This window comes from Amycolatopsis regifaucium (assembly GCF_001613935.1).
In the GTDB taxonomy this organism is placed as follows: Bacteria; Actinomycetota; Actinomycetes; order Mycobacteriales; family Pseudonocardiaceae; genus Amycolatopsis; species Amycolatopsis regifaucium.
In genome coordinates this window covers 1-57,406 of the sequence record NZ_LQCI01000006.1, presented here as the reverse complement: position 1 = coordinate 57,406, position 57,406 = coordinate 1, and the positions used below count along the sequence as shown (strand labels likewise).

The 57,406-nt window shown below is 68.7% G+C and carries 49 protein-coding genes and 2 pseudogenes (1 of these 51 cut by a window edge); 32 read left to right on the top strand and 19 right to left on the bottom strand.

Going from position 1 to position 57,406, the window contains the following annotated elements; all coding sequences use genetic code 11:
* A protein-coding gene (locus AVL48_RS08810; RefSeq protein WP_061986980.1) for a helix-turn-helix domain-containing protein crosses the window boundary here: on the top strand, nt 1-521 show its 3' portion. 172 nt of this gene lie to the left of the window's left edge; the window shows 521 of its 693 coding nt (coding positions 173-693); its start codon lies off the left edge, out of view; its stop codon occupies nt 519-521.
* Here AVL48_RS08810 and AVL48_RS08805 read toward each other — a convergent pair.
* Nucleotides 452-1,975 carry an FGGY-family carbohydrate kinase gene (locus AVL48_RS08805; RefSeq protein WP_061986979.1) on the bottom strand — a complete coding sequence of 508 codons (1,524 nt, stop codon included), beginning with the start codon at nt 1,973-1,975 and terminating at the stop codon, nt 452-454. The genes AVL48_RS08810 and AVL48_RS08805 overlap by 70 nt on opposite strands.
* A 158-nt stretch (nt 1,976-2,133) precedes the next feature.
* Between AVL48_RS08805 and AVL48_RS08800 the strand changes: the two genes are divergently transcribed.
* From AVL48_RS08800 to AVL48_RS08790, 3 genes are all read left to right on the top strand, one after another.
* Nucleotides 2,134-3,114, top strand: coding sequence for a LacI family DNA-binding transcriptional regulator (locus AVL48_RS08800; protein ID WP_061986978.1), 981 nt, complete (start codon nt 2,134-2,136; stop codon nt 3,112-3,114).
* Nucleotides 3,115-3,438: 324 nt separating this feature from the next.
* Nucleotides 3,439-4,020 (top strand): hypothetical protein, encoded by a 582-nt coding sequence (locus tag AVL48_RS08795; protein WP_061986977.1) that lies wholly within the window; start codon nt 3,439-3,441, stop codon nt 4,018-4,020.
* A 98-nt stretch (nt 4,021-4,118) separates the two neighbouring features.
* A complete protein-coding gene (locus AVL48_RS08790; RefSeq protein WP_061986976.1) occupies nt 4,119-4,775 on the top strand; it encodes an RES family NAD+ phosphorylase in 657 nt (218 codons plus the stop codon).
* Between the two features lie 107 nt (nt 4,776-4,882).
* On the opposite strand, the gene AVL48_RS08785 is transcribed toward AVL48_RS08790, so the two are convergent.
* Both AVL48_RS08785 and AVL48_RS08780 read right to left on the bottom strand, forming a co-directional pair.
* On the bottom strand, nt 4,883-6,847 hold the full coding sequence (locus AVL48_RS08785) for a S9 family peptidase (RefSeq protein ID WP_061986973.1): 1,965 nt from the start codon (nt 6,845-6,847) through the stop codon (nt 4,883-4,885).
* 30 nt (nt 6,848-6,877) lie between these two features.
* Complete coding sequence (locus tag AVL48_RS08780; RefSeq protein ID WP_061986972.1) at nt 6,878-7,852, bottom strand: TerC family protein; 975 nt, start codon at nt 7,850-7,852, stop codon at nt 6,878-6,880.
* A 317-nt stretch (nt 7,853-8,169) separates the two neighbouring features.
* Here AVL48_RS08780 and AVL48_RS08775 point away from each other — a divergent pair, with 317 nt between their 5' ends.
* From AVL48_RS08775 to AVL48_RS08755, 5 genes are all read left to right on the top strand, one after another.
* Nucleotides 8,170-11,091 carry an alpha/beta fold hydrolase gene (locus AVL48_RS08775; RefSeq protein ID WP_082857584.1) on the top strand — a complete coding sequence of 974 codons (2,922 nt, stop codon included), beginning with the start codon at nt 8,170-8,172 and terminating at the stop codon, nt 11,089-11,091.
* Nucleotides 11,084-12,043, top strand: coding sequence for an ABC transporter permease (locus AVL48_RS08770; RefSeq protein ID WP_061986970.1), 960 nt, complete (start codon nt 11,084-11,086; stop codon nt 12,041-12,043). The genes AVL48_RS08775 and AVL48_RS08770 overlap by 8 nt, the downstream gene beginning before the upstream one ends.
* Before the next feature lie 257 nt (nt 12,044-12,300).
* Nucleotides 12,301-12,723 (top strand): hypothetical protein, encoded by a 423-nt coding sequence (locus tag AVL48_RS08765; RefSeq protein ID WP_061987130.1) that lies wholly within the window; start codon nt 12,301-12,303, stop codon nt 12,721-12,723.
* A gap of 50 nt (nt 12,724-12,773) precedes the next feature.
* Complete coding sequence (locus AVL48_RS08760; RefSeq protein WP_061986968.1) at nt 12,774-13,544, top strand: enoyl-CoA hydratase/isomerase family protein; 771 nt, start codon at nt 12,774-12,776, stop codon at nt 13,542-13,544.
* Nucleotides 13,545-13,631: 87 nt separating this feature from the next.
* Nucleotides 13,632-15,041, top strand: a complete 1,410-nt coding sequence (locus tag AVL48_RS08755; protein WP_061986966.1) for a S28 family serine protease — start codon at nt 13,632-13,634, stop codon at nt 15,039-15,041.
* A gap of 71 nt (nt 15,042-15,112) precedes the next feature.
* Here AVL48_RS08755 and uvrB read toward each other — a convergent pair whose 3' ends face one another.
* Both uvrB and AVL48_RS08745 read right to left on the bottom strand, forming a co-directional pair.
* Nucleotides 15,113-17,272 carry an excinuclease ABC subunit UvrB gene (gene uvrB, locus AVL48_RS08750; RefSeq protein ID WP_061986964.1) on the bottom strand — a complete coding sequence of 720 codons (2,160 nt, stop codon included), beginning with the start codon at nt 17,270-17,272 and terminating at the stop codon, nt 15,113-15,115.
* A 223-nt stretch (nt 17,273-17,495) separates the two neighbouring features.
* Nucleotides 17,496-18,770: a DUF5685 family protein gene (locus tag AVL48_RS08745; protein ID WP_061986961.1), complete on the bottom strand. Its 1,275-nt coding sequence runs from the start codon at nt 18,768-18,770 to the stop codon at nt 17,496-17,498.
* 142 nt (nt 18,771-18,912) lie between these two features.
* On the opposite strand from AVL48_RS08745, the gene AVL48_RS08740 reads away from it, so the two are divergent.
* The 5 genes from AVL48_RS08740 to AVL48_RS08720 all read left to right on the top strand — a co-directional run bounded on the left by AVL48_RS08740 (nt 18,913) and on the right by AVL48_RS08720 (nt 24,600).
* A complete protein-coding gene (locus AVL48_RS08740; RefSeq protein WP_061987128.1) occupies nt 18,913-19,428 on the top strand; it encodes a ribonuclease FAU-1 family protein in 516 nt (171 codons plus the stop codon).
* A 141-nt stretch (nt 19,429-19,569) separates the two neighbouring features.
* A complete protein-coding gene (locus AVL48_RS08735; protein WP_061987125.1) occupies nt 19,570-21,102 on the top strand; it encodes an ArnT family glycosyltransferase in 1,533 nt (510 codons plus the stop codon).
* 89 nt (nt 21,103-21,191) lie between these two features.
* Entirely contained in the window at nt 21,192-22,712 is a 1,521-nt protein-coding gene (locus tag AVL48_RS08730; protein ID WP_061986959.1) for an ArnT family glycosyltransferase, read from the top strand.
* Nucleotides 22,709-23,977: a sensor histidine kinase gene (locus AVL48_RS08725; RefSeq protein ID WP_061986957.1), complete on the top strand. Its 1,269-nt coding sequence runs from the start codon at nt 22,709-22,711 to the stop codon at nt 23,975-23,977. The genes AVL48_RS08730 and AVL48_RS08725 overlap by 4 nt, the downstream gene beginning before the upstream one ends.
* Nucleotides 23,974-24,600: a response regulator gene (locus AVL48_RS08720; protein ID WP_061986955.1), complete on the top strand. Its 627-nt coding sequence runs from the start codon at nt 23,974-23,976 to the stop codon at nt 24,598-24,600. Before AVL48_RS08725 ends, AVL48_RS08720 begins: the two co-directional genes overlap by 4 nt.
* A 3-nt stretch (nt 24,601-24,603) precedes the next feature.
* Here the strand turns inward: AVL48_RS08720 and coaE are convergent, their stop codons facing one another.
* The gene (gene coaE, locus AVL48_RS08715) at nt 24,604-25,788 is read right to left on the bottom strand and encodes a dephospho-CoA kinase (protein ID WP_061986953.1); all 1,185 of its coding nucleotides are present in this window, start codon (nt 25,786-25,788) and stop codon (nt 24,604-24,606) included.
* A gap of 196 nt (nt 25,789-25,984) precedes the next feature.
* On the opposite strand from coaE, the gene AVL48_RS08710 reads away from it, so the two are divergent.
* Nucleotides 25,985-26,209 (top strand): hypothetical protein, encoded by a 225-nt coding sequence (locus AVL48_RS08710; RefSeq protein WP_061986951.1) that lies wholly within the window; start codon nt 25,985-25,987, stop codon nt 26,207-26,209.
* A gap of 477 nt (nt 26,210-26,686) precedes the next feature.
* Here the strand turns inward: AVL48_RS08710 and rpsA are convergent, their stop codons facing one another.
* Complete coding sequence (rpsA, locus tag AVL48_RS08705; RefSeq protein ID WP_061986949.1) at nt 26,687-28,189, bottom strand: 30S ribosomal protein S1; 1,503 nt, start codon at nt 28,187-28,189, stop codon at nt 26,687-26,689.
* A 304-nt stretch (nt 28,190-28,493) separates the two neighbouring features.
* On the opposite strand from rpsA, the gene AVL48_RS08700 reads away from it, so the two are divergent.
* From AVL48_RS08700 to AVL48_RS08675, 6 genes are all read left to right on the top strand, one after another.
* A complete protein-coding gene (locus AVL48_RS08700) occupies nt 28,494-29,357 on the top strand; it encodes a class I SAM-dependent methyltransferase (RefSeq protein ID WP_061986947.1) in 864 nt (287 codons plus the stop codon).
* Nucleotides 29,354-30,256, top strand: coding sequence for a GNAT family N-acetyltransferase (locus AVL48_RS08695; RefSeq protein ID WP_061986945.1), 903 nt, complete (start codon nt 29,354-29,356; stop codon nt 30,254-30,256). The genes AVL48_RS08700 and AVL48_RS08695 overlap by 4 nt, the downstream gene beginning before the upstream one ends.
* Nucleotides 30,257-30,289: 33 nt before the next feature.
* Complete coding sequence (locus AVL48_RS08690; protein WP_061986943.1) at nt 30,290-31,228, top strand: GNAT family N-acetyltransferase; 939 nt, start codon at nt 30,290-30,292, stop codon at nt 31,226-31,228.
* A 156-nt stretch (nt 31,229-31,384) separates the two neighbouring features.
* A complete protein-coding gene (locus AVL48_RS08685; protein ID WP_061986941.1) occupies nt 31,385-32,092 on the top strand; it encodes an ATP-binding cassette domain-containing protein in 708 nt (235 codons plus the stop codon).
* Nucleotides 32,089-33,984: a YhgE/Pip domain-containing protein gene (locus tag AVL48_RS08680; RefSeq protein WP_061986939.1), complete on the top strand. Its 1,896-nt coding sequence runs from the start codon at nt 32,089-32,091 to the stop codon at nt 33,982-33,984. Before AVL48_RS08685 ends, AVL48_RS08680 begins: the two co-directional genes overlap by 4 nt.
* Nucleotides 33,981-34,559, top strand: a complete 579-nt coding sequence (locus AVL48_RS08675) for a TetR/AcrR family transcriptional regulator (RefSeq protein WP_061986937.1) — start codon at nt 33,981-33,983, stop codon at nt 34,557-34,559. Before AVL48_RS08680 ends, AVL48_RS08675 begins: the two co-directional genes overlap by 4 nt.
* A gap of 56 nt (nt 34,560-34,615) precedes the next feature.
* Here the strand turns inward: AVL48_RS08675 and AVL48_RS08670 are convergent, their stop codons facing one another.
* The 6 genes from AVL48_RS08670 to AVL48_RS08645 are packed head-to-tail and all read right to left on the bottom strand — an operon-like array spanning nt 34,616 to nt 42,607.
* A complete protein-coding gene (locus AVL48_RS08670) occupies nt 34,616-34,951 on the bottom strand; it encodes a CU044_2847 family protein (protein WP_061986935.1) in 336 nt (111 codons plus the stop codon).
* A gap of 10 nt (nt 34,952-34,961) precedes the next feature.
* Nucleotides 34,962-36,251, bottom strand: a complete 1,290-nt coding sequence (locus tag AVL48_RS08665) for an ABC transporter substrate-binding protein (protein ID WP_143104998.1) — start codon at nt 36,249-36,251, stop codon at nt 34,962-34,964.
* Nucleotides 36,248-37,336: a hypothetical protein gene (locus tag AVL48_RS08660; protein WP_061986932.1), complete on the bottom strand. Its 1,089-nt coding sequence runs from the start codon at nt 37,334-37,336 to the stop codon at nt 36,248-36,250. Before AVL48_RS08660 ends, AVL48_RS08665 begins: the two co-directional genes overlap by 4 nt.
* Nucleotides 37,333-38,760, bottom strand: a complete 1,428-nt coding sequence (locus AVL48_RS08655) for a VWA domain-containing protein (RefSeq protein WP_061986930.1) — start codon at nt 38,758-38,760, stop codon at nt 37,333-37,335. The genes AVL48_RS08660 and AVL48_RS08655 overlap by 4 nt, the downstream gene beginning before the upstream one ends.
* Before the next feature lie 14 nt (nt 38,761-38,774).
* Nucleotides 38,775-41,018, bottom strand: a complete 2,244-nt coding sequence (locus AVL48_RS08650; protein WP_061986928.1) for a serine/threonine-protein kinase — start codon at nt 41,016-41,018, stop codon at nt 38,775-38,777.
* Complete coding sequence (locus AVL48_RS08645; protein WP_061986926.1) at nt 41,015-42,607, bottom strand: S1 family peptidase; 1,593 nt, start codon at nt 42,605-42,607, stop codon at nt 41,015-41,017. Before AVL48_RS08645 ends, AVL48_RS08650 begins: the two co-directional genes overlap by 4 nt.
* A 257-nt stretch (nt 42,608-42,864) precedes the next feature.
* Here AVL48_RS08645 and AVL48_RS08640 point away from each other — a divergent pair, with 257 nt between their 5' ends.
* A complete protein-coding gene (locus AVL48_RS08640) occupies nt 42,865-43,353 on the top strand; it encodes a DinB family protein (protein ID WP_061987120.1) in 489 nt (162 codons plus the stop codon).
* Nucleotides 43,354-43,475: 122 nt separating this feature from the next.
* Here the strand turns inward: AVL48_RS08640 and polA are convergent, their stop codons facing one another.
* Nucleotides 43,476-46,217, bottom strand: coding sequence for a DNA polymerase I (gene polA, locus AVL48_RS08635; protein WP_061986924.1), 2,742 nt, complete (start codon nt 46,215-46,217; stop codon nt 43,476-43,478).
* Between the two features lie 223 nt (nt 46,218-46,440).
* Here polA and AVL48_RS08630 point away from each other — a divergent pair, with 223 nt between their 5' ends.
* Together AVL48_RS08630 and AVL48_RS40710 are read left to right on the top strand one after the other, a co-directional pair.
* Entirely contained in the window at nt 46,441-46,869 is a 429-nt protein-coding gene (locus tag AVL48_RS08630) for a PaaI family thioesterase (protein WP_061986922.1), read from the top strand.
* Between the two features lie 58 nt (nt 46,870-46,927).
* Nucleotides 46,928-47,594 (top strand): annotated as a pseudogene (locus AVL48_RS40710) (type 2 periplasmic-binding domain-containing protein); the annotation flags it as partial.
* Here AVL48_RS40710 and AVL48_RS08620 read toward each other — a convergent pair.
* Nucleotides 47,560-48,286 (bottom strand): annotated as a pseudogene (locus AVL48_RS08620) (alpha/beta hydrolase family protein). The pseudogenes AVL48_RS40710 and AVL48_RS08620 sit on opposite strands and share 35 nt — an antisense overlap.
* A 445-nt stretch (nt 48,287-48,731) precedes the next feature.
* Nucleotides 48,732-48,875, bottom strand: coding sequence for a hypothetical protein (locus tag AVL48_RS39970; protein ID WP_005159379.1), 144 nt, complete (start codon nt 48,873-48,875; stop codon nt 48,732-48,734).
* On the opposite strand from AVL48_RS39970, the gene AVL48_RS08615 reads away from it, so the two are divergent.
* The 5 genes from AVL48_RS08615 (at nt 48,874) to AVL48_RS08595 (ending at nt 53,606) form a co-directional block, all read left to right on the top strand.
* On the top strand, nt 48,874-49,911 hold the full coding sequence (locus AVL48_RS08615) for a branched-chain amino acid ABC transporter substrate-binding protein (protein WP_244162632.1): 1,038 nt from the start codon (nt 48,874-48,876) through the stop codon (nt 49,909-49,911). The genes AVL48_RS39970 and AVL48_RS08615 overlap by 2 nt on opposite strands.
* Before the next feature lie 114 nt (nt 49,912-50,025).
* Entirely contained in the window at nt 50,026-50,997 is a 972-nt protein-coding gene (locus AVL48_RS08610) for a branched-chain amino acid ABC transporter permease (RefSeq protein WP_061986918.1), read from the top strand.
* Nucleotides 50,994-52,133, top strand: a complete 1,140-nt coding sequence (locus tag AVL48_RS08605) for a branched-chain amino acid ABC transporter permease (RefSeq protein ID WP_061986916.1) — start codon at nt 50,994-50,996, stop codon at nt 52,131-52,133. The genes AVL48_RS08610 and AVL48_RS08605 overlap by 4 nt, the downstream gene beginning before the upstream one ends.
* Nucleotides 52,130-52,903 carry an ABC transporter ATP-binding protein gene (locus AVL48_RS08600; protein WP_061986914.1) on the top strand — a complete coding sequence of 258 codons (774 nt, stop codon included), beginning with the start codon at nt 52,130-52,132 and terminating at the stop codon, nt 52,901-52,903. The genes AVL48_RS08605 and AVL48_RS08600 overlap by 4 nt, the downstream gene beginning before the upstream one ends.
* On the top strand, nt 52,893-53,606 hold the full coding sequence (locus AVL48_RS08595) for an ABC transporter ATP-binding protein (RefSeq protein WP_061986912.1): 714 nt from the start codon (nt 52,893-52,895) through the stop codon (nt 53,604-53,606). Before AVL48_RS08600 ends, AVL48_RS08595 begins: the two co-directional genes overlap by 11 nt.
* 43 nt (nt 53,607-53,649) lie before the next feature.
* Here the strand turns inward: AVL48_RS08595 and AVL48_RS08590 are convergent, their stop codons facing one another.
* Nucleotides 53,650-54,186, bottom strand: a complete 537-nt coding sequence (locus AVL48_RS08590; protein ID WP_143104997.1) for a DUF4352 domain-containing protein — start codon at nt 54,184-54,186, stop codon at nt 53,650-53,652.
* A complete protein-coding gene (locus tag AVL48_RS08585; RefSeq protein ID WP_061986910.1) occupies nt 54,183-54,776 on the bottom strand; it encodes a hypothetical protein in 594 nt (197 codons plus the stop codon). The genes AVL48_RS08590 and AVL48_RS08585 overlap by 4 nt, the downstream gene beginning before the upstream one ends.
* Nucleotides 54,777-54,807: 31 nt before the next feature.
* Between AVL48_RS08585 and AVL48_RS08580 the strand changes: the two genes are divergently transcribed.
* Both AVL48_RS08580 and AVL48_RS08575 read left to right on the top strand, forming a co-directional pair.
* Nucleotides 54,808-55,629, top strand: coding sequence for a LysR family transcriptional regulator (locus AVL48_RS08580; protein ID WP_074038302.1), 822 nt, complete (start codon nt 54,808-54,810; stop codon nt 55,627-55,629).
* 141 nt (nt 55,630-55,770) lie between these two features.
* Complete coding sequence (locus tag AVL48_RS08575) at nt 55,771-56,073, top strand: DUF6506 family protein (protein ID WP_061986906.1); 303 nt, start codon at nt 55,771-55,773, stop codon at nt 56,071-56,073.
* On the opposite strand, the gene AVL48_RS08570 is transcribed toward AVL48_RS08575, so the two are convergent.
* A complete protein-coding gene (locus tag AVL48_RS08570; protein WP_143104996.1) occupies nt 56,070-56,549 on the bottom strand; it encodes a MarR family winged helix-turn-helix transcriptional regulator in 480 nt (159 codons plus the stop codon). The genes AVL48_RS08575 and AVL48_RS08570 overlap by 4 nt on opposite strands.
* Before the next feature lie 83 nt (nt 56,550-56,632).
* Here AVL48_RS08570 and AVL48_RS08565 point away from each other — a divergent pair, with 83 nt between their 5' ends.
* A complete protein-coding gene (locus AVL48_RS08565; RefSeq protein WP_061986904.1) occupies nt 56,633-57,274 on the top strand; it encodes an FMN-dependent NADH-azoreductase in 642 nt (213 codons plus the stop codon).
* Nucleotides 57,275-57,406: the final 132 nt, after the last annotated feature.

Genomic DNA, 57,406 nt, shown 5'->3' with positions numbered 1-57,406 from the left:
CCTGGGAGACACCGCCCGGTGTCCGGGCGCGGGGCGTGCGGTTCACCCCGGGCCGGGCGGGCGGCGTTCTCGGCCTCGGCGCCGACGAACTGCGTGACCAGCGCGTTTCCCTGGCCGACCTGTGGGGCAAGGAAGGCGAGTCGCTGGCCGATCGGGTGCTCAGTGGCGCCGCTTCGCTGACCGACGTCGTCGCGGAACGCCGTGCCGGAAGAGCCGACCGGGAGGTTTCGGCGTTGATCGCCAGACTGGACAGCGGCGTTCCCCGCGTCTCGGCCGCGCTGGCGCGGTTCCCCACCGGGGAGAGGCAGTTGCGGCGGCGGTTCACTTTCGCGGTCGGCTACGGCCCGGCGACGTACCTGCGCGTCAGCCGGTTCCAGCGAGCCATCGCCCTCGCGAGTTCAGTGCCTGATCTCGCCTCGCTGGCGTTCTCGGCGGGTTACGCCGATCAAGCTCATTTGAGCCGGGATTGCCGGGAGTTCGCGGGCGTGAAAGCGAGTGAATTCTTCCGCGCCAGGAAATGAGCGATGTCCACTGTGGACCGATAGAGTGCGCGGTAGTGCGGATAGAACTCGTCGTAGACGTCGGCGTCCGCGCCGGGGCGGACGATCTCGGCCACCGGGTTCCACGCTTCGACATCCGGCTCCCGGCCCAGCGCGATGGACGCGAGAACGGCGTCACCGAACGCGGCACCGATGGTTTCCGCGGGGATCTCCTGCTCGATCCGCGCGACGTCGCTGACGATCCGCGTCCACCCCCCGCCCCGCGTCCCACCGCCGACGGCGACGAACCGGCGCGTGCCGCCACCGGCTTCCCGCATGGCTTCGAGGTTGTGCCGCACCCCGTACGCCGTCGCTTCCAGCGCCGCGCGGTACAGCTCGGCGCGGCCGTGGGAGGTGGTGAGCCCGGCGAGGACGCCGCGGGCGTCCGGATCCGGTATCGGCGTCCGTTCCCCGGCGAAATAGGGCAGCATCAGCAACCCGCGGCTGCCGGCCGGGACCTCGTCCGCCGCCGCGGCCAGCTCCCCGAACTCGCCGCCGACGAGATCCCGGAGCCAGTCGGTGATCGCACCGGAGGTGGCCATCCCCGCCGCGAGCGAATAGCTGCCGGGGAAGACGCCGCGGGTCGTCCACAACCCCGGCCCGGGGCGAGGATCGGAGAGCACCTGGATGAGGAACATCGTGGTGCCGTACATGAGCATCGTGTCCCCTGGCGAGGTGACGCCGGCACTGGTCGCCTCCGCCCAGGCGTCCACCGTTCCGGCCGTCACCGGGATTCCTCGCGGCAGCCCGGTTTCCGCGGCCGCCTCGGCGGTGACCGAGCCGACCACCTCGGTCGGCCACGCGAGCCTGGGCAGCTCGATACCGGGGGCGATCGCGGCGACCCGGTCCGGCGCCCACCGCGCTTCGCGCAGGTCGTACATCGGGTCGCATTGGCTCGCGGAATGATGGTCGAGAACGTATTCACCGGTCAGGCGCAGGACAAGGAACGAACTCGCCATCAGGAAGAGTTTCGCGCGGTCGAACACCTCCGGCTCGTTCTTGGCGAGCCAGCGCCATTTCGGCCCGACGGCCTGCGAGCCGAGTGCGCTCCCGCCACGTTCCACAATGGATTCTTCGCCGAGTTCCCGGGTCAATTCGCGGATTTCGTCGTGCGCACGGGTGTCGACGCCGTAAAGGATCGCCGGACGCAACGGTGTGCCGGACGCGTCCGCGGGGAGAAGCACCGGGCCGATCCCGCTGACCGACACCCCGATGATGGGATGATCCCCGGCCTCCGCCGAGAGTTCCCTCGCCAGCACGAGGAAATCCTGCCACCACACGGTTTCGGCGTCGTGCTCGAACCAGCCCGGGCGGGGGCGGGAAGTTCGGTGCGCCCGGGCCGCTCGTGCCACCACCGTGCCCCGGGAATCGACGAGGACACCTTTGGAACTCGAGGTGCCGATGTCGATGCCGAGCACCAGGCCCGGGTCGCCCACGGCACCTCCGAAACTCCGAAGCGCGATCAAACGCGACTGGCGATCAAAGCGACCAGCGATCAAAGCGGGTAGCGCGATCAGCGGATGGTAACGATTGTCGGCCAAGCTATTCTTCCCGTGCGAAGGTGTCAAGAACACCTGCAGAAGGGGAGGTCGCGGTGGCCACCATCAACGACGTCGCGGCGAAGGCCGGGGTCTCGACGGCGACCGTGTCGAGGACGCTCAACGGAAAGTCCACTGTGGATCCGGCGCTCGCGGCGCGGGTGCAGGCCGCCGCCGCGGAATTGGGATACCACCCGAACGGGCTCGCGAGGAATCTGCGCCGTCAGGAGACCGCGGTGCTCGCACTGATCATCTCCGACGTGGAGAACCCCTTCTTCACCGCGATCGCCCGCGGCGTGGAGGACATCGCGCAGACGGCGGGTTACTCGGTCGTGTTGTGCAACGCGGACGACAACGAGGAGAAGGAGCGGCGCTACATCGACGTCGCCCTCCAGGAGCGGGTCGCCGGCGTGGTGCTCTCCCCTACCGGCCGGGCCACCAACGTCGACCGGCTGACCCAGCGCGGCACGCCCGTGGTCGCCGTCGACCGGCCGCTGCAGGCGAACACCGGCGACCAGGTGCTGGTCGACACCCGGCTCGCCGCCCGCGACGCGACGCGGCATCTGCTCGGCGGCGGCTATCGGCGGGTCGCGTGCGTCAGCGGGCCGCCAGGGGTACGGACCGCCGAAGACCGGCTGGCCGGCTACACCGACGCCGTCGGCGCGGAGAACGCGCTCACCCGGCGCGCCGAGTTCCGGGCCGAGGGCGGCAGGCTCGCCGCGCTCAGCCTGCTCGACGAGCCGGAGCCGCCGGACGCGCTGCTGGTCGGCAACAGCGCGATGGCGATCGGCGTCCTGGAGGCGCTGGCCTCACGCGGCCTGCGCTCCGGCCAGGACGTGGGGATCGTGTCCTTCGACGACGCGCCGTGGACCACGCTCATCCAGCCGCCGCTGACAGTGGTCGCCCAGCCGGCGAACGAGGTGGGCAAGGTCGCCGCCGAATTGCTGCTCGCCCGGATCGGGGACAGCACGCGCAAGGCCACGACGACCACGCTGCAGGCGAAGCTGATCGTGCGCCGGAGTTCACGGCGCGAGTAGGCGATGTGCACGACGTGCCTGGGCGACCGGTTCGCACCGGCCGCCCAGGAACGCCCCACCCCCTTGTTCCCCCAAGCCGGCTCCACACCAGCCGGGTTCTCCGAAGCGGTGGGAAGAAATCGTTTACCTTTCGGACGGTAAATTCCTACTTACGACCTGTCAAGCCGAAGTCCTGGACAAGCTCGCCCGATCCGGGCAGACTATGGCGAAATTGCCTACTGCGCGTGTTTGATTCCGTGCGCTCTGTGTTCATCTCTGGTGAATTCTCCCACGAAATCGAGATGAGAGCGCACGAACCCGCACAAACGCGTTACCCTAGGCGCTATGTCCATAGCGCTCGAGAACGTTCTCGCCAAGGCGGGCCTCAAGGTCGACGCCAACGAGTTCCTGACCCTCGTGGAGGACGCGGCGCGGAGGCTGTCCCCGCCGAACCCCGATCCGTCGCATTACTTCTCGGCGGATCAGCGTGCCGCGCTCACCGACGTCGGCCTGGACCTCTCCCCCCGCGCCGAGGACGAACCGGACTTCCGTGCCCGCACGGTCGCCGCGCACGCCGTCCTCGCGGATTCCGCGCTGAGCGTCCTGGAGGCGGCGAAGGCGCTGGGTGTGGACGACAGCCGTATCCGCCACCGCCTCAAGGAGGGCAGGCTGACCGGCTGGAAGGACCAGGGCTGGCGGCTGCCCGCCTGGCAGTTCACCGGATCCGGGGTCTTGCCCGGTCTGGAGGTGGTGCTGCGCGCGGTGCCCGAGGACCAGCCCGCACTCGTCGTCGCCACGTTCATGAGTACGCCGCAGACCGAGCTGGTGATCAACGACCACCCCGCCACCCCGCGCCAATGGCTGCTTTCCGGTGGCGACCCCGAGCACGTCGCCAGACTGGTGGCCACCCTCGGATCCCCGTTCTGAGCGGGTTCTGCCGACGACGGAAAATTCCAGTCGGGGGTAGGCCGTAGGCTGACCCCACCGAGCAAGATCACCCGACAAGGACGGACGACTCCCGAGGTATGGCCCGGCTCCCCCTGCCGCCCGCACGCTCTGTCCTGGTCAAGGAGCTGCACCGCACCAGCGACGTGGTGACGGTGCATCCCGGCACCAGGCTGGTCAGGATCTTCACCGCGCACGGCAACCACCCCCAGCAGTGGAATTCGTTCCGCTACAGCGGCCCGCTCCCGCACGGCCGCTTCGACCCGCAGATCCCCGGTCGTGGCGGGCGCCCGGTGACCGACCCCGGCAACGGTGTCCTGTACTTCGGCCTCACCGTGCGCACCAGCATCGCCGAGGTCTTCCAGACCACCTCGACGGTCGACCGCAAATCCCGCGGCCCGCGCCTGGTCGTCGTCCGGCCGACCCGCACCCTGCGGCTGCTCGACCTCGCCGGCCTGTGGCCGACCCGCGTCGGCGCCTCGCAGGAGATCTCCAGCGGCCCGAAGAAGATCACCCAAGCCTGGGCACGCGCCATCCGCGCCGCGTTCGGCGACCTCGACGGTGTCTGGTACCGGTCGTCCATGGACTCCGGCGGCCCCGCGCTCGCGCTGTGGGACCCGCCTGCCGGGAACTCGCTGCCGGTCGCGCCGGACGTGCTGCTCCCCCTCGACCACCCAGGGCTCGACGTCCCGCTGGGCCGGGTGTGCGAAGAACTGAACTACACGCTGCTGAGCTGACCCCGGCTCGCTGCCGCTACCGTCCCCTCGCGCGTGCAATGAAGGGGCCTTTCATAGCAAAATTTGCTATGAAAGGCCCCTTCATTGCACGTGGGATGAACCCATGATCAGAGGTGGCGACCCCACCACTCCAGTACCGCGTCGAACCGCTGCACCCGGTGCCGCGGTTGTCCCGAACGCGTGAGTTCGTGACCCTCGCCCGGGAACAGGAGGAACTCGGCGGGCGTCCCGTTCTGCCGCAGCGCCACGTACATCCGCTGCGCCTGCTCCAGCGGGCACCGCCAGTCCTGCTCGGAGTGCGCGACCATGAACGGGATGTCGATCTTCCCCGCGTAGGTGAGCGGGCTGCGCTTGCGCTGCTCTTCGAGGTCGGTGCCGACGTAGCCCTCGGCGAAGAACCAGCCGATGTCCGAGCTGCCGGTGAACGAGTCGTGGGCGTTGACCGCGCGCTCGCTCCACGCGGCGCGGAACCGGCCGCCGTGGTGCGCGGCGAGCCAGCTGGTCATGAAACCGCCGTACGAACCACCCATCACGCCGACGCGGTCACTGTCCAGATCGGGCAGTTTCAGCGCTTCGTCCAGCAGGGTCAGCAGGTCCAGCGCGTCCACGGTGCCGAAGCCGTGGACGATGCTGCGACCGTGGCTCTCGCCGTATCCGGCGGAACCGCGCGGATTGCCCAGGATGACGGCATAACCCGCCTCGGCGAGAACCTGCGCTTCGTCGAAGACCTTCCACTCGTACGGCGCGAACGGTCCACCGTGGATCATCAGCACCACGGGATGCGGGCCGTCGCCTTCGGGCCGCACGACCCAGCCGTGCACCGGGTAGCCGTCGGACGCGGTCGCGTCCAGTTCCTCCAGCGGCCGGATCCCGGTGTCCCGCAACGCCTTCGAGTAGTCGGTGAGCACACGCGGCTCAGCGTCCACTTCGGACAGGAGAACGACGTCACCGGCGCTCTCGGGCGTCCCGACGACCGCGGCGATCCGCCTGCCGTCGACGGCGAACGATTTCACCGCCGCGAATTCGCCCGCCAGGTACCGCAACGATTCGAGTTCCGCCAGCTCGGCGCCGAGCGGAACGGCACGCAATTCCGCGGCACCGCGGGTGCGGACCACGACGAGAGCCTCGTCGCCGACGACGGCCGGTGGGCCCGCCGCGCTGTCGCAGTCCACCGATTCGACGTCGGTCAGCCGACGCGGAGAGGACGGCGCGTCACCGTCGGGCCACGGCGCCTGCCAGAGCCCGGTGTTGCGGGCGACCTCCTCCAGCCCCGGGAATTCGGTGCCGTAGAACAGGATCGAGCCGTCCGGAGCGGCAGCGGGCTGGGCCGCGGTGCCCGGCGTCCGCACCAGCAGGCGAGGCTCGCCGCCCGCGGCGGGTACGGCGTAGACGTCCGAGCGGACGGTGTCCTCGACGGCCCAGTCACGGGGCGCGACGATCAGGACGAACTCGCCGTCGGTCGTCCAGGAAGGATGTTCGACGTCGGCCCGGTCGTCGGTCAGCGGAGTGAGCTCGGGGGGCGAGGACTCGTCCAGCGCGGCGACGGCGTCCACGACGAACAGCCGCTGTGGACGGTCGTTGAGGAAGCCGATGTCGTCGACCCGGTAGAAGAGGTTGGTGATGTGCCGCGGCGCTTCTTCGTGCGGCTCCGGGATTTCGCCGTCGGCGTTCTGCGTGCCGTAGCGGCCCGGCTCGGGCACACGGGCGACGAAGGCGATCCGGCGCGAGTCGGGGGCCCAGACCGGCGCGCTCGCGCCGAGGGGGAGGTCGGTGATTCGCTTCGCGTCACCCCCGGCCGCGGCGATGACGTGTACCTGCGGTTTGGCCGCCCGGCCGGAGCCTTCCCCCGCGCGGAGGAAGGCGACCCACCGGCCGTCCGGGGAGAGGGCGGGGGCGGAGTCCTTGGTCCCGTGGGTCCAAGGCCCTTCCCCGCCGCCGAGGTCGACCCGGCGCAGGCCACCGCGGTAGCTGTTCGTCTTCAGATCAGGCCTGCTCACGGCGGTGAGCAGCAGGTCTCCGCGCAGCGCGGGGGTGCCGGGGACCGTCAGGGCTTCGATGTCAACGGGACGCACGGCCCCGACGGTACCCGATCCTTAGCAGTTCTAACTACTGATCGAAGACTCCCGCTCGGCGGCTTCCAGTTTCTTGGCCTTCGCGAGGCTGGCCAGCGTCGTCACCGTCAGGACCACGATGATCACTCCCAGGGAGACCCAGTTGTTGATGTCCAGCCAATCCGGCACCACGTGGTACTCGTGCAGCGCGTGCAGGAACAGCTTGGCGCCGATGAAGGCGAGGATCACCGCGAGGCCGTAGGACAGGTACACCAGCTTGGTGACCAGGCCACCGAGCAGGAAGTACAGCTGGCGCAGGCCCATCAGCGCGAACGCGTTGGCGGTGAAGACCAGGAACGCCTCCTGGGTGATGCCGAAGATCGCCGGGATCGAGTCGACGGCGAACAACAGGTCAGCGCTGCCGATCGCGACGATCACCAGGAACATCGGGGTGATCCAGCGCTTGCCGTCCTTCTTCACGAAGGACTTGTGGCCGTGCCACTCCTCGGTGACCGGGAACAGCTTGCGCACCCAGCGGGTGAGCGCGTTCTCCTCGTACTCCTCGTCTTCGTCCTTGTTCCGGACCATGCTGATCGCGGTCCAGATGAGGACGGCACCGAAGAGGAAGAAGACCCAGACGAACTGCGCGATGAGCGCGGCGCCCACGGCGATGAAGACACTGCGCATGGCGAGCGCGAGCAGGATGCCGATCAGCAGCACCCGGTGCTGGTGGATCGCGGGCACCTTGAACGACGTCATGATGATCATGAAGATGAACAGGTTGTCGACGCTCAGCGAGTACTCGGTGATGTACCCGGTGAAGAACTCGACGCCGGGGTCGTGCCCCGCGAAGATCCAGACGCCGACCCCGAACGCCACGGCGACGGCGACATAGAAGACGACCCATCGGGCGGCTTCGCCGGTGGTGACCTCATGTGGCTTGCGATCGACGATGACGAGGTCGAGTGCGATCAGCGCGAGCAGACCGCCGACCGTGGCGATCCATAGCCACAGGGGAACAGACATCTAACCAACCCTCCGGATAGTGCACAGCAGCAACTAACCGGAGGTCTCTTCCGCCGGTACGAGACCGGCCGACGGTGCCGGGGGCCTGCGAAGACCACCGTGCTGACGACACCGCCGCGAAGGAATACTCCCCTCACAGCCGGTTCAGTTTGACCTGTCTGTACGCATGACGCCAGTTAAGGTTGCCCTTGTCACCAAGATGATGGCGTAACTCCCATCACATTCTTCAGTTCACCAGGTAGGAGTACCCGTTCCGGTGGCGGCCAACCTCACGCTTGTGTGGTCCGCGTAAGCCGGATGGGCGACTCTCAGCATCGGTGAAATACGGTCATTCCGTGCCCCGAATCCCGCTCCCTCGTACGCGAGGCGCGAAGCTCACCGCGCTCGCCGCGGTCGTGGTGGTCCTGGCCGCCGCGGCCGTCGTGTGGACGACCAGCGACCCCGCGCCGTCCGCCGTGAAAACCCAGGAAGCGACCCTCGATCTGCCCGACACACCGGGCTCGCCGGAGGTCGTCAAGATCGACACCACGATGTACGTCCCCGAGCGGACACCGGCCCCGGCCGTCCTGCTCGCCCACGGTTTCGGCGGTGACAAGAACAGCGTCGCCACCGAAGCCCGCGAACTCGCCGACAAGGGTTTCGTCGTCCTCGCCTGGTCCGCCCGCGGTTTCGGCCGCAGCACCGGGAAGATCGCGCTGAACGATCCCGACCGCGAGGTCGCCGACGCCCGGAAGCTGATCGACCACCTCGCCACCCGGCCGGAGGTGCTCAGTGAGAACGGCGACCCGAAGGTGGCGGCGTCCGGCGCCTCCTACGGCGGCGCGCTGTCCTTGCTCCTCGCCGGAACCGACAACCGCGTCGACGCGATCGCGCCGGTGATCACCTACAACGACCTCGCACAGGGCCTGATCCCGAACGCCGCCTCGGCCACGCCCTCCGCCGCCACCACACCCGCCGCGGGCGCATTCGCCGCGAACGGAGTCTTCAAAAGGTCTTGGGCCGGCATCTTCTTCTCCGCCGGTTCCGGCGCGGCGCAGAGCGGCTCTCCCGCCAACGAGGCACCCGAAGCCGGTGACGAGACTAGCGAATCCGGTGCGGCACAGGGCGCGGGCGCGGCGGGGGCCGCGGCGCAGTCGCTCCCGCTCGGTGGCCCGAACGGCCAGCGGCCGCCGAGCGGACCGGCCGACCCTTGTGGACGGTTCACCGCCGACGTCTGCCAGGCCTACACCGAACTCGCGACCACCGGCAAGGCGAGCCAGCGGACCGTCGAGCTGCTCCGCCGCGTCTCCCCCGCGTCCGTGACGGACCGGATCACCGTGCCGACCCTGCTGGTGCAGGGCGAAAGCGACACCCTGTTCGGCCTGGACCAGTCCGACGCGACCGCCAGGCAGATCGCCGCGGCGGGCGGCAAGGTCCGCACGATCTGGTACACCGGCGGCCACGACGGCGGAAAGCCCGGCCAGAAACTGCGGGCGCAGATCGCCGATTTCCTCAAGTTCTCGCTGACCGGCGAAGGCACCGATCCCGGCACCGGGTTCAGCTACGACATCCAGGGCACCCTGCGAGCCAACGGCGCCCCGTCGGTCCGCACGGTCACGGCGCCGGCGTACCCGGGCGCCACCGGCGACGCCACCGAGCGGCGGCCGTTCGCGCTGGAGGGCCCGGCCCAGTCGGCCGTCCGGCCCGCGGGCGGCAACCCCGCGGCGGTCAGCGGCATTCCCGGGCTGAACGGAGCGGTGGCCGGATCCTCCCGGCTGTCGGGGCTGTTCAGCCTCGACCCGCCGGGCCAGGCCGCTCAGTTCACGACGCGCCCCCTCGACGCGCAGACGATCGTGGCCGGTTCGTCCACGGTCCGGCTGCAAGTCTCCGCGGACCCTTCTGTGAACTCGTCCGGGGTCGCGCCGCAGAAGGAAGCGGTCCTGTTCGCGAAGCTCTACGACGTCAACTCGGAAGGTGTCCGCACGCTTCCGGCGAACGCGGTCGCCCCGTTCCGCGTCTCCGGTCTGCCCGCCGACGGCAGCCCGGTCGAGGTGACGGTCACCCTGCCGGGCATCGTGCGGCCGCTGGAGGCCGGGCACACGCTCCGGCTCGTCGTCGGGACCACCGATCAGGCGTTCACGACGCCGGTCGAACCCGCGGTGTTCCGGATCGGACTGGCGGACGGCGGACAGCTCGGCGTCCCGGTCGTCCCCGGCAACTCGGTCGGCGCGGGAGCGCCCGTCGCGCAACTGCTCGGGATCGGCGGCACGCTGCTGGCGGGCATCGCCATCGCGGTGATCGCCGCGTTCCGCCGCCGTCGCGCCCACGACGTCGACGAGAGCCTGGCGAAGACGCCGCTGGTGATCGAAGGACTGCGCAAAGCCTACGCGGGCGGCTTCGTCGCGGTGAAGGATCTGTCGTTCCGGGTCGAACCCGGACAGGTCCTCGGCCTGCTCGGGCCGAACGGGGCGGGCAAGACGACGACCCTGCGCATGTTGATGGGCCTGATCACGCCGACGGAGGGCTCCATCCGGGTCTTCGGCCACCTGATCGCGCCCGGCGCGCCGGTGCTATCGCGGATCGGGTCCTTTGTGGAGGGTTCAGGCTTCCTGCCGCATCTGTCCGGCAAGGAGAACCTGGAGCTCTACTGGGCGAGCACGGGCCGCCCCAGGGAACGGGCGCATTTCGCCGAGGCACTGGAGATCGCCGGGCTCGGCGACGCGGTGAACCGGCGGGTCCGCACCTACAGCCAGGGCATGCGGCAGCGGCTCGCGATCGCCCAGGCGATGCTCGGCCTGCCGGAGCTCATGGTGCTCGACGAACCGACCAACGGGCTCGACCCGCCCCAGATCCACCAGATGCGGGAGGTGCTCCAGCGCTACGCGGCGACCGGACGCACCGTGGTGGTCTCGAGCCACCTGCTGGCCGAGGTCGAGCAGACCTGTACGCACGTGGTCGTGATGCACCGCGGCATGCTGGTCGCCTCGGGTGAGGTCGGCGAACTGGCCGCGTCCAGCGGCGAAGCCACGTTCCGCGTCGACAAACCCGCCGAAGCGGCCGAAGCGCTGCGGAAGGTCGGCGGCGTTTCCGGCGTCGACGTTGACGGCGAACTGGTCCACGCGGATCTCGACGGTCTCGCCCGCGCCGAAGCGGTCGCCGCGCTCGTGCGGGCCGGGGTCGCGGTCGAACAGGCCGGACCGCGGCGCCGTCTGGAAGACGCGTTCCTTCAGCTGGTCGGAGAGGACTCGAAGGGTGAGTAAGACTAATGGTTCTTCCCCGGTGAGCCGGGCGGAACACGGGGTGCACACCGACCCGGCCGCGCTGCTGGAGCTGACCGAGGTCGCTTCGCACGAACGGACCGAGGTCGGCCCGGACGGGGCGGTGGCGGGCTACCGCGCCGACCGGACGCTGCGGCTCGGCGTCGAACTGAAACGGCAGCTCAAACGGCGGCGGACCCAGCTCATGCTGGGGTTCGTCGCGCTGCTGCCGTTCGTGCTGGTGATCGCGTTCGAAATCGGGCAAGCCAGTCCGAACCGCCGCAGCGGCGGGTTCGTCGACCTCGCCACCGCGAGCGCGCCGAACTTCGTGGTGCTCGCGCTGTTCGTCTCCGGGACCTTCCTGCTGCCGATGATCGTGGCGTTGTTCTACGGCGACACGATCGCGAGCGAGGCGTCGTGGTCGAGCCTGAAATACCTGCTCGCGATGCCGGTCCCCCGGCATCGGGTACTGCGGCAGAAGGCGATCGTCTCCGGCATCCTCTCCGCGGCCGCGCTGATCCTGCTGCCCTTGGTGTCGCTGGTGGTCGGCGTCATCTTCTATGGCGCGGGCGACGCGATCAGCCCGACCGGGGACGCCGTGTCGTTCGGCGACAGTCTCGTGGCAATGGGGCTGGCGACGATCTACATCATCCTGCAGCTGGCGTGGGTGGCCGGTCTGGCGATGCTGCTCTCGGTCGCCACCGACGCCCCGCTCGGCGCCGTCGGCGGCGCGGTGATCGTAGCGATCGTTTCGCAGATCCTCGACCAGATCACCGCGTTGGAAGGGCTTCGGGATTATCTGCCGACGCATTTCGCGTTCTCGTGGATGGACCTGATCTCAACCGACATCGACTGGACGAACATGGCCAACGGCATGTTGTCGGCGGCGTTGTACGGCACGGTGTTCTTCCTGCTCGCCGGTCGGCGATTCGCGAAGAAGGACATCACCAGCTGAGAGCGTTTCCGCACCGGAAAACCACCGGGGTCCACCGGGAAGACGAAATCCTCTTCCCTGGTGGGCCCCGGTTTTCACGGGCTGTGGCGACCTTCACCCATTAGCGCTGGTAACCGGTGTTTCATGCGCATGAGAACATCGATTTTCGGACCATCGACTCATTGGGTGAAAAGTTCCCTTTCACGGTCGACGACCTCCGGGAAATCCTTATCTTCAGTGCGAAGGTGCCGACGCGAGAAGAAAGCGGGGCTGTCACCATGACCCAGTCGATCGAGATCCCGGTCCAAGAATTCTCTCTTGATTGGACCATGAGCTCCGGCAAAGGCGGCAGAGTCGGCTTCGCCGTCTCTGGTCAGGTGACGCTTCTCGACAACAAGCGGTTCTACAAGATCGACGGGGTACTCTACATCTCCGAGGGCAGCGCCTATTGCCGCGACATCGGCAACCCGCATCTGTTCGTCCGGCGCAACGGCGTCGAGGAGAGCGGCAGGCAATGGGGCTGGGAGACCATCTGCAACCGCAAGTCCTGCAGCAGGCTGTGCGCCATGGACGCGTACTTCGTCCGCACCGGCTACTGGGCGCCCGCCGACCGCGCCATCCAGCTGAGCATCGGCGCCGAGACCGGCTGGAACCGCAAGCGGTCCTTCAGTCCGACGGTCACCGTGCGCCTGACGGACTGAGCTCCACTAGCTCCACTGTAGAGGTCCGCCGGCTCGGGTACGGTCGGGCCATGGCCACCTCTTCGATCCGCGTGGACGACGAAGGCGGGATCGCCGTCGTCACCCTGCAGCACGGCAAAGCCAACACCCTCGACACCGAGTTCTGCCGAGAACTGATCGTCCGGCTCGAGGACGTCCAGCTCGGCGGTTATCGCGGTGTCGTGCTGACCGGCTCGGGAAGCATCTTCTCGGCGGGTGTCGACCTGCGCCGCGTGCACGACGGTGGTGCCGCCTACATCGAGGACTTCCTGCCCGCGCTGTCGGACGCGTTCCTTTCGGTGTTCGGCTTCCCCGGTCCGGTGGTCGCGGCCCTCAACGGTCACGCCATCGCCGGCGGGGCGGTGCTCGCCGCCGCCTGCGACCGCCGGATCCTCGCCTCCGGCCCGAGCCGGATCGGGATCACCGAACTGCTCGTCGGCGTCCCGTTCCCGTTGGCGGCACTGGAGATCCTGCGTTCCGGCTTCGGCGCCGACATCCTCGGCGAACTCGCGTTCCTCGCCGAAACCCACCTGCCCGACGACGCGCTCCGGCTCGGCCTCGTGGACGAGGTGACCGCGCCGGAGACCGTGCTGCCGCGAGCGGTCGAGCTGGCCAAGAAGCTCGCCGAGATCCCCGCGGCCGCGTACGCGCATACGAAGGCCCAGTTGCACCGGCCGTTCCACGAGCGGATCGCCGAACACCGCACCGGCGACGACGCCCACGTCCTCGAACTGTGGAGCTCCCCCGAGGCCCTCGCGGCCATCGAGGCCTACGTCGGCAGGGTGCTCCGCGGCCAAGGCTGAGCCGGGCTCGACCGGATAGCCGATTGCCGACCGGCGGGGACTCTGTGAGTATCCGACCGCTCGAAGTCGGCGATGGGGAGTGCACGGATGCGGAAGCTCACGGCCGCGTGGTCGGTTCTGGCGATCACCGTTCTCACACTGGCCGGGCTGACCCCGGCCGCGCAGGCGGCACCGGAGGACATCAAGGAGGTGCTCGGCCGGATCCCCGGCCTGACCGTCGTCTCGGAGAATCCGGCGCCGGCCGGGTACCGGTTCTTCAAGCTCACCTACACACAGCCGGTCGACCACCGCAAGCCGGGAGCCGGCACCTTCCAGCAGCGTTTCACCTTGCTGCACAAGGAATTCCGTTCGCCGACCGTGGCGTTCACGAGCGGGTACAACGTGTCGGAATCACCCAACCGCGCCGAGCCGACGCAGATCGTCGACGGCAACCAGCTGTCGATGGAATACCGGTTCTTCACCCCGTCGCGACCGGAGCGGCCGGACTGGGGAAGGCAGCTGACGATCTGGCAGGCCGCCGCCGACCAGCACCGCGCGGTCGAGGCGTTCAAGCGGATCTACCCCGGCAAGTGGCTCGCGACCGGCGGCAGCAAGGGCGGCATGACGGCGACCTACTTCCGTAGGTTCTTCCCGGACGACGTCGACGCGACGATCCCCTACGTCGCGCCCAACGACGTGATCAATGCGCACGACCGCTACAACCGGTTCCTGGCGAAGGTCGGCGACGATCCCGGCTGCCGCTCGGCGCTGAAGTCGATCCAGCGCGACGTGCTGACGCGGCGCTCGGAATTCGCGGCGCTCGCCGCCGCCGACGCGGCCAAGAACGGCTACACGTTCTCGATCGTCGGCTCGGCCGACGTGTCGCTGGAGATCTCGGTGATCGACTCGTACTTCGCCTTCTGGCAGTACCAGAAGCAGGCGGACTGCGCGACAGTGCCGAAGGCGGGTGCGGCCGCTTCCGAGATCTACGCCTGGTTCGAGCGCGTCGAAAGCCTCAACACCTACTCCGACCAGAACCTGGAACGCTACGTCCCCTACTACTTCCAGGCGGCGTACCAGCTCGGCGCTCCCGAGTCGTACGAGAACTACCTCCGTGACCTGCTGCGCTACCCGGGCGCCAACGTGTCGCGGACATTCGTGCCGAAGTCGGTCGACATCCCCCGGTTCGATCACCTGGCGATGCCGGACATCGACTTCTGGGTGAAGACACAGGGCAAACGGCTGCTGTACGTCTACGGCGAGAACGACCCGTGGAGCGCCGAGCCGTTCGAACTCGGCTTCGGGACAAAGGACTCCTACGTCTACACCGTTCCCGGCGGAAACCACGGCTCGCGGATCTCGCAGCTCCCGGCGGCGCAGGCCGCGGCGGCGACGAACACCGTACGGCGGTGGGCCGGCCTCCCGCCGGTTTCGGCCGGGGTGACCACGCAATCCGTGCCCGCCGGGTTCCCGGACTTCGACGCGGACCTGACCCTTCAGGAGCGCCCGCGCCTCTGACACCCCCGCGTTCAGTCCTCTGGTTGCGGTAGTCGCGCACGCAAGGATCGCAACCAGAGGACTGACCGCGCTTACTTGATGCCGGCGGCGTCCATACCGCGCAGTTCCTTCTTCAGGTCCGCGACCTCGTCCCGCAGCCGGGCGGCCAGTTCGAACTGCAGGTCGCGGGCGGCCTGCATCATCTGGTCGGTCATCTGCTGGATGAGGTCGGCCAGCTGGGCGCGCGGCATCCCGGAAACGTCCTTGTCGGTCAACATTCCGGAGCTGCGCACCCGGTCGCCCTGCTCGGGCTTCTTGCCCCGCGACGCGTTCCGGCCCGAACCGCCGACGGCGACCGTCTCCTCCGAGTCCTCGGCCTCGCTGTAGACGCGGTCCAGGATGTCGGCGATCTTCTTCCGCAGCGGCTGCGGGTCGACGCCGCGCTCCTTGTTGTACGCGACCTGCTTCGCGCGACGGCGATCGGTCTCGTCGATGGCGTGCTGCATCGAGTCGGTGATCTTGTCCGCGTACATGTGGACCTCGCCCGACACGTTTCGCGCCGCGCGGCCGATCGTCTGGATCAGGGACGTGCCACTGCGGAGGAAGCCCTCCTTGTCCGCGTCGAGGATCGCGACCAGCGAAACCTCGGGCAGGTCGAGACCCTCCCGAAGCAGGTTGATGCCGACCAGCACGTCGAAGTCGCCCGCGCGCAGCTGCCGCAGCAGTTCGATCCGGCGGAGGGTGTCGACCTCGGAGTGCAGGTACCGCACCCGGATGCCGAGCTCCAGCAGGTAGTCGGTGAGATCCTCGGACATCTTCTTGGTGAGCGTGGTGACCAGGACGCGCTCGTCCTTCTCGGCCCGCTCGCGGATCTCGTGCACCAGGTCGTCGATCTGGCCCTCGGTGGGCTTCACGACCACCTTCGGGTCGACCAGGCCGGTCGGCCGGATGACCTGCTCGACGAACTCGCCGCCCGCCTGCCCCATCTCGTACGGCCCCGGCGTCGCCGACAGGTACACCGTCTGCCCGATCCGGTCGCTGAACTCTTCCCAGGTCAACGGGCGGTTGTCGATCGCGCTCGGCAGCCGGAAACCGAACTCGACCAGGTTCCGCTTCCGCGACATGTCACCTTCGAACATGCCGCCGATCTGCGGGACCGTCTGGTGCGACTCGTCGATGACCAGCAGGAAGTCTTCCGGGAAGTAGTCGATCAAGGTGGCGGGCGCGGATCCGGCCTCGCGACCGTCGATATGCCGCGAGTAGTTCTCGATGCCGGAGCAGAACCCGACCTGGCGCATCATCTCGATGTCGTAGGCGGTGCGCATCCGCAGCCGCTGGGCTTCCAGGAGTTTGCCCTGCTTCTCCAGCTCCGCCAGCCGCTGCTCCAGCTCGGCCTCGATGCCGTGGATGGCCTTCTCCATCCGCTCCGGGCCCGCGACGTAGTGCGTGGCCGGGAAGATGCGGACCTCGTCGACCTCTTTCACGATGTCGCCGGTGAGCGGGTGCAGGTAGTACAGCTTTTCGATCTCGTCGCCGAAGAACTCGACGCGGATCGCCAGCTCCTCGTACGCCGGGATGATCTCGACCGTGTCGCCGCGGGCGCGGAAGGTGCCGCGCGCGAAGGCGATGTCGTTGCGGGTGTACTGCACGTCCACCAAGGCGCGGAGGAAGACGTCCCGGTCGAGCTGTTCGCCGACCTTCAGCTTCGAGGACCGGTCGAGGTAGGACTGCGGCGTGCCGAGGCCGTAGATGCACGAGACACTCGCGACCACGATGACGTCGCGCCGCGACAGCAGGTTCATCGTCGCCGAGTGGCGCAGCCGCTCGACGTCGTCGTTGATCGACGAGTCCTTCTCGATGTAGGTGTCCGTCTGCGCGATGTACGCCTCGGGCTGGTAGTAGTCGTAGTAACTGACGAAGTACTCGACCGCGTTGTGCGGGAACAGCTCCCTCAGCTCGTTCGCCAGCTGCGCGGCGAGCGTCTTGTTCGGCGCCATCACCAGCGTCGGACGCTGGACGCGCTCGATCAGCCAGGCCGTCGTCGCCGACTTACCGGTACCCGTGGCACCCAGCAGCACGACGTCCTTCTCGCCCGCCCTGATCCGGCGTTCGAGCTCGTCGATGGCCGCCGGCTGGTCACCGGCGGGCTTGTACTCGCTGACCACTTCGAACCGGCCGCCGGTCCGGGGGATCTCGGTGACGGGACGGAACTCCGACTGGGCGAGGACGGGGTGTTCGGTTGCGAAAGCCACGTGGACCAGAGTAAGCGCTGGGTCCGACAGTTTCCGCTCGCCCTGGTCAGAGCCGGTTTCCGATCTTCTTCGGCCCAGCTCCACTGGACCGCCAAACTGACGTGAGCGCCGGACCGGGACCTTCACCCGCCGACGTGGTGGCTGGTGGGGTCCCTGAGGCTCAAGGTGCGATGTCAGGGAGAGTGAGGGGAGCTTTGCGGCCCCTGTGTTCCACCGGGGGACCCTAGGAACAGTCGCACGAGCAACAGTCACAGCAGTCGCAGTCACAGTCGCACGCTTCACGCGGCTTCCCGCTCCACGGACCGGGGAACGGGTCCCGGCAGCAGAACTGGCACGTGCAGCACATGTACGTGGCCACGGCGCAGCCGAAGAAGAAGTTCCGTGACCGCGGCGGAACCTCGAACTTCGGTATCCAGCAGCCGCCGCCCTGCCCGTCGACGGGCGGGTTCCCGCCGTGCTTCCCCTTCTTCTTCGGCGGTTTCTGGGGCGGGCCTCCGCCACCGGGCGCGCCCAGGGGCGGAGGCGGCGGCTGGTAACCGCCCTGGGGGTACTGCTGAGGCGGATAGGGCTGGTGAGGCTGATGGGGGTGCTGTTGCGGTCGAGGTCCGGGACCGATCCAGCCCGGCGGCGGCTGCTGGGGTCCATGGCCGTGTCCGAAGGCGCGCCGTACCGCCTGGCGCAGTTCGTGCACCAGCAGGGCGTGCACCAGCTCGGGCTGGGCGAACTCGACCTCGCGGAGGGCCAGTTCGACACCGAGCACGGCGTCGTCGCACAGCCGTCGCGCTTCGGCGAGGCCGGTGCCGGTGGCCGTCAGAGGGTTCCACGCGCCGGCGGCCTCGTCCTCGGCGAGGTCTTCGACGGCGTCGAGCAGATGCGCGGCCCGGCCGAACAGCCGTCCGGCCTCGGCCAGCGGCGCGGCGTTCTCCGGGCGGCCCGCCAGTACGGCGGTGTGCGCGAACGCCGCCGACGTCGCCAGCTCGGCTGGTTCGGTGGCCAAGACGGCCGAATCACCCAGGCGGACGGCGCGTTCGATCTCGCCCTGCCGGTCGACGGCCTCGGTCAGGACCGCGGTGTCGAAGCCGATCCGCGTACCGGTGCGGCCCCCCTGGTCCGCCCAGCGCGTCGCCACCCGCCTGGCGGCGACGGCGACGGAGCGCCGCGCGAAGGCGCCGTCACGGTCTTCGACGTGGTCACTGATCTTGGCCGACGCCAGGACCAGGGAGACCGCGGCGGCGAGCTGGGCACCGCCGCCCTGCGCGACCGAGGTCCCCTTCATCGCCCGAAGCGCGCAAGGCCCGGCGTCACGTCGTCCGTCCGCTCGTGGCGACTGGGCCTCGACAAGGGCGGAGATGATCAAGCCGTCGTAGTTCGTCACCATTCGGGCGAGATGTCCGTGTTCGTCGCGCAGTGCCAGGCAAAGGCCGCAGAGATGCGCCATCCACTCCGCGTGCAGACCGTCGGAAAGCCGATGGCGGCACGGCCTGATGATCCCGAACATGCGTTGTCTCCCACTCACCCTTATGGCGGAACCAGCGCACCTTATCCGGCCCGGCGGCGATACTCCGGCAGAACCAGGAAACCGGGATCGTCCACCCGGTTGGGTGGTGTTCGCGGGCGCCGGGGCCTTCCAAGATGGGCGGATGACCGCGCTGCACCCACCGAAGGTCGAGTACTTCGACACCGCCTCGAAGACCAACACGGATCCGAAGGGCGTCGTGAGGGACGTCGAGGAATACCGCGAAGAGCCCTTCGGCCTCTACATGGCGCGGCCGACCCCTGGCCGGGCACAGTTCCACTACCTCGAATCGTGGCTGCTGCCGCAGCTCGGGCTGCGGATCACCGACTTCTGGTTCAACCCCGGCCACGAACGCGATCAGGACTTCTATCTCGACGTCGTCGACATCCGCCGCGAAGAGGGCGTCTGGGTCGCCACCGACCTCTACCTCGACCTCGTCCTGCGGGACAAGCAGTCCGTCCGGGTGATCGACACCGACGAACTCCTCGCCGCCGTCACCGCCGGGCTGCTCTCCCCCGCCGACGGCGAACGCGCACTCGGCATCAGCCACACGACCGTGGACGGACTGGCCGCGCACGGCCACGACCTGCGCGGTTGGCTGTCCACAAAGGACATGACGCTCGGCTGGCGACGACACTGACGGCGCGGGGGTCCATCGATCGGTTGACCCCGGCTCATCCTGACGGTTGAGCGGCTCCTGACCGACGGAAGGATTCTCACCGAGACCGCGGCGCGGGACTCTCGATCGCGAGCGAAACCGATCGAGAGGGGGCGGATGTCCATGGCCATCGAGGCCGGGGAACTCCGAGAACGGTCTGGCGAGCGGGAAAGAACGGGGATCGCGCCGTTCGCCCGGACACCGGTGCTGGCGATCGCCGGTGCGATGGGGGCGGTACTCGCGGCGACGGCCGGACGCTACGGCTACTTCGGTGACGAGCTGTACTTCCTGGCGGCTGGTCGGCATCTGGACTGGGGGTATGCCGACCAGCCGCCGATGCTGCCGCTCCTGGCGCGCCTGATGGACGCCTTCGGCGCCGATTCGCCTTGGGTCCTGCGGATCCCGGCGATGCTGGCGATGGTCGCGAGTGTCGTGTTGACCGCGCTGATCGCCAGGGAACTGGGCGGTGGCCGCAAGGCGCAGATGATCGCGGCGGCGACGTTCGCGGTGTCCGTCCAGATGCTCGGCAGCGGGCACTACCTGGCGACCAGCACCATCGACCCGTTCCTGTGGACGGTGCTGATCTGGCTGCTCACCCGCTGGGTGCGGACCCGCGCGGACGGTCTCCTGCGCTGGGGCGGCGTGGTGACCGGGCTGGCGCTGAACACGAAGTTCCTCGTCGGGGCGTTCTGGGTCGTGGCGCTGGCCGCCGCGCTGATCTGCGGGCCCCGCGACCTCCTCCGCCGCCCCGCGCTCTGGCTCGGCGCGCTGATCGCCGCCGCGATGATCGCGCCCACGCTCGTCTGGCAGGCCGCCAACGGGTGGCCGCAGCTGACCATGGGCGCGGCGATCTCCCAGGAGGTCTCGGATGGCTGGGGCGGACGTGCCTCCTTCGTCCCGACGCTGGTGGTGAGCGCGGGAATCCCGGTCGGTGTGCTCCTCCTCTGCTATGGGCTGTGGCGGTTGATCCGGTCCGAACGTCTGCGGCCGTACCGGTTCCTCGGCTGGACCGCGCTCGGCGTGCTCGCCGTGTTCGTACTGGCGAACGGGCGTTACTACTACGCGGCCGGGATGTTCGCCCCGCTGTTCGCCGCCGCGGCGGTGGAGATCGAAGCGGGCCAGGCAGCCAAGTACTGGCGCTGGATCGCCACCTGGCCGGTGTACGTCCTGGCCGCGGTGATCGCGATCCCGATGACGCTTCCGATCCTGCCGCGAGAGTCGATCACGACCGCCCCGGACTGGGCCCGGCCGGTCTTCGCGAGCGAGGAGATCGGCTGGCGGGAGATCACGGAGTCGGTGGCACAGGCGTACCGCGCCGTTCCCGACCCGGCCCACACCGGCATCGTCACGGCGAAGTACTGGCAAGCGAGTGCCATCGACCACTATGGACCGGAACTGGGCCTTCCGTCCCCGTCGAGCCCCAACCGCGGCTACGTCACCTTGCCGCGGCCGCCGGATTCGGCCAGGGACATCCTGTTCGTCGGGAACGATCCGTCGGTGCTTGTGCCCTACTTCACGCAGGTGCGCGAGGTCGGCGCCCTCGACAACCGGGCGGGGATCCCGAATGTGAGTCAAGGCATGAAGATCTGGCTGGCCACCGGCCGCAACGGAACCTGGGACACGGTGTGGCCGAAACTCACGGACTGGGGCTTCTGAACCTCACCGGTCCTCTCACGACCGACACGTCCCGCCGGTGGGACGTAAGGTGCGAGAGGACCGGCACCCGAGGGATCTGCGAGGAATGGATGAAAGCCGCCAGCGCGGCCGAAACACCGCTCGCGTCCGGCGCGGCGTTCGCCCGGCTTCCGGTGACGCTGCTCGCCGCGGCCGCCGCGGCGGCGCTGATGGCGACGGCGTGGCGGTACGGCTACTTCGGCGACGAGCTGTACTTCCTCGCCGCGGGCAAGCGACTGACCTGGGGCTACGCCGACCAGCCGCCGGTGCTCCCGCTACTGGCGTGGGCGATGGATTCCCTCGCGCCGGGCAACGTCTTCGTGTTCAGGCTCCCCGCCGTCCTCGCGACGGCGGCCGGTGTCGTGTTCACCGGCCTCATCGCCTACGAGATGGGCGGCGACCGCCGGGCGCAGACCCGCGCCGCCGCCGCGTACGCGATCTGCGGGCAGTTCCTCGGGAGCGGGCACTACCTGGCGACGTCGACGATCGACCCGGCCTTGTGGGCGCTCGTCGGGTGGCTGCTCGTGCGGTGGATGCGGACCCGCGATGACACGTTGTTGCTGTGGCTGGGCGTCGCCACCGCGGTCGCACTGAACGTCAAGCTCCTCATCGCGACGTTCTGGGTCGCCGCCGGGGTCGCGATCCTCGTCTTCGGGCCACGGGATCTCCTGCGAAAGCCCAAACTGTGGTTCGGCGCCGGGATCGCCGCGTTGTCGCTCGTGCCCACCCTCTGGTGGCAGGCCGCGAACGGCTGGCCGCAACTGGAGATGGGCGACGTCATCGCCCACGAGGCCACCGGCGGCTGGAGCGGGCGGGCCGGGTTCCTGCCCGCGCTGCTGACCGGGGCCGGGCTCGGCATCGGCGTCATCGGAGTCCTTTATGGACTGTGGGTCCTGCTGTTCTCCCCCAGGATGCGCCAATTCCGGTTCCTCGGCTGGACAGCCGTCGTGGTGATCGCGCTGTTCATCCTGACCGGCGGCCGGTACTACTACGCGGCAGGCATGTTCGCTTTCCTGTGGGCGGGCGCCGCTGTCCACTTCGGACAGGTGAAGCCGTCGGCGTGGTTTCGCTGGATCCCGACCTGGCCGGTGTTCCTGCTCTCCACGCTGTACACCCTGCCTTACGCGCTGCCGGTTTGGCCCGCCACCTGGCTCGCCGAAGGCCGTGACGTACCGCGTCCGGCGTACGCGCTGGAAGAGATCGGCTGGCCGGACCTCGCCCGTTCGGTCGCGGACGCCTATGAGCGGCTCCCGCCGGAGCAGCGAGCGCGCACCACACTCGTCACGGCCGGGTACTGGCAGGCCGGAGCGCTGGACCGGTACGGCGCCGACTACGGATTGCCCGCCGCGTACAGTCCCAGCCGTGGTTTCTGGTACTTCGGCCACCCGCCGGAGACCGCGGACACCATGCTGTTCATCGGGCCCGACCCGGCACGGCTGCGACACTCGTTCACCGACGCCCGGATCGTTTCCCGCGTCGACAACGCGCTCGGCGTCCGCAACGTGAGCCGCGGGATGCCGATCTGGCTGGTCACCGGTCGCACCGAATCCTGGGCGTCCGCCTGGCCCGGGCTGCGAGAATTCCGGGTATGACCAGCTGGATCCGGTGGCAGGACTCGCTGTGGCCGTCCCCTGCCGACGGGGAGTCACTGTGGCGGCCGTGGGGTGGCCGGATCGAGCGGTTCCTGCCGTACGCGCTGCTGGCGTTGAGCACGGCGCTGAGCCTGCTGCTCTCCGATCACGACCGCGCCGTCACGGTGGGCTTGGCGGGGATCGCCGCGGCCTGGCTCCTCCTCTCGTTCACGTTCGTCCCGGCCAGGTGGGCCGAACATCCGGTGATCGTCACCGTGTCGTTCACCGGGCTCGTGACGATCGCCGCGGTGCTCGAAGGACGCGACCCGATCTTCCTCGTCTTCATGATCGCCGGATTCTTCGACGCGATGCGGCTGCGGCCCGCCCCGCTGGCGCTGACCGGGATCTTCGTGGTTTCCGCGCTGATCAACACGATGCCCAACGGAGGTCCGCTCCAGGCGTTCGCCACCCAGCCCGCGTTGTGGACCGTGGTCACGCTGGTGCAGACGGCCGCCGTCGGGGGCGGCGGGCTCGTCTCGGCGGCGATGGCGCGCCAGCACGCCGAACGCAAGCGCATGCTCGACGAACTCGCCGCCGCGCAGGAGGAGAACGCGGGACTGCAACGGCAACTGCTGGGACAGGCACGGGAAGCAGGCGTCCTCGACGAGCGTCAGCGGCTGAGCCAGGAAATCCACGACACGCTCGCCCAGGGCTTCACCGGGATCATCACCCAGCTCGAAGCCGCCGCGGAGGCGAAAAGCGAGCCCGCCGAGTGGCAACGGCACGTCGACACCGCGATGGCGCTGGCACGCGAGAACCTGACCGCCGCGCGACGTTCGGTGCGCGCGCTCGGCCCGCAACCGCTGGCCGCGGCGACCTTGCCGGACGCGCTCGACGAGGTCTCCCGGCTGTGGGGCGAGCGGACCGGCGTCGAGGTCCGGTTCACCACGACCGGGACCGCCCGGGCGCTGCACCCCGAGATCGAGGCGACGCTGCTGCGGATCACGCAGGAGGCGCTGGCCAACGTCGAGAAGCACGCCGGCGCCACGATCGTGGGGCTGACGTTGTCCTACATGGCCGATCAAGTGACCGTCGACGTCCGGGACGACGGCCGGGGCTTCGACCCAGGGCTGGTCGTCTCTTCCGGGGAAGCCGGGTTCGGTGTCCCCGGCATGCGCGCCCGCGTCGCCCGGCTGGCCGGCACCCTGCATCTCGAGTCGGAGCCGGGCGGCGGCACAGCCGTATCGGCCAATCTGCCCGCCATCGCACTGGAGGCCCGTGCATGACGATCACCCTGCTGATCACCGACGATCACCCGATCGTCCGGGACGGGCTGCGCGGGATCTTCACCGCGGAACAGGGCTTCGAGGTGCTTGGCGAGGCGTCCTCCGGTGACGAAGCCGTCACGCTGGCGGAGAAACTCCGTCCCGACGTCGTGCTGATGGACCTGCGGATGCCGGGTTCGGGCGGGGTGGCCGCGATCGCGGAACTGGCGAAACGCGGGAATCCCGCGCGGATTCTCGTGCTGACGACCTACGACACCGACTCCGACGTCGCCCCGGCGATCGAGGCGGGTGCGACCGGTTACCTGCTCAAGGACGCCCCGCGCGACGAACTTTTCCGTGCGGTGCGCGCGACGGCGCGCGGGGAGGCCGTGCTCTCCCCCGCCGTCGCCGACCTGATCATGGGCAGGATGCGCGCGCCCGCACCGGAACCGCTGAGCCGCCGGGAGATCGAGGTTCTCACCCTGATCTCGCGCGGCTCGACCAACAAGGAGGCCGCGAAACAGCTGTTCATCAGCGAAGCCACCGTGAAAACGCACCTCGTGCACGCTTACGCGAAGCTCGGGGTGAAGGATCGCGCGGCCGCCGTCGCGACCGCTTTCGAACGAGGACTGCTGGGGAACTGAGCCCTACGGCGTCCAGCCGGTCGACTCGGCCCACGCGTTGGCCCTCGCGAAGGCCTTGTCGACCCAATCCTGTTTCTCGTCGGTGTATCCCTCGACTGTCCCGTCGCCGGCGTGCTTCGCGGCCATGGCGTTCTTGACCGCGGCGTAGGCGTCGCGCTCGTCCGGGTTCTGCCGCAGCCACTCCGGGAACAGCAGCGCGAGCCGCCAGGCAGGCGTCTCCTGCGACCGGACGTGGAGGTTGACCGGACGGCGCGGGTCGCCGCCGAAGTGGAACCGCTTGGGCCAGGTGCCGTCCTCGCCGTGCGCGTCGTCGAACCATTCGCCCTCCGCACGCGGGAATCCGGCGTCGGAAAGAGCGTCGGCCAGACCGTCGGCCTTGTCCAGGGTGGCGACCGTCAGCTGGAGGTCGAGGATGTCCTTGGCGGGCAAGCCCGGCACGGACGTCGAGCCGATGTGGTCGACCCGGACGGCGTTTTCCCCGGCCACCACACGGATCCGGGCGAGCGCCCGCTCGGCCTGCGCGGGCCACGTCTCGTCGTACGGCGCGATCTTCGGCGACATCGGCGCACGCGGCTTGCGGAGCCGCACGTTCGCCTCGAACGGGGTCAGCCTGTCCGCCCACAGCGCGTCGACGTCGGCGAGCACGATGTCAGGCGCTCCGCTGTTGTCGAGCCAGACATCGGCGACGGCCCGGCGCTGATCGGTGGTGGCCTGCGCCTTAATGCGGGCGCGCGCGTCGGTCTCGGGCATCCCCCGCGTCTCGACCAGACGGCGGAGGCGGACTTCTTCCGGTGCGTCGACCATGACGACGAGGTGGTACATCGGCGCGAGCCCACCCTCGACCAGCAGGGGGATGTCGTGGACGACGATCGCGTCCGGCGCCGCGCCCGCCATCAGCTCGGCCGTCCTGGCGCCTACCTTCGGGTGGACGATCGAGTTCAGCCGCTTGCGGGACTCCTCGTCGGCGAAGGCCTTGGCGGCGAGCACGGCACGATCGAGCGCGCCGTCGGCCGCGAGGATGTCCTCCCCGAACGCTTCGACGAGTTCGGCGAGACCCGGCGTTCCCGGTTCGACGACTTCCCTGGCGATCTTGTCGGAGTCGATGAGGACGGCGCCGTGCTCGGAAAGCCGGTTCGCCACCGTCGATTTTCCGGCGCCGATCCCGCCGGTCAGGCCCACACGCAGCATGCCGATCAGCCTAGTGGGCGACTCCGGCCGACCGCTCAGGGTGACGCCATCGGTACATCCGGCACAGAGAGAGGCAAAAGGCAAGGTCATCGTGACGCGTGACTCAACCTTTACGGGTGACACGCCGGTAGGTTGCCCGGCTTCGGGGCCTCGATTGCGTACCGTGCGCGGCGAAGGTAGCCCACACGGAGGAAAGATGGCAGACGGCAAGCACATCGGAAGGCACCGGCTGGGTTCGCCGGGGCTCGTGCACTGTGTCCTCCATCGTCCCGTGGCCGAGGCCCTCGCCGAATATCGGCGCACCTGGCTGAGCGCGCTCCTGGTTCCGGCCAAGCACAGCTTCGCCGGACTCCGCCGCAGGGCTCGCGCCGCGGCCCTCGAACACGTCTGGGTCCCGTCCGTCCGGACCGCCACTTCCTGACGCCCACCCCGCCCGCCGCGTTCAGTCCTCTAAATGCGGTGGTTCGGTCGGGCCTGGTCGCGGGCTGGGTGGCTGCCTCCAGCCGACGGCGGGTGAGCCTGTAGCGGCCGGGCCGTGAAGGCCGTCACCTGCACCACCAGTCGCGACGGCGGCACGTGAAGGGGCCCCCTTCCCCAAGTACATGATGGCCTCCTTCCTTACGCCTAGCGCAAGAAGGAGGCCATCATGTACTTCACGCCAGTTCTAAAGCGAGTCGCCACTCACGAGCCCGCGCCCCACCGCGGAGCTCGATCGGACACTCGGCCGCGAGGAAGTGTCCCTTGTGGACGCCCTGACGCCCTCCCCCGCCCGCCGCGTTTAGTCCTCTAAATGCGGTAAGGAACGCATTCAGAGGACTAAACGCGGAGACAAAGACAGCGGCCCCGGTCCGTGGTGGACCGGGGCCGCTGTCTGTCAGCTAAAGGCTGAGCGCTTGGATCACGCGCCGCCCGACAGCTTCTCGCGGAGAGCCGCGAGCTGCTCGTCGCTGGCGAGCGTGCCACCGCTCTTGGCCTCGGCCGGAGCGGAGGTGTAGCTCTGCTCGCCCGAGTCGCTCGACGAGGTGACACCGGTCGCGGCGTCCGCGGCGGCTTCGGCGTCGGCCTCGGCGGCCTTCTGGACCTGCTTCATGTGAGCCTCGTAGCGGGTGTGAGCCTCGGCGTACTGACGCTCCCACTCCTCACGCTGCTTGTCGAAGCCTTCCTGCCACTCCTGGGTGTCCGGGTCGAAGCCTTCGGGGTAGATGTAGTTGCCCTCGGCGTCGTACTCGGCGGCCATACCGTACTGAGTGGGGTCGAACTCGGTCTCCGGCGTGACGCCCTCGTTCGCCTGCTTCAGCGACAGCGAGATGCGACGACGCTCGAGGTCGATGTCGATGACCTTGACCATCACGTCGCCGTTGACCTGGACGACCTGCTCCGGGATCTCCACGTGGCGCTCGGCCAGCTCGGAGATGTGCACCAGGCCCTCGATGCCCTCTTCGACGCGCACGAACGCACCGAACGGAACGAGCTTGGTGACCTTGCCCGGCACGATCTGGCCGATCGCGTGGGTGCGGGCGAACTGACGCCACGGGTCTTCCTGGGTCGCCTTCAGCGACAGCGAGACGCGCTCGCGGTCCATGTCGACGTCCAGAACCTCGACCGTGACCTCCTGGCCGACCTCGACGACCTCGGACGGGTGGTCGATGTGCTTCCAGGACAGCTCGGAGACGTGCACCAGGCCGTCGACGCCACCCAGGTCCACGAAGGCACCGAAGTTGACGATGGACGACACGACGCCCTTGCGGACCTGGCCCTTGGCGAGCGCGTTGAGGAACTCGCTGCGCACCTCGGACTGGGTCTGCTCCAGGTAGGCACGGCGGGACAGGACCACGTTGTTGCGGTTCTTGTCCAGCTCGATGATCTTCGCCTCGAGCTCGCGGCCGACGTACGGCTGCAGGTCACGCACGCGGCGCATTTCGACCAGCGACGCCGGCAGGAAGCCGCGCAGGCCGATGTCCAGGATGAGGCCGCCCTTGACGACCTCGATGACGGTGCCCTTGACGGGCTCGTCCTTCTCCTTGAGCTCCTCGATCGTGCCCCAGGCGCGCTCGTACTGCGCGCGCTTCTTGGACAGGATCAGACGGCCTTCCTTGTCCTCCTTCTGGAGAACCAGGGCTTCGACCTCATCGCCGACGGTGACAACCTCAGCCGGGTCGACATCGTGCTTGATGGAGAGCTCGCGCGAGGGGATGACACCCTCGGTCTTGTAGCCGATGTCGAGCAGGACCTCGTCGCGGTCGACCTTGACGATGGTGCCTTCGACGATGTCGCCATCGTTGAAGTATTTGATCGTCTTGTCGATCGCTGCGAGGAAGTCTTCCTCCGACCCGATGTCGTTGATAGCGACTTGCTGGGGCCCGGCGGGGGCGGTCGGGGCGGTGGCGGTGTCGGTCGTCATTAGGCGGGTTGCTCCGGTGGATGGGAAGTAGTGGGTTTGCAGTTAGGGCACCATGGGCTCATCCGACATGAGGCGACCACATAAGCAAACGTCCACAGGGAACGACCGCGAGCATCACCGCATCCGGTACGCGACCCCCTGACCCGGACGCTGAGCGAACCGGGGGAAAGAGTAGCGCGAACCCACTGCGCTAACAGATATCCTACGCGGCCCCCTGTACACGGCACAATCAGGGTCACACCCGCGATCACAGCGGGCGGACGATCTGGGCCGCGAAGCCCTGACCTGGGGAAAGGATATCGGTTTGAGTCAGCAGCCCGCCACCGAGCAGCAAACGGCGGCCGAGAGGCACGCGCAGGCCGAGGAACGGCTCGGCACCGCGGGGGTCGCCTACCGGGCGGTCTCGGCGCCGGAGGCGACGGCCGCGAACCTGGCCTGGTGGGACGCCGACGCCGACGACTACCAAGCCACCCACGGCGGCTTCCTCGGCGACGCGGACTTCGTCTGGTGCCCGGAGGGCGTCCGCGAGGCCGACGTCGCACTTCTGGGTGAAGTCGGCGGCAAGCGGATCCTCGAGGTCGGCTGCGGGCAGGCGGCCTGCTCGCGCTGGCTCGCCGCGCAAGGCGCCGAAGCGGTGGCGACCGACCTTTCCGCGGGCATGCTCCGGCACGCCCGGGAGGGCAACGAGCGGACCGGTCCCGTCGTCCCTCTCGTGCAGGCCACGGCGGAGTCACTCCCCTTCGCCGACGCGAGTTTCGACGCGGCTTGCTCGGCCTTCGGCGCGATCCCGTTCGTGGCTTCGGTGGACGACGTGTTCGCCGAAGTGCGCCGGGTGCTCCGGCCGGGCGCCCGCTGGGTGTTCTCGGTGACCCACCCGATGCGCTGGATCTTCCCCGACGATCCCGGACCGCTGGGCCTCACCGTCACCCAGCCGTATTTCGACCGCACCCCGTACGTCGAGGTCGACGACGACGGTGTCGCGACCTACGTCGAGTACCACCGCACTCTCGGCGACTATGTCCGCGCGCTCTCCGACTCCGGTTTCGCGCTCACGGACCTCATCGAGCCCGCCTGGCCGGAGGGCCACTCCCGCACCTGGGGACAGTGGAGCCCGTTGCGCGGCAAGCTCTTCCCCGGTACAGCGATCTTCTGCACCCAGCGGGGATGACCCGGCCGGGGGATCCGTGGCCGTCGCGGTTCGCCGCGCTGGACCCGTTGCTCCCGCCGCCACCGCCGCTTCCGCCCGGCGAACCCGTCGAAGCGGGCGGCGCGGTGGGGACCATCGCGCACGTGCGGTTCCCGTCGGGTTCGTGGCAGCGGCTCTGGGGCCCGGCACATCTGCAGATCCTCTCCGCCGTCCTTCCCCGTGACGCCGGCGCGGGGATGGACGCTCTCCTGTCGGTGTGGCGTGACCGGATCGCGCTCGCCGCCGCTGAAGCCGATTCTTCGTGCACGGTCACCTGGCCCAGCCGCGACGTCGAGGTGGCGCGCGCCTTGCTCGACCATGGGCTCGCGCCGCAACTGGCGCTGGCTGTCCGCGCCCCGGCCCCCGGCGACGGTCACGCCGTGCCCGGGGTGACGGTCCGGGAATCCTCCGGCGGTGATCTGGAAGAGATCGTCGAGCTCCGGTTCGAGGAACTCCGCTACACCTCGTTCGTCGGCCACGGCGTGGTCCGGCCCGGCGCCAAGGCCCTGCTCGCCGAAGAAGTCCGCCGCGGGCTGCAGTTCGGCGGCCGCGTCTGGATCGCCGAAGAAGAAGGCGTCACGGTGGGGATGGTGACCGGCGGGAAGCGCTCGCCCTCCCCCGGCGACGGGCTCGCCGGACGGCTGCGCCCCGGCGAGTGGGGTTACGTCGGCACGCTCGCGGTCACCGCGGCCGCGCGAGGACGCGGGATCGGGCGCGCGCTGACCGCCGTCGCGCACGACGAGCTCTTCTCGCCGTCGCTGCGCGGTACGTTCGTCTCGTACAATCCGGCCAATCCGCTGTCCCCGGTGTTCTGGCACCGGCAGGGTTATCGTCCACTATGGACGACGTGGGCGGTGAGTCCGGCCGCCGCCCTGCGGTAGCGGTGATCCGCGCTGTCGACCCCTGGGGACGGGATGGAAATCGAGAAGACGTTGTTCGACGCGCACCGGACGCGGTTCGCGGCGATCGACCGGCTGCTGCCCGAGGCCGCCCCGCCGCCGGTCGTCGGCGAGCGCGTGGACGCCGCCACGGCTTCCGGGGTTCAGGTCACCGGCGTGGTGCAGCGCCAGCTGCACGGCCCCGACGACGTCCCGCTGCTCTGGTCCGCCGCCGACGTGCGCCAGCTGTTCCCGTTCATCGGGAGCACCGGCACCGAGGGGATGGACGTCCTGCTGCGCGCGTGGCGGACGTGGATGGACGCCGAATCGCCCGGCGAGGATTCGTCCTGTGTGGTCAATTGGCCGAGCCGGGACGCCGAGGCGATCCGCGCCTTCCTCGACCACGGGCTGGTGCCGATGTCCGCGCTCGCCGTGCGCACCGGTCACCACCGCGATGCCGCGCCCGAGGTGCCCGGCACGGGGGTGACCATACGCCGGGCGCGGCCGGACGACTTCGAGGACGTGCTCGCGATGGCCGTGTCGACGCACGATTACATCGGCCAGGTCGCCACCCGCCGTCGCGCGAACGCCGCCCAGCTGCTCGCCCCGGCGCTGGAGCGAGCCCTCGACAAGGACTCGCCGCTGCTGTGGCTCGCCGAGCGGGACGGGGAGATCGCCGCGTTCGCGCACGCCGCCTGGATCGCGTCGACGCCGGGGTCGGCCGAGGCCGAACTCCTCCCCCACGGACGCTGGGGCTACGTCAACAATGTCGTCACCGTGCCCGGCCTGCGTGGGAACGGTGTCGGCCGGAGCCTGATGTCGGTGGTGCACAACGAGTTGTCCGCCGGCGGCGCGGAGGGCACCTACCTCTATTACAACCCGACCAACCCGCTCTCTTCGGTGTTCTGGCACCGGCAGGGTTATCGTCCACTATGGACGTCCTGGGAGGTCCATCCGGCTTCGGCCCTGCGCTAGCCGAAAGAGGCACTGATCCGTCCGGTTTGCGACGGTTTTGTCACTCTTGGGTGTGACATGGGCCCCGCGCGGTTGCTCATCTCCCAGGTCAGGGCTAACTTTTGAACTGACCAGTCAGTTTAAAAGTGCCACGAGTCATCGACCTGGGAGTTCTTCGTGCGGGTTCAAGCCGACAGGGTGTCCGTCACCGGGCCCCACGGCACGTTGCTGTCGCCCACCTCGCTCACCGTTTCGGGCGGTGAGCTGGCGATCGTGCACGGCGAGCCCGGCGTCGGCGTCACGGCCTTCGGGCTGGCGCTGGCCGGGCGGCTGAAGCCCGCCACCGGGACCGTGACCGTCGAAGGCGGTGATCCGCGGCAGGTCGTCGCGGTCGTCGACGCCCCCGGCGTGAGCGAGCCGGACGGCGCGCTCACGCTGCAGGCCGTCGTCGGCGAGGAACTCGAACTGGCGAAACGCCCCGCGAGCAAGGCGGCCGCCGCGAGCTGGCTGGCCGAGCACGACGCCGCCGCGTTCGCCACCACCCGCTTCGAGAACATCGAAGCGGGGACGCGCACCCGGCTGCTCACCGCGCTCGCCGCGAGCCGCAAGGGGGTCGGCGTACTCGTGCTCGACACCCCCGACAGGCACACCAGCGACGTCGACGGCTGGGCGCGGATCGCCCGTGAGCACGCCGAACGCGGCCTCGCCGTCATCGTGCTGACCGCGACGACCCCCGTGTCCGCCCTGCCGGAGAAACCCGCGCTCCTCGGCGGCCTCGACCAGCCTGCCCCCGTGCGCTGCGCGCCAGCCGAGGTACCGGCGGAGACCACGCTGGAAGAGACCGTGCCGGACGAGACCGAAAAGACCTCAGGAGACCAGGAATGAACCCCGTCCGGATCGCAGGCAACGAGCTGCGCCGGCTGAGCAGCGGCACCCTGCCGAAGCTGGCCATGGTCGCGCTCGTTTTGGTACCGCTGCTGTACGCGTCCTTCTACCTCTACGCGAACTTCGACCCGTACTCGCGGCTGGACAAGCTCCCGGCGGCCGTCTTCACCTCGGACGCCGGTTCGAAGGACTCGGCCGGCGCGGAACGCAACGTCGGCCGCGAAGTGACCGACGAGCTGGTCAAGTCCGGCACCTTCCAATGGCATGAGGTCTCCCCCGACGAGGCGGCCAAGGGCGTCCGCGACGACACCTACTCGTTCGCCATCGGCATCCCGCGCGATTTCTCCGCGGCGCTGCTGTCCTCCGGCAACTTCCAGCCGCAGCAGGCGACGATCACGCTGACCACCAACGACGCCAACAACTATCTGTCCGGCACCATCGCGAAACAGGTGGCCGAACAGGTCCGCAAGACGATCGCGGAGAAGGTCGGCAGCGAGGCGGCGGACAAGTTCCTCGTCGGCTTCTCCACGATCTACGGCAAGACCCAGGAGGCCGCGACGGGTGCTTCACAGCTCGCCGACGGCGCGGGCAAGCTCAAATCCGGACAGCAGCAGCTCGCCGACGGCGCGTCCCAGCTCGCCTCCGGCAGCTCCGAACTGGCGAGCGGACTCGGCAGCCTGAAGTCCGCCACCGCCCAGCTGCCCGCCCAGACGCAAAAGCTCGCCAGCGGTGCGGGCCAGGTCGCCGACGGGAACCAGAAGGTCGCCGACGCCGCCTCGCTCGCGGCGACGGCGTCCGGGGACATCCAGGCGAAGCTCGACGGCTACCGCACCCAGCTCGCGCAGGATCTGCGGAACGCCGGTCTCCCGGAGACCCAGGTGCAGGAGATCCTGAGCCGCCTCGACACGCTCCGTTCGCCGGTGGACCAGGCGAACACGAAGATCCAGGGCGCGAACAGTCAGCTCGCCCAGCTCGCGTCCGGCGCGCGACAGGTGTCCGACGGCGCGCACCAGCTGGCCTCGGCGACGCCGCAGCTCACCAGCGGGATCGCACAGGCGTCCGACGGGGCGAACAAGCTCCGTGACGGCGCGGCGAAGCTGAACGACGGCGAGAAATCCGCGGTCACCGGCACGAACCAGCTCGCCGACGGGGCGGTGCGGCTCCGCGACGGGCTCGCCGCCGGGCTCAACCAGATCCCGAACCCCGACGACCCCACCCGGGCGGCCACCGCCAACACCATCGCCGACCCGGTCGCGGTCCACTCCTCCGGCGTCGCCTCGGCGGGGACCTACGGCGCGGGCCTCGCCCCGTTCTTCATCTCGCTGGCCACCTGGATCGGCGCGTTCGTGCTGTTCCTGTTGCTGCGCCCGCTCTCGACCCGCGCGCTGACCGCCGGTGCGTCGCCGTTCAAGGTCGCGCTCGGCGGCTGGCTTCCCTCCGCCCTGCTGGGGATCGCGCAGGTGATCGTGCTGTTCGGCGCGGTGACCTGGCTGGTCGGCATCGACGTCGCGCATCCGCTCGGCGCGATCGGGTTCGCCATCCTGGTGTCGCTCACCTTCACCGCCGTGGTGCACGCGCTCAACGCCTTCTTCGGCGCCGTCGGGAAGTTCCTCGGCCTGGTCCTGCTGGTGCTGCAGCTGGTCAGCGCGGGCGGCACGTTCCCGTGGCAGACCATCCCGGACGCGCTGTACCCGCTCCACATCGTCCTGCCGATGGGTTACGCGATCGACGGGTTCCGGCACCTGCTCTACAGCGGCGCGTCGATGAAGATCCTCGGTGACATCGGGGTTCTGCTGGCCTACCTCGTCGGCTCGATCCTGGTGTCGACGCTCGCGGCGCGGAAGCGACGCACCTGGACGGTTTCGGCGCTGAAACCCGAGCTGGCGTTGTGACCACCCGAGGTGAGGCGACGAAGCAGAAGCTGTTCGAGGCGACCCTGCGGCTGTCGGCCAGCCGCGGCCTCGTCGGGCTGACGGTGGACGACATCGCGGCCGAGGCGAAGGTGGCCAAGGGCACCGTCTACTACAACTTCGGCAGCAAGGACGGTCTCGTCGACGCGCTGTTGCGGTACGGCGTCGGCGTACTCGCCGACCGGCTGCGCGCGGCCACCGGCGATGGCGACCCGATGGACGTCATCTCCTCGCAGGTGGACGGCGCGCTGCAGTTCATCGCCGAATACCCCGGTTTCTCCCAGATCCTGGTGAGCGAGATGTGGCGCACCCCCGGCACGTGGCACGAGACGCTGACATTGCTGCGCGAGGAGATCATCTCGATCGTGCGCGAACAACTGCATCGGCTGGACGCCGCCGGGCGGCTGCCCGACGGCGTCCAGATCCCGACGGCGGCGGCCGGGTTGTTCGGCACGATGCTGGTGGTCGCCCTGGACTGGCAGGTGTTCCAGCCGAAACGCACGCGGGCCGACGTGCGGGAATCGGTGATGGTGCTGATCCGGGGGCTGGGCCGGTAGGTCCGTGAAGGCCTCCTTCCCTACCTTGAGAGTAGGAAAGGGGGCCTTCACGACCCTCAGCTCCCGGCAGCGGTATCGGGCTCCCGGACCCACTTCAGCTTGACCTCGAAGTTCCCCTCCAGCCCGGTCTTCGCGATCACCGCGCCCGCCTGAGCGGTCAGCTTCACGCCGAACTTGATCTCGACCTCGTCCGGTCCCGAGGTCATCGACCGGAACGTGGCCAGCGCCGACGCGGCCGCTTCCCGCACGTTCGTCAGCGCCGCTTCGAACGATCCCTTGGCGTCCTCGATCAGGTCATCGCGCCGGGAGACCCGGGAGGTGCCGGGGACGGGGTCGATCTCGACGACCACCGAACCGCCGCCTTCGAGCGGGAACCGCGCCAAGTCGTTCACCGATGCTCCTTCACTGTCCACAAGGGATTCTCAACCATTCGCCGGACGGGACGCTTTGCCGGATTCCGTCGAGTTGACTCAGCAGGATGTCCAGCCGGTCCCGGTTGCTCAGGTACTCGAGAACGGCACGGTGAAACGCGCCGGTCATGGTCGCGGGCATCAGGTCGGAGGCGTCGAAGCACAAGGCGGGCGCCGAGGTGAGGGTTTCCGCGATCTTCCGGCTCACCTGGTCGGTGTAGACGTCGGAACCGAGCTTCCGGTTGGCCGAGAACGCGCTCGCGCGCGGGATCGACGGCCACATCCGCTGTGCCTTTTCCGAAGCCAGGTACTGGATCAGCTTCCGCGCCGGCGGGGTGTCACGGAACATGCCCGCCAGGTCGGCGGCGACTTCGGAGACATCGCGTCCGGGGAACCGGAGGAAGTCGAAATCGGTGCCGGCGCGGGGAGACGTCCCGTCCGCCCGTTTCACGTCCTGGTAGCGGCTCATGATGAACGACGCCTGATGTTCGAGCACGCAGCCCGGCGGGTTGGTGAACATCGGCTTGCCCGCGTCGCCGAAATCGGTCAGCAGCGCGGCGGCGGCCCCGCCGCGGATCCCGGCGGGGTCGATCAGCGAACCCCAGTCCAGCCAAGCCTGTTTGACCTCCGGTGACGTCCACTTCAGACTGCCGGAGGCCCATTGCCGGTATTTCTCCGGCCCCGCCGAATGCAGGAAGATGTCCTCGATCCAGTCGGTTCCCGGCCAGCCCGACGTAGGCGGAGCACCCATGCCGACACACCACGGCGTGCCGCCCGCGGCCGTCAGCCCGCCGGCGAACGTGCGGAGACCGTCGAACGTCGTCGGGCGGATCCCGGTCAACCGGGCCGGGTTGTACCAGATCACGCTCTTGAGATCGGCCTTCACCGCGACCGCGTACAGCTTCTGGGTGCCGATCTTCTGCAGCGCCACCCATTGCGGGCTGAAGGAGTTTGCCATGGTCGCGGCGAGGTCGTCGTCGAGCGGCAGCAGGTCGCCCGACTTCTGGTATTTCGCCAGCACACCGGCGTTCGGCAGGACGGCGACGTCCGGTGGCGTGCCGCGCTGCACGTCCGAGGCGAGCACCTGGTCGACGGCGCGAGTGCCCTGATAGAGGTACTTGACGCCGGTGTCCGCCTTGAACGCGTCCAGCACCTGCCGGAACGCGTCCGCCTCGGGGCCGGTCCACGACGCGAGGACGACGACGGTGCCGCCGTCGGCCGACGCCGAGCAGCCGCCCGCGAGCAACGACAGCGCCATCACGAACGCCAGTAATCGTTTCACGGGCGGTACCGGTATTCGTCGATCCGGCTGTGCAAGCCGAGCAGGACCAGTCCGCCCGCGAGCAGGGTGCCCGCCGGGATGAGGTACTCCCGTCCACCGGTTTCGGCCGCTCCCGAAGCGTCGGCCGCCACCGCCTTCGCGCCCGCCGTGGCCACCCGCGTGTTGTCCGTCGCCACCGTCGTGGCCTGCCGTGCCTTCGCCCGGAATTCGTCGACGGTCACACCGCATCCCTGCTCCCTGTCGCAGAACTCGGTCAGCAGGTCGGCGAGCCGGAGCTGACCCGCCTCGTCGGCCGCCTGGATCTGCGTGTTCCGCGCCTCGGCGACCGCGTCGAGCCGCTCCCCGACCGAGTCCAGCCGGTCGCGGCTGACCACGGTGAACACCAGCGCCACCCCGATCGCGGCGATCAGCACGGTCGCCGCGAGCAACGGCACGTTCGCCATCCGGCGGAACCGCTTCCTCAGGTACAGCTGGGTGTGCACCAGCAGCCCCAGCAGAGCCAGTATCGGAAGGAGCCACAACGGGAGCATCGCGAGGCTGACACCGGTCGACGACAGTTGCGTGGCCAGCGCCTCACGTTGCTTGTCCTGCAGCAATTCCAGCTCGTCGAGGACCCCGCCGGGGGCGTGCAGCAACCGCGAGGCGTGCCACAGGTCGGCCGCACCGAGCACCGCCGCGTCCAGCTGGCGGAAATGCACGTCGGCCTGCCCGATGGAACCCGAATAGGCCGCCACCTGACTTTCCACCACCTGCAGTCCGTTGCCGCCGGGTGCGCCCGCCTGGTTGAACTCCGCGACCCGAGCGAGGCTCTGGCTCGCCAGCGCCAGCTGGTTCGAGTACTCCTGGCCGGGCCCGGCGAGTCTCGCCTCGCCCGAGGCGAAACTGGCGACCGCGGCGGCGTCGGCGGCCACCAGCGCGGCCCGCGCGGCCGTCACCTCGAGTACCGCTTGCGAAGTCCGGTCGCGGACCGTTTCGGCGGCGTTCTGGACGCGGTGGAACGCCCACATCGACACCACCAGGACGACGAGGGTCAGCGCCAGCAGGCCGGCGCGGAGCCGCACCAGCCGCACCCGGGTCGCCGTCACGAAACCACCTCGTCGAACGGTCTGCCGCAGCCGACGCAGAAGTTCGCCCCGGCGGGAGACAGCGCGGGGCAGTCGGCGCAGGCGACCGGCGGCGCCTCGGTCCGGGAATCGGGCATCGGCCGATCTTCCTGTTCGGACGCGATTTCCGAAACCCTCGAAGGGATAACGACGTGCAGAGCGTGGCTTCGGGTCGCGTCGGCGCGCAAGCGTACGACGCCTTTCTTCGCGTCGATGATCTCCACGACCCCCGCGAGACGGCCGAGCGTGTCTTCGTCGCTCGCGGCGGCGGCCAACGTGGCCGCCCGGCCCCAATGTTGTTCGGCCCCGGCCTGGTCACCGGCCGCGTAGGCGTCGCCGCCCGCGGTCAACGCTTCGCCGAGATCGGCCTGGGCGGCGTACTTCGAGATCATCGGGTGAATCAGCGTCGGCGGGATCGGGTCGTGTGTCCACCGGCCCGCGATGGCCAGCGCGTCCTCCTCGACCATGGCACCGGGGACGGGCACGAGTTCCGTCCACGCCAGCTGCCTGTCCTGCCCGTGGCTGGGTTCGAGATCCGGATCGAGGTCCAGGATCACCTGGTAGTCCCGTGTCTCGTCGCCGGCGAACGAACCGAGCGAAAGCTCGACCTCGCGGACGGCGATCTCCTGGCACCGGTCGGTGAGGTCGTACTCGTCCGGGAACACCTGCTTGACCGACCGCAGCCTGCTGAACGGCATGGTGCCGATGCGCAACCGGACCTCGGGCAGCACCTTGGTCATCGCGCTCTCGACGAGGTTCCGGAAATCCTCGGCGAGTTCGTCGTCCTCCACGACGGAGTCGACGTTCCCGCGCAGCACCCTGGCGATCTGGACGAGTTCCGCCGGCTCCCAGCCGTCGCCGAGCCCCCTGGCGTCGCAGACGAACCGGCCCTCGCAGCTGTTCAGCACGCTCATCAGATCGGCCCTGGTCTGTGAATCGTTGCGGCCGTCGGTGAGGAGGATCGCGTGGCGGACGGCGTCCGCTTCTCGGGCGAAGAGGTCACGGGCCTTGGCCAGCCACGCGCCCATCGCGGTGCCGCCGACCGCCGCGAGATGCTTGACCGCGGCACGCGCTTCGGCCCTGGTCCGCTCGGAAGCGGTCACCAGGCCCTCCTCGGCCGGGTAGATCAGCTTCGCGCGGTCGGTACCTTGGATGACGGCGAAGCGCACACCGTCGGGGAAGACGTCGATAGCGGCCGTGGCGGCACGCCGGGCCTCGCCGATCTTGGTGCTGGGGAAACGCATCGAACTGGAGCAGTCGATCATCAGGATTTCGGCGGCGGTCCTGGCGACGGTCGCTTCGCCGCCACGGGACACGACCCGGACGATCGCGGTCATCGCCCGGTCCCCCTCGGCCAGGAACTTGTTCTGGTGCACTTCGAGCCCCAGCCTCGGCTCCCCGCTCATCGTTCGTTCCCCTTTCACACCAGGGTCACCGGTCTCACCGAGTTGGCGAGATCGATCAGCACGTCGTGCAGTTCGGGCGTCGGCGCGTGATGGGCGAGCCGCCGGTACGACTTGTCCAGCACCGTGCGCGCGCCCGTCTCGTCCGCCCGCAGGATCGCGCCGTCGGTGATCCCGTCCTGTCCGACGAGCACGCCGGCAAGCCCGGTCTCGCGCACGGCCGTCCTCAGCCGGTCGGCCGCGTCACCGTCGAGGTCCAGGGCGGTCAGCCGGACCACCGCCTCGTCGAGCTCCGCCGATACCGGGAGATCCCCCGTCCCGGGCATCGGCGCGGACAGCACCCGTACCCCGGCGATCCGCGCCGCCTCGTCGTAGCGGGAGAATTCCGGTACCTGGTCGAGGATCTCGACCGCGGCGGCGCGGTTACCCCGCAACAGCCGGACCCGCGCGAGCCCGAACGCCGCGCTGACCTGGGTCCGGTCCCGTGCCCACAAGGCGTCGTAATACCGTTCCGCGGCGGCCACGCCGTTGAGGTGCTCCTCGCAGAGGCCGAGCGCGAGTTTCGGCGGTTCCTCACCGGGGATGTCGCGGTAGACGGCGTCGAATTTCTCCTTGGCCGCGGCGAAATCACCGGAGCCCAGAGCCAGCAGGCCCCGGTGCCAGGCCACGCGCCAGTCATGGGCGGCGCGATCGCCCAGCAGCCGTTCGGCTTCGGCCACCGCCAACGCGGCTTCCACGGTCGCCCCGAGTTCCAGCCGCGCCCGGCACCGGCGGAACTCGACCTCGACCGAACTCGGCGCCTTTTCGAGTTTCTTCAGCAGCCGCGCCGCGTCAGGGGCGCGGACGGTGCGCAGGAAGCCCACCTGCGGATCGTCCGGATCCTCCCTGGGCAGTGGCAGGCCGACGGCGATCTCCGCGGCCGTCGGCCGATCGCCGAGCGAGACGCGGCGCCCGCGCGTCCAGTGTTCCAACGGCGGCGCCTGGCCAAGTCCCGCGTCGAGCAGGACCGCCCCTTCGGTGAACAGCGTCGACCCGGCGGGCCGGGATTGCCTGTCCCGCAGGGAGAGGATTTCGGCGAGCACGCCGTCGAGCTGGACGAGCATCTCGTGCGCGGTCGCGAACCGCCGCTCGAACGGGGCGGTCGCGCGGTCGAGAACACGGACGAAGGATTCGATGCCGAACCGGACGCCGCGCGCGTCGGGAGTGACCGACCAGCCGTCGCTGGCCTGGAAGAGCTCCCGCAACGTCATGCCAACGGTGTGGATGTCGGACCGGACGGTGAGCCCGTGTCTCGCCCGTTCTTTCGGCGGCACCTGGTAATGCTCGGTCACGACGGCCGGGCTTTCGTCGTCGGAGATCTTGCGGATGGCCCCGAAATCGATGACCTTGATCCGCTTCTCGCCGTGGATCACGTTGTCCGGCTTCATGTCGCAGTACAGCAGGCCCTCGCCGTGCAGGTAGTCGAGCGCGGTCAGGATCTCCCGCCCGTACGCCACGACGTGCTCGACCAGCAGCCGTCCCTCGCTGGAATCCAGCCCGGCCCGGCCGCGGTTCTTGATCTCCCGCAGGGAAAGGCCGTCGACGAACTCCATGACGATGTAGCGGAGGTCGTGATGCTCGACCACGTCGAAGATCCGGACGATGTTCGGATGCTCCAGCGCGGTGAGCACCTGGCTCTCGGTCTCCGCGATCCGCACGGCGGCGGTGTTGTTGGTGTTGATCAGTCCCTTGAGCGCGACATACCGGTCGCCGAGTCCGGAATCCGTTGCCAGATAGACGAAACCGAGTCCGCCGCGGGCGACGCAGCCGAGGACGTGGTACCGGCCGTCGACCACGTCGCCCGCCGCGAGCTTGGGCGCGAAGGAGAACGGTGTCCGGCAGACCGGGCAGAATCCTTCGAGCGGCGCGGGCCCGCCGCCGATGGAGCGGCCGACCGGGGTGCCGGTGCAGCCGAGTTTGCCGCAGAACCGTTCGTCCTCCGGGACATGCGGCTCGGTCAGCAGACGGCCCGCGACGTCGGGGAGTTCGACGAGCGGCAGCGGGACCCGGTCGTCCGCGGTCGCGTGGCCGGCCATCTGCTGGGACCGGGTGACCACCGTGCTCGTGATCCTGGTCGGCGCCTCACCGGGACCGGGGATCACCAGTGTCGGCTTTTCCCGCCGCACCGGCTCTTCCGGCGTTCCGGGCGGCAGCCCGCACACCTTGCAGAAACCGGTCTTGCCGAGCACACCGTGGCAGCCGTTCCGTCCGCAAGCCGTCATCCGTCGATCCGTTTCCGTACGGTGTTCGCGTACTGCTCGACGGCGGCCGACGCGGCCCCGAGGTCGCACGGTCCTTCGAAGAGCATCCGCCAGGCGGGAGCGTAGGCGGCATCGAGTTCGACGTCTTCGACGAAGCCACTGTTACGGGCCATCTCGCCGTACGCGTCGAGCCGGGCGCGAAGTTCCGCGCGCCGGGAGAGGTTCTCGTCGAGGAGGCGACGCAGGTCGCGGGCGCGTTCCACGGTCCTGGCCACGGTCCGCTCACAGGCGGGCAGATGCCGTTTCACCCAGTCGGGTTCACCGTCCCGCTCCGCTGACCGCAGTTGCGTCACCGCACCCTGCAGCCGCCGCGCCCTGGCCTGTGCGTCCGGGGCGTCGGTGAAACGGGGCGCGTCACCCAGGTTTTCCTTCTCCAGCCGGGCGAGTTCGGCCAATCGGGTCTCCAGCAGGGTGAGGCGGCCTTCGATGTCGTCCTCGTCGGCCGGCGAGGCGCCGGTGCTCGTCCGGACCTCACTCACCATCGGCGAACTCTCGTTGCGGAAGGCGAGGGCGAGCCGCAGTCCGAGGTCGTGCACGCGGTGCGCCAACGGGATCAGGACCTCGCCGACAAGCTTCTCCGGTTCGGCCGATTCGTCGATGCCGTAGACGACCACGGTCCGGCCGGAGCCGTGACGGCCCGCTGCGACGTCGAGCCGCTCGGCGATCCGGTGGCGTACCTCGTCGGCGGTCTTGCCGACCGCGTCGACCGCGAGCACGACACTGCCGACCGGCGGCACCGTCGGCCCGGACGCGCTCCGTCCCGCGCCCCGCTCCCGGTCGGCGAGCACGACGGCGCGGCGCAACGAGGCGGCGATGGCGGAATCGTCCTCGCCGGTGATGATCACCCAGACGTCCGACCCGCCGTGCCCGCCGAGCCAGCCGGCGAACTCGCGCGCGAACGGTACGTCGATGGCGGGCGGCTCCGGACAGTACACGAAGCTCGGGTCGATCGCCGGGCTTCCCTGGGCCCAGCGGCGCAGTTGCGGCAGGTAGCCGAGCATGGTCTCGACCGGGATCATCCAGGAGACCCGGGCGGCCTCGGTCGCGTACCGGGTGGCGACCATGCCCACGACGTGCCCGGTCTTGTCCGCGACCACCGCGGCACCGCTGAAGCCGTGCGTGATCGGCTCGGCGTCGGAAGTGCGATGAAGCTGGACGCGCTCGAGACCGTGCCCGCCGTCGCCGACGACGGTCGCCAGCGACCACATGCCGTCCGAACCCTGCGGGAAGCCGTAGGCGCGGACGCGCTGGTTGTCTTCGAGCGCCGTCCGGTGCAGCGGAGCGCCGTCGACCTGTTCCTCCGGGTCACGCAACCGGAGCAACGCGACGTCCCCGCCGTCGTCCCCGATGGGCGCCGCATGCGCGACAATCGTGGCGAATCCGGGCTCCACCCCGGGAAGCGCCACGAAATCCACCGTTATTTCGTCGTGGCCTTCGATCACATGAGCGCAGGTGAGGAGGTGTTCGTCATCGAGCATGGTCCCGGCGCCCAGGATCCGCCCACGACGATCGCGCAGCCGCACCCGCCAGCGTCTGCGCTCGGAAGTCACTCAGCCGACCCTACCGACCGCAAGTGGTAATGAGGGTTTTATCGTCGATTTCTTCATTGACCCACGCTTGACCGGGTCATAAGATCACGACGGCGTAGTCACCGGATCTTCCCGGTGCCAGACCTCGGCCGCGGTGTCCACTTCTGCCCGCCTCGACACGCCTCCCTCGAATGCTCCGGCGCTCCCTACTTCCGGGCGTCGGCCTCACGTAAGACGGCACAGCTTCTTCGACCCTGCGAAAAAACGGAGTGAAACCCTTGCCCACCACCAGCATCACCGACGGCGCCGAACGAACGCTGCTCGAGAACACGCTCGATCGCAACCGCGAAGCGCTGATCGAGACCGCACGCGGCCTCTCCGAAGCGGACGCTCGCCGACGGCTCGTCGCGTCACTGACGACGCCGATCTCCCTGCTCAAACACGCCGCAGCCGCCGAACGGATCTGGTTCCAGCGATTCTGGGCCGGTCTCAGTGAAGCGGAATGCGACGGATACTCGGCCCGGGACAAGGGCACCTTCGCCGTCGAGGACGACGAGTCCCTCGCCGACGTCATCGCCGAATTCGAACGCGCGAGCCGACGCTCACGGGAGATCGCCGCGCGCTTCGACCTCGACGACACCAAGGACATCCCCGGTGAAGGCACCATCAGCCTGCGATGGACCTTGCTCGCCATGATCGAAGAATTCGCCCGGCACGCGGGACACGGCGACATCCTGCGCGAGCAGATCGATCAGCCGACCTCGTGAGGGGTGATGACGGTTCCGGCCAAGGAAACTCGACCTTCACACCTTCCCCAAGTACATGATGGCCCCCTTCCTTGCGCCTAGCGCAAGGAAGGGGGCCATCATGTACTTCACCTCAGCGAGGCCTAGTGCGCGGCGTCGTTCCAGGACCGGCCGTACCCGACGGAGACCTCGAGCGGCACCGCCAGCTCGTAGGCCGAGCCCATTCCCTGGCGCACCAAGGCTTCCAGCTGCTCGCGCTCGCCGTCGGCGACCTCGAGGACGAGTTCGTCGTGGACCTGCAGCAGCACGCGGCTCTTCAGCTTCGCCTCGGTCAGCGCGCGGTGCACGTTGAGCATGGCGACCTTGATGATGTCGGCCGCGCTGCCCTGGATGGGCGCGTTGAGCGCCATGCGCTCGGCCATCTCACGACGCTGGCGGTTGTCGCTGTTGAGGTCCGGCAAATAGCGGCGGCGGCCGAAGATCGTTTCCGTGTAACCGACCTTCGCCGCGTCGCCCACGACCGAATGGAGGTAATCGCGCACGCCGCCGAAGCGGGAGAAGTACGCCTCCATCTGTTCTTTGGCTTCTTCGGTCGAGATCCGCAGCTGCTGCGAAAGGCCGTACGCCGAAAGCCCGTACGCCAGGCCGTACGACATCGCCTTGACCCGGAACCGCAGTTCCGGCGTGATCTCCTCCGGCGGCAGCGAGAACGCGCGCGACGCCACGAACGTGTGCAGATCCTCGCCGCTGTTGAAGGCCTGGATCAGTCCTTCGTCCTTCGAGAGGTGCGCCATGATCCGCATTTCGATCTGGCTGTAGTCCGCCGTCATCAGCTCGGCGTATCCGTCGCCGACGACGAACGCGTCGCGGATGCGGCGGCCTTCCTCGGTGCGGATCGGGATGTTCTGCAGGTTCGGGTCGACCGAGGAGAGCCGTCCGGTGGCGGCGATCGTCTGCAGCAGCGTGGTATGGATGCGGCCGTCGTCGGCGACCGCCTTGATCAGGCCTTCGACCGTGGTGCGCAGCCTGGTCGCGTCCCGGTGCTCCAGCAGATGCTGCAGGAACGGATGCTCGGTCTTCTCGAACAGGCTCTGCAGTGCCTCGGCGTCGGTGGTGTAGCCGGTCTTGGTGCGCTTGGTCTTCGGCATGCCGAGCTCGTCGAACAGGATCACCTGCAGCTGCTTCGGCGAACCGAGGTTGACCTGCTTGCCGATGACCGCGTACGCCTCCTCCGCGGCCTGGGTGACCCGGCCGAGGTAATGCGCTTCCAGGTCCGTCAGGTGTTCGATGTCGACCGCGATACCCGCCGCTTCGAGCCCGGTGATGACCTGCAGCAGCGGCAGTTCGAGTTCGGCGAGCAGCTGCGCGCCACCCAGTTCTTCGAGTTCCTTGGTCAGCGCGCCGGCCAGTTCGGCGACCGCGCGGGCCTTGACCAGCTCGGCCTGGATCTCCTTCTGCTCCATGTCCTCCGCACCGCCGTCGAGCAGCGACAGCTGCCCGTCGCCGTTGTCGGCTTCGGAACGCAGCTCGCGGTGCAGGTAGCGCAGCACCAGGTCGTCCAGCTCGAACGTGCGCTGGCCGGGACGGACCAGGTAGGCCGCGAGCGCGGTGTCCATGACGAGCCCGGCGAAGGCCCAGCCGCGTGCGCGGACGGCGTGCAACGGGATCTTGAGCTCGTGGCCGATCTTCTGGATCTTCTCGTCGGCGAGCCAGGCGGTGAGTGCCTTGTCGTCCTCGGCGTCCATCGCGGTGACGTCGACGTACGCGCCTTCGCCGTCCGGCGCCGCGAAGGTGATCGCCTTCAGGTCGGAGCGGACCGAGGCCCCGGTGGTGCGGAACGCCAGGCCCACCGGCTCGTCTTGACCGGTGTGAGTGGAGAGCCAGTCCCTCAGCGCGCCCGGGGCGAGCTTCGCACCACTGACCTCGAAGCCCTCTTCGGCCTCGGGCTCGGCGCTCTGCAGGGTCGCGAAGAGGCGGTCACGCAGGACGCGGAACTCGAGCTCGTCGAAGAGCGCGTGCACGGCCTCGCGGTCCCAGGGACGCAGTTCGAGCGCGGACGGGCCGAGCTCCAGCTCGACGTCGCGGATCAGCTCGGTGAGCTGGCGGTTCAGCATGACCGCGCCGAGGTGCTCGCGCAGGGCGTCACCGACCTTGCCCTTGACCTCGTCGACCCGGTCGATCAGGTCGTTGAAGGAGCCGAACTGCCTGATCCACTTGGCCGCGGTCTTCTCCCCGACGCCGGGGATGCTGGGCAGGTTGTCCGAGGGGTCGCCACGCAGCGCGGCGAAGTCCGGGTACTGGGCCGGGGTGAGGCCGTACTTCTCCTCGACCGCCTCCGGGGTGAACCGGGTCATCTCCGACACGCCGCGCTTCGGGTACAGCACGGTGACCTGGTCGGTCACCAGCTGGAGCGCGTCGCGGTCGCCCGTACAGATAAGGACGTCGAAGCCTTCGGCGGTCGCCTGTGTCGTGAGCGTGGCGATGATGTCGTCGGCTTCGTAGTTCTCCTTGGTCAGCGCCGGGATGCCGAGGACCTTCAACACATCCTCGACCAGCCCGACCTGGCCCTTGAACTCGTCCGGCGTGGCGCTGCGGTTGGCCTTGTACTCCTTGAACGTCTCGGACCGGAAGGTCTTGCGGGAGAGGTCGAACGCCACCGCGAGGTGGGTCGGCGCCTCGTCGCGCAGCAGGTTGATGAGCATCGAGGTGAACCCGAACACCGCGTTGGTCGTCTGCCCGGTCTTCGTCTTGAAGTTCTCCGCGGGCAGGGCGAAGAAGGCGCGATACGCCATCGAATGGCCGTCGATCAGCAGCAGTTTGGGCCGCTCGGCCTGTGCGGTGGCGGGTGTGGCGTTGGCAACGGTCGTGTTCTCACTCGGGCTCACGAGAGCGAGTCTAGGGTGAGGGTCTGACAGTCCTGCCTGTCGTGCCTGTTGCGGGCTGTCGGCGGAGCCGCTCCGCCTCTCTCGACACAGGAACCCGCCAGGCCGGAGGCCCCGCGATGAGGACGGCAGGGCGCCGTCTGGGCAGGACGTGAGAAAAACTCGGTAACGTGCGCCCTGGCGACGCGATCGTGGTCGCGGGTGCACGAACGTTAAGGAGCTCTGCGTGACCGAACAAGCCCTCGAATCCTTCGCCGGGATCGACCCGGCCTTCGCCGGCCAACAGCTCAACGACAAGCTCGGCCTCGAGATCAGCGAACTCGGTCCCGAACGGGTCGTGGGCAGTATCCCGGTAGAGGGCAATCTCCAGCCGTACGGCCTCCTCCACGGCGGCGCGAACGCCGTCGTCGCCGAGGCGCTCGGATCGCTGGTCGCCGCGCTCAACGCGGGCACCGACAAGGCGGCGCTCGGCCTCGAACTCTCGTGCACCCACCACCGGGCGGTCCGCTCCGGCCGGGTGACCGGGGTCGCGACGCCGGTGCACGTCGGCCGAGGGACCATCACCGCGGAGATCGTGCTGACCGACGACCAGGGGCGTCGTTCGTGCACCGCGCGGCTGACCTGCATCGTGCGGGAGCGGCCGCCGGGTACCTGAGCGCGGGGTCCTGGCGTGAGATGAAGGACGCTTTCATAGCAAATTTCGCAATGAAAGCGTCCTTCATCGCACGACCCGGTCCGTCGAACTGACTCCCGACGGTGACCGCTTCCTGCCGCACGCGCGTGAGCTGCTGCGCGCCTCGGACGCCGTCGTCGCGGCGAGCTGGTGCGCGAGGAGATCGACCTCGCCTTCGGCCGTGTCGCCGACCTCGGTCGCGAAGTACCCGCCGAACTCGAGCACCGGCTCGTCCACCTCGAACCGCCGCTGGCGGAGCATCCCCTGGCGGAAAACGACGTACTCGAACTGTCCGACCTCGCGAAAGAAGGCATCTGGATCCCGCAATTGGCGGCCCGGTCGAATGGCTTTCTTATTTGCAACGCCTATGCAAAGAATTCGGCGTCCCGATCGACGATTCAGGCGTCAGCTACGACCTCAGGCACACACTGGAACAAACCCGTTACGGGAAGCGACGGGTGACCCTCGCCGACGCCGACATGGACCTCGCCTCCGACCTCGATCTGCGGGTTCTGCCTTTCGAACCGTCGCCGTTGTTCCCGTGGTCGGTGGTGTGGCGGCGCGGCGAAGGCCTGGCCCTGCGGCGCCTGCTGGCGCTCGCGGGCCGGACCAGTCACGAAGAGGGTTGGTGCGCCTACGATCCCGAGCGGTCCTGGCTGCCGGACGACGACCTCAGACAGCTAAGTGCCGGGCGAACCAGCGGGTGAGTCCGGCGTCGACGAGCCGGGCGTGCGCGGTCTGCGGCGCCGGTTCGAAGCCCGGTGCCTCGGCGAACCCGTGCGCCATCCCGGGGATGGTGACGAGTTCGGATCGCCGCTCCCCCAGCGCCTTGTGCAGCGCTTCGGCCGGTTCGATGATCGAGACGTCGTCCTCCTCGCCGATGACGAGCAGGACCGGCGCGCTCAGTTCTTCCGCCCGCCGCACGTAGTCGTACTCGTAGACGCGCTCGTTCGCGGCGATCACCGGAGCCAGCTGGGTCACCGGGTTCACCAGCGCCGACGCGGCCACCGCGAGCTCGGGGTGCGTCAGCAGCTGCAGCGCGACCGCACCACCTGGTGAACCACCGACCAGCCCGATGGGGCCGTCCTCAATGGACAAACGAAAGCGCAGCTCCGCCAGCGCCGCCGGGAACTCCGCCTCGACCTGTCTGGTGAGTGGTTCGACGACGTTGAGCACGTTGTCCTCGCTCGCCAGGCGGAAGAAGCTTTCGAAACCGCCTTCCGGGAAGCGTCTGCCGGTCAGCGGCAACCCGAGGTGCACCCGCCATCGCCGCGTCGCTGAACGGCGCGCCCAGCAGATGCCAGGTGAGCACCACCGGCGCGGGGCGCTTCTCCTCCGACGGCGGCACCGCCACGAACGGGACTCCCGCGGCCATGCCTTCGATCGTTTCGACGCTCATCTTCCTGCTCTCCCAGTCCTCGGTTTCGGCTCTGGATACAGCAAATCCCGAGGCCAGGGCCGGAATCCAACAGCCGTTGGGACTTCGGTGACAACCGTCGGTTGTCAACCCCGAAGGAGAAGGAGGGCACCATTGACGCCCTTTGGGGCAGCATTGCTACGGCGAACGGACGCCCACGAAGGTGGGGAAAAAGCCCAAGATACGCGCCTGAAACATGATCATTACCCACGAGCATGATCGACGTGGTAACGGTGAATCCCCAGCGTGACCAGCGGAGACTCGCCAACCGGCAACATTCGCCTTTTCGTGCAATTCGTTCTGGTTTCGACCGTCACGATGTGGACACAGAGTGATGGGCGCCTGTGCAGATCATGGCGTAGGGGGATATCTTCCTGCCCTAACCTAGCCCCTGTGTCGGGGGCAACGCCTACCGGCGGCTGGTTGGTCATGGGAGGTAGTCGGTGTCAGGAGTGCGTTTTGGACGGGTATTCGCCGTCGCGGCGGCTGCATCGCTTGCGCTGGCAGGCTGCGCTGGCGGCAGCAGCTCGTCCGGCAGCGGTGACAGCAGCACGCTGAAGATCGGGTTCATGGGTGACCTCACCGGTGAGAACTCCGGGATCGTGATCCCGCCCCGCAACGGCGCGAAGCTCGCTATCGACGAGTACAACAAGACGAACCCGGCGACGAAGCTGGAACTGAAGGAGTACGACAGCCAGGGCAAGCCAGAGCAGGCGACGTCGCTGATCGCGACCGCCGTCGGCCAGGACAAGATCACCGCGCTGATCGGCCCGGCCTTCTCCGGTGAGTCGAAGGCCATCGGCGGTCAGCTGGAGCAGAACAAGATCCCGAGCGTCTCGCCCTCGGCCACCAACGCGGGCCTCGCCTCGAACGGATGGAAGTACTGGCACCGCGTCGTCGCGAGCGACGCCAGCCAGGGACCGGCGATCGCCAACTTCCTCGTCACGGCGAAGTCGCCCAAGAAGGCCTACGTCATCTCGGACGACCAGGAATACAGCGTCGGCCTGGCCGACAACTTCGAGAAGACCTTGAAGGAGAAGAACGTCCCGAGCGAGCGCGACAAGTTCGCCAAGGACGCGTCCGACTACTCCTCGACCGTGCAGAAGGTCAAGGCCGCGAACCCGGACATCATCCTCTTCGGTGGCTACTACGCCCAGGGTGGCCGTCTGCTCAAGCAGCTGCGTGACGGCGGCGTGACCGCCACCTTCGCGACCGGTGACGGTTCGCTCGACGCCCAGCTGATCAGCGGTGCGGGTGCCGCGGCCGCCGAGAAGGCCGTCGTCGGCTGCCCGTGCAACATCCCGGACGCCGGCTCCACCGACGAGTTCAGCACCAAGTACAAGGCCGCGTTCAACGTCGACCCGGCGATCTACTCGAGCGAGGGCTACGACGCCGCGACCGCCATCATCAACGCGGTCAAGGCGGGCGCCAACACCTCGGAGAAGATCAACGAGGCCCTCAAGACGGTCGACTTCAAGGGTGCCTCCAAGCAGATCAAGTTCAAGGAGAACGGCGAACCGTCGACGGACGCGATCAACATCTACCAGGTCACCGGTGGTGTCCTGAAGAACCTCGGCGTCTCGACCGAAGCCAAGCTCAACGGCTGACGGAGCAGATAGGAACACCTAACGGAAGCGGGGGCGCTGTGCGGGCACAGCACCCCCGCTTCCCGCAAATGTGGCGAAAGAAATCCTCGCCCCGTCCCGTAAGGCATCCACGTCATGCTTCAAGATCTGCAAGCCCAGTTCCTCGGTAGTACCATCGGCGGACTGGTCGCCGGAAGTATTTACGCCCTCATCGCCCTCGGCTACACAATGGTCTACGGCGTGCTCCGGCTCATCAACTTCGCACATTCCGAGATCTTCATGATCGGGACGGTCACGTCCCTGTTCGTTTTGATCACCATCGCGGGCGGCACCGCCCCGCTCACGCTCGGCGTGTTCGGGATGATCGCGGTACTGCTACTGATCATCATCGCTTCGGCCGCCGTGTCCGGCGGTGCGGCGGTCCTGCTGGAGCAAGTGGCCTACCGGCCGCTCCGCAAGAAGGGCGCGACCCGGCTCGCCGCCCTGATCTCCGCCATCGGCGCCTCGCTGTTCCTCCAGGAACTGTTCGGCCTCGAGATCATCGAATGGATCACCGGCAAATCCGGCCGTGTGCAACAGAACGCGCCGCGGTTCATCCCGCACGAGGAGCTGTTCCACATCGGCAACGGCGTGGTCCGCACCGACCACGTGTTCGTCGTCGTCGGGGCCGTGATCATGATGATCGGGCTCGACCAGCTGGTCAGCCGCACCCGCATCGGCCGAGGTATCCGCGCCACGGCGCAGGATCCCGAAGCAGCCGTGCTGATGGGCGTCAGCATCGACAAGATCGTGCGCCTCACCTTCCTGCTCGGCGGCGCGATGGCCGGTGTCGCCGCCGCGCTGTACGTGATGGAGTACGAGAACACCGACTACCGCATCGGATTCCTCCTCGGTATCAAGGCGTTCACCGCGGCCGTGCTGGGAGGTATCGGCAACCTGCGCGGCGCTCTGCTCGGTGGCATCGTGCTCGGCTTGGTGGAGAACTGGAGTTCCATCTTCTTCGGTTCGGCTTGGAAGGACGTCACCGCCTTCGTGGTACTGGTGCTGGTCCTGATGTTCCGTCCCACCGGCATCCTCGGTGAATCGCTGCAGCGGGCACGCGCATGAAGGGCAACGAAGAAGTGGCTGAAAAGTCCCCAGAGAACGGAAAGCCGACGCGCGCCGGCTTTCACCCCGTGGACGGTATGCGGGATTGGTGGGCACGCGCCCCGCACTGGCAACGTTATGGCGTGTACCTCGCCCTGATCATCGGCGCGCTGATCCTTCCCGCGCCGGCGATCGGCTCGGTCATGTCGCCGGAATCGGACTGGACCACGGTCCTGATCTTCCCGGTCGGGGTGTACATCCTGCTGGCGATCGGCCTGAACATCGTCGTCGGTCACGCGGGCATGCTCGACCTCGGTTTCGTCGCGTTCTTCGCGATCGGCGCCTACACGCTCGCCGTGATGGGCACCCAGCACGGGTGGGGATTCTGGGGCACGCTCGTGCTCGGCGTCTTCCTGGCGGCGATGTCGGGGGTGATCCTCGGTGCCCCGACGCTCAGGTTGCGTGGTGACTATCTGGCCATCGTGACCCTCGGCTTCGGTGAGATCGTCCGGATCACCGCGACGAACACCGACGCCATCGGCGGTGCCCGCGGTATCACCAACATCCCGCACCCGGAGCCGATGTTCGGGACCGAGTTCCTGCTCGACCCGGCGCCGTACTACTACCTGATCGTCGCGGCGATCGTGATCGCGATCATCTTCTCGGTACGGCTGCACAAGAGCCGGGTCGGCCGGGCGTGGGCGGCCATCCGCGAGGACGAGGACGCCGCCGAGCTCATGGGTGTCCCGACGTTCAAGTTCAAGCTGCTGGCGTTCGCCATCGGCGCCATGCTCGGCGGGATGGCCGGTGTGGTCTACGCCAGCAAGGCCGTCTTCATCGAGCCGAACAACTTCCCGTTCATCCTGTCCGCGACCATCCTCGCGGCCGTGGTGCTCGGTGGGGCGGGCAACCTGCCCGGCGTCATACTCGGCGCCTTCCTGGTCGCCTGGCTTCCGGAACGGTTCCGGTTCTTGTCCGAGTACCGCATCCTGATCTTCGGCGGCGTGCTGGTGCTGATGATGGCCCTGCGGCCGGAGGGTCTGCTGCCGTCGCGGCAGCGCAAGGCGGAACTACACGAAGGAACGGGCGGGATGGGTGCCATGGGCGCCGAAGTCGCGGGTCCGGATTCCGAGGCTTCGGCGGAGGTGACGAAATGAGCGCGCTGCTCGAATTCGACAACGTGACGATGCGCTTCGGCGGTGTCACGGCGTTGAAGGAGGTCAACCTCACCATCAACCAGGGTGAGATCTTCGCCCTGATCGGCCCGAACGGCGCGGGCAAGACCACGGTCTTCAACGTGGTCACCGGCGTCTACCAGCCGACCGAAGGCCAGGTGCGCTTCAACGGCGGCCAGGTCAGCGGGATGAAGCGGTTCAAGATCAACCAGGCCGGGATCGCCCGCACCTTCCAGAACATCCGGCTGTTCCACAACATGTCGGCGCTCGAGAACGTGATGGTCGGTGCCGACTCGCACCACAAGACCGGCGCGATCTCGGCGACGCTGGGCCTGCCCGTGCACCGCAGGGAAGAGAAGCGGGGCCGCGAGCTGGCGAGGGAACTACTGGACTTCGTCGGCATCGGGCGCGTGGAGCACCACACCGCGAAGAACCTCTCCTACGGCGACCAGCGCCGTCTGGAGATCGCGCGTGCGCTCGCGACCGACCCGAAGCTGCTGCTGCTCGACGAACCCGCCGCCGGCATGAACCCGGCGGAGAAGAACTCGCTGCAGCAGCTGATCCGCAAGATCCGTGACGACGGCCGGACCGTGCTGCTCATCGAGCACGACATGAGCCTCGTCATGCACATCAGCGACCGGCTGGCCGTGCTCGACTTCGGCCAGAAGATCGCAGAAGGGCTCCCCCAAGAGGTGCAGAACAACCAGAAGGTGATCGAGGCTTACCTGGGGGTGGCGGAAGATGCTTCTTGAGGTTCAGGACATCAACGTCCACTACGGGAAGATCGCCGCGCTCAAGGGAATGAGCATCGGCGTCGACGAGGGTGAGATCGTTTCGCTCATCGGGGCCAACGGTGCCGGCAAGACCACGACGTTGAAGACGATCTCGGGCCTGCGTCCGCTGACCAGCGGCCGGATCCTCTTCGACGGCAAGGACATCTCGAAGACGCCCGGCCACAAGCGGGTCGAACTCGGGATCGGCCAGTCACCGGAAGGCCGGGGCGTGTTCCCCGGTATGACGGTGCAGGAAAACCTCCTGATGGGTGCCTACACCCGCAAGGACGACCTGAAGGCCGACCTCGACGAGGTCTACGAGCTGTTCCCGCGGCTGGACGAACGCAAGACCCAGTTCGGCGGCACGATGTCCGGTGGCGAGCAGCAGATGATCGCCATCGGCCGCGCGCTGATGACCAAACCCAAGGTGCTGCTGCTCGACGAGCCGTCCATGGGTCTGGCGCCGATGTTGATCGCGCAGATCTTCGACATCATCCGCGAGATCAACAAGCGCGGGACCACGGTCCTGCTGGTGGAGCAGAACGCGCAGCAGGCGCTGAAGCTCTCCGACCGCGCGTACGTGCTGGAGACCGGTCAAGTGGTCAAGAGCGCCCGCGGTGCCGAGCTGCTGGACGACCCGCAGGTGCGGGCCGCCTATCTCGGTGGCGACCTCGGCGTCTGACGCCTGGGCAAGGGCCCCGTCGCTTCTCGCGGCGGGGCCCTTTTCATGCCAGCTTGACGTCGGTGCCGGTCAGGTTCTTCATGTCGGTGAGCGTCGGGCCGCCGAAAGCCCGCAGTGCCACGGGTTTCGCCTCTTTCGGAAGATCGAAGTAGAGATCGAACTCGACCCGCACCCCGCGCCCGAGTTCGAACTTCTCCGGCTGCCGCTTGATCGTCATGGCCTGGTTGTCGACCGCGATCACCGCCCCCGAATCGGTGATCAGCTGCTGGCGCCGGGTGTCGAAGAGGATGCCGGACAGTCCTTTTCCGGTCACCACCAGGCGCAGCCGGACGAACTGTCCCTTGGCCTCGAATTCGGTGTGGCTGCCGGTGAGGCTGGGGAGCCCGGCGGCCAGTCCGATCACCGAGAACTCGGTCTCGCCGTTCGTCGCCGGTGGCAGGTGCAGTGCGGTCTCGTCCGGCCGGACCTCGCGTGAGGGCAGGTCGTAGACGGCTTTCGGTGGTGCCTGCCGTGGTTCGCCGCCGGAGCACCCGGCGAGCAGGAAGAGGGCCGTCGCGGCCATGGCGAGGCACTTTCTCATCCGACGACCTCCACGCTCAAGTACGGCCATCCATCGACGTCCGGCAGGTGTAGCGGGCCGGTCTCCTTGCCTGGCAGGAAACGCACCGTCGTGCCGGTCGTGCCGTCGTCCGCGATCGGCGTCAGATCGGTGACCGGGACACCACGTTCGTAACGCTGGGTCCAAGAGCCGTTGCGGCGCCGGTTGGTGTGCACCAGCCAGTCACTCAGCGCCGCCACGACCGACACGCCGCGACGCGGATGACCGTCCGGGAGCCGTTGCGCGCCGGGGAGATCGAAGAAGCGCAGATCCTTGGTCGACATGACGGGCTTCTTCACGAAGCCGCCGTGCCCGTCGGCGCGGGTGTTGGTGCCCCTCCCGTCGTCCGCCACGGAGACCGAGCCGTCGGGATGGACAGTGACGACAGCACGCCCACCACCCGTGCTTTCGGCCTCCTCGGCCGCGTAAGCGAGCACTTCGAGGACGAGGTGTGCGACCCCGCCGGGCGCGAACTCCCCCGGGTTCCGGCGGACCAGCGCCAAATGCGCTGCGTCCACCGAACCGGTCCAGTCGTGCGTGGGGTCGCGCCGTCGGGCGTCTGCGTCACTCACCCTGACATTCTCCTACGGCTACTGTGCCGCTGTGGAGTTACGACGTCTTCGATATCTGTGCACCGTGGTGGAGGAAGGGCATCTCACCCGGGCGGCGGAGCGCCTCGGTATCCGGGCATCGTCGCTCAGCCAGCAGATCATCGCGCTGGAACGGGAGCTGGACGCGAACTTGTTCGTCCGGACCCAGGCGGGGATGACTCCCACCGCCGCCGCGCTGGCGCTACTCCCCCACGCCCGGCGGATACTGGAAGAGGCCGAACTCGGCGCGCGGGCAGTCCGCGACACCGTGGGCCGACCGCTCCGCATCGGCGTGACGCCGGGCGCGCCGCCCGCCGTCCTGGCGACCCTGTACGCCGAAGCGGCGGAGATCGAAGATCTGTCCGCCGCACGGCAGCTCGAACTCCTCCGCCGCGGCGGGCTCGACGCCGGTCTGCTCGCTTTGCCGGAAGACGTGGACGGTCTGCGGGCCGCCATCGTGAGCGAGCGACCGTTGGGTGTGCTCGTGTCCGTCGCTCATCCCCTCGCACGGCTCGACGAAGTGAGCTGGGTCGACCTTACTGGGCTCGACCTCCTCCTGTACGAACGAAAGCTGGCCCCGGGCTACCACGACAGGCTGCTCGCGGACTGCGTGGCGGCGGGCTGGCGACCGGCCCACGTACGCGCCGGACCGCCTCGGCGGTCGCTGTTCGTCGCCGAATTGCGGCACGGCGGCGACGTCGTCGCGTTGCGTCCCCGGGAAGAACCTGCCGAAGGCCTGCGCTGGCTGCCGCTGCGGACTGCGCCTGTCGTCCGGCACGCGCTGGTGTGGGATCCGGCGCACGAGTGTTCGGATCGGATCGCGGCGCTGGTATGACAGCGCCCACAGCGGCTCTCCGCGCCACCCCGCCCGACCTCTGCTGTTCGGTGCTCCCGAACAGCCGTTCGGATCCGCCTCGTGGACGGCGCTCTCGGTTGGCGATTACCTCATGGTGTCCGAGAGCGAAGGAGAATCGTCATGCGACAGTGGGGTTTCGTGTACTTGGCCGATGGCTGCGACCCGGCCCGGGACGTGTCCCGTGTGGACAGTGGGAAGTGCCTGACGGTGCTGATCGGTGTCGGCCGCGTGGAGCAGGTCGTCACCGCGGCCCGGCAGCTGGTCGACGAGGGGGCACAGCTGATCGAGCTGTGCGGCGCGTTCGGTCCTGTGTGGACGGCGCGGGTGATCGAAGCCATTGGAAGTGCGGTTCCGGTCGGGAGCGTCATGTACGGCGCCGAAGCCACGAAACAGCTTCACGACCTATTCGACCTCGGGGCCTAGCAGTTGTCGACGTGCACGGCTTCGGTGCAGGCGGCGGGCTCGGCGTGACCCGCCGCTTGGTACAGCAGGGTGTAGAGCGTTTCGCGCTGACCGTTGTCGAGCGCGCCGAGCACCTCGTCTTCGACCGCGGCGAGCGCGAACTCGGCTTTGACGAGTTGCTTCATCCCGACGTCGGTGAGTTCGACGATATGCCGCCGCCGGTCCTCCGGTGACCGCCTGCGCTCGATCAGGTTCGCGGACTCGAGGTCGTTCAACAGCCCGACGACGTTCGTGCTGTCCATCTCCAGTGTCTTCGCGAGGTCCTGCTGCGAACAGCCGCCGAGGTCGCGCAGCACGGTCAGCGCGACGAGATGCCGGGGCCGCAGGCCGAGCGGGGTCAGGACGGACTCGCTGCGCAATCGGATCCGGCGGGTGACGTGGTCGAGCAGCGCGCCGCAGCGATGCGGGGGCTGGTTCACGACCGGGAGTTCGGGCACTCGTCAAGTGTACGTTCCCGCATGATGACCACCACAGCATCAATGGTTTGCGTTACGCAAACTATCTGTGCAAGATAGTAGACATGACGAACCTGCTGCACATCGACTCGAGCATCACGGGCGAGCACTCGATCAGCCGCCGCCTCACCGCGCGGGCGGCCGCCGCCTGGCGCGCCGCGCATCCGGAAGGCACCGTCACCTATCGCGACCTGGGTGCCGATCCGCTGCCGCACTTCGACGCGGTGAGCAACGCGGCCAGGTCGGTGCCACCGGAGCAGCACACCCCTGAGCAGGCCGCGGCCTGGCGGCTCATCACCGAACTGGTCGAAGAGGTCAAGGCGGCCGACACGATCCTGCTGGGTCTGCCGCTGTACAACTTCGGCCCGCCGAGCACGGTCAAGGCCTGGGTCGACCATCTGATCGTGCCCGGGCTGACGATCGACGCCGAAACCAGACAAGGTCTGCTCGGCGGCCGTGACTTCATCGTCGTGACCTCACGCGGCGGCGGTTACGGCGAAGGCACTCCGCGCGCCGGCTGGGACCACGCGCAGTCGTGGATCCCCCACGGCGTCTCGCTGACCGGCCTCGAACCGAGGTTCGTCACCGCCGAACTGACCATGGCGAAGGTCAATCCGGCGATGGCGGACCTCCTCCCGCTGGCCGAAGCCAGCCAGGCCGAGGCCGAACGCGCCATCGACGCGTTGTGGACGCCGGTGGCGGCCTGAAAGGGCGAAGGTGAGGGGTAAGCAAAATGGCGTGATCGGCTGATTGCCGTGAAGGCCCCCTTGCTTACCCTGAAGGTAGGGAAGGAGGCTTGGGTTCACGGGGTCGTTGCAACACTGATTGTGGTTGGAGGT

Excerpts from the sequence above, each read along its gene's own strand:
- AVL48_RS08575 (WP_061986906.1), top strand. The coding sequence starts at position 55,771 with ATGCGACAGTGGGGTTTCGTGTACTTGGCCGATGGCTGCGACCCGGCC.
- AVL48_RS08725 (WP_061986957.1), top strand. The coding sequence starts at position 22,709 with ATGACCAGCTGGATCCGGTGGCAGGACTCGCTGTGGCCGTCCCCTGCC.
- coaE (WP_061986953.1), bottom strand. The coding sequence starts at position 25,788 with ATGCTGCGTGTGGGCCTGACCGGCGGGATCGGCGCCGGAAAATCGACG.
- AVL48_RS08735 (WP_061987125.1), top strand. The coding sequence starts at position 19,570 with ATGGCCATCGAGGCCGGGGAACTCCGAGAACGGTCTGGCGAGCGGGAA.
- AVL48_RS08610 (WP_061986918.1), top strand. The coding sequence starts at position 50,026 with ATGCTTCAAGATCTGCAAGCCCAGTTCCTCGGTAGTACCATCGGCGGA.
- AVL48_RS08760 (WP_061986968.1), top strand. The coding sequence starts at position 12,774 with ATGGCCACCTCTTCGATCCGCGTGGACGACGAAGGCGGGATCGCCGTC.
- AVL48_RS08730 (WP_061986959.1), top strand. The coding sequence starts at position 21,192 with ATGAAAGCCGCCAGCGCGGCCGAAACACCGCTCGCGTCCGGCGCGGCG.
- rpsA (WP_061986949.1), bottom strand. The coding sequence starts at position 28,189 with ATGACGACCGACACCGCCACCGCCCCGACCGCCCCCGCCGGGCCCCAG.
- AVL48_RS08710 (WP_061986951.1), top strand. The coding sequence starts at position 25,985 with ATGGCAGACGGCAAGCACATCGGAAGGCACCGGCTGGGTTCGCCGGGG.
- AVL48_RS08695 (WP_061986945.1), top strand. The coding sequence starts at position 29,354 with ATGACCCGGCCGGGGGATCCGTGGCCGTCGCGGTTCGCCGCGCTGGAC.
- AVL48_RS08565 (WP_061986904.1), top strand. The coding sequence starts at position 56,633 with ATGACGAACCTGCTGCACATCGACTCGAGCATCACGGGCGAGCACTCG.
- AVL48_RS08605 (WP_061986916.1), top strand. The coding sequence starts at position 50,994 with ATGAAGGGCAACGAAGAAGTGGCTGAAAAGTCCCCAGAGAACGGAAAG.
- AVL48_RS08680 (WP_061986939.1), top strand. The coding sequence starts at position 32,089 with ATGAACCCCGTCCGGATCGCAGGCAACGAGCTGCGCCGGCTGAGCAGC.
- AVL48_RS08595 (WP_061986912.1), top strand. The coding sequence starts at position 52,893 with ATGCTTCTTGAGGTTCAGGACATCAACGTCCACTACGGGAAGATCGCC.
- AVL48_RS08615 (WP_244162632.1), top strand. The coding sequence starts at position 48,874 with ATGGGTGACCTCACCGGTGAGAACTCCGGGATCGTGATCCCGCCCCGC.
- AVL48_RS08600 (WP_061986914.1), top strand. The coding sequence starts at position 52,130 with ATGAGCGCGCTGCTCGAATTCGACAACGTGACGATGCGCTTCGGCGGT.
- AVL48_RS39970 (WP_005159379.1), bottom strand. The coding sequence starts at position 48,875 with ATGAACCCGATCTTCAGCGTGCTGCTGTCACCGCTGCCGGACGAGCTG.
- AVL48_RS08650 (WP_061986928.1), bottom strand. The coding sequence starts at position 41,018 with ATGACGGCTTGCGGACGGAACGGCTGCCACGGTGTGCTCGGCAAGACC.
- AVL48_RS08795 (WP_061986977.1), top strand. The coding sequence starts at position 3,439 with ATGTCCATAGCGCTCGAGAACGTTCTCGCCAAGGCGGGCCTCAAGGTC.
- AVL48_RS08780 (WP_061986972.1), bottom strand. The coding sequence starts at position 7,852 with ATGTCTGTTCCCCTGTGGCTATGGATCGCCACGGTCGGCGGTCTGCTC.
- AVL48_RS08755 (WP_061986966.1), top strand. The coding sequence starts at position 13,632 with ATGCGGAAGCTCACGGCCGCGTGGTCGGTTCTGGCGATCACCGTTCTC.
- AVL48_RS08690 (WP_061986943.1), top strand. The coding sequence starts at position 30,290 with ATGGAAATCGAGAAGACGTTGTTCGACGCGCACCGGACGCGGTTCGCG.
- AVL48_RS08745 (WP_061986961.1), bottom strand. The coding sequence starts at position 18,770 with ATGTTCGGGATCATCAGGCCGTGCCGCCATCGGCTTTCCGACGGTCTG.
- AVL48_RS08590 (WP_143104997.1), bottom strand. The coding sequence starts at position 54,186 with ATGAGAAAGTGCCTCGCCATGGCCGCGACGGCCCTCTTCCTGCTCGCC.
- AVL48_RS08765 (WP_061987130.1), top strand. The coding sequence starts at position 12,301 with ATGACCCAGTCGATCGAGATCCCGGTCCAAGAATTCTCTCTTGATTGG.
- AVL48_RS08655 (WP_061986930.1), bottom strand. The coding sequence starts at position 38,760 with ATGAGCGGGGAGCCGAGGCTGGGGCTCGAAGTGCACCAGAACAAGTTC.
- AVL48_RS08740 (WP_061987128.1), top strand. The coding sequence starts at position 18,913 with ATGACCGCGCTGCACCCACCGAAGGTCGAGTACTTCGACACCGCCTCG.
- AVL48_RS08790 (WP_061986976.1), top strand. The coding sequence starts at position 4,119 with ATGGCCCGGCTCCCCCTGCCGCCCGCACGCTCTGTCCTGGTCAAGGAG.
- AVL48_RS08720 (WP_061986955.1), top strand. The coding sequence starts at position 23,974 with ATGACGATCACCCTGCTGATCACCGACGATCACCCGATCGTCCGGGAC.